This is a genomic window from Pseudomonas sp. B10(2017) (genome assembly GCF_002113295.1).
In the GTDB taxonomy this organism is placed as follows: domain Bacteria; phylum Pseudomonadota; class Gammaproteobacteria; order Pseudomonadales; family Pseudomonadaceae; genus Aquipseudomonas; species Aquipseudomonas pudica.
In genome coordinates this window covers 1-56,237 of record NZ_NEJU01000020.1, presented here as the reverse complement: position 1 = coordinate 56,237, position 56,237 = coordinate 1, and the positions used below count along the sequence as shown (strand labels likewise).

Genomic DNA, 56,237 nt, shown 5'->3' with positions numbered 1-56,237 from the left:
GCCAATGGTCACCCCCGGCAGGATGATCGCCGCGCCGCCGATCCACACGTTGTTGCCGATAGTCACCGGCCGGCCACTCTCCAGCCCTGTGCGGCGCACCTCGGGGTCGAGCGGGTGGTCAGCGGTATAGATCTGCACGTTGGGGCCGATCTGGCAGTCGTCACCGATACGCACCGGCAGCACGTCGAGGATCACGCAGCTGAAATTCATGAAGGTGTTGCGGCCGACGCTGATGTTGTAGCCATAGTCGCAATAGAACGGCGGGCGGATCACCGCGCCTTCGCCGACCTGGCCAAAGTGCTCTACCAAAAGCCCATGACGTGCGTCGTTGAGCAATTCGACACTGCTGTTGTAGCGGTGCATCCAGTGCTTGTTGGCGATCTGCTCGGCCTGCAGCTCGGGGCAGCCAGCGTGGTAGAGCTGGCCTGCAAGCATTTTCTGTTTTTCGCTGAGGGACATGGAAACTCCTTCCTGGGGCTATGCTCTGTTCGCGAATCCGCCGATCATCGGACCACATTTTTCTCTTGAACGCACAAGGAGCCTGCATGAAGCGCAGCCTGACCCTGTTGGCCGCGGTGGTTGCCGTGGCCGCCGGCGCCGGATACTGGTACGTGCAGGGCAAGCTGCCACAACGCGAGGGCGAGGTGGCCATCGCCGGCCTGCAGGCGCCGGTCAGCGTGCGCTACGACGCCCGCGGCGTACCGCACCTGCAGGCGCAGAGCGAACAGGACCTGTACCGCGCCCTCGGTTATGTGCATGCCCAGGACCGGCTGTTCCAGATGGAGATCCTGCGCCGCCTGGCACGGGGTGAGCTGGCCGAGGTGCTGGGCGACAAGCTGCTGCCCACCGACACCCTGTTCCGCAGCCTGCGTATTCGCGAACAGGCAGCGCTGATGGCCAAGCGTCAGGACCGGCAATCACCCGCCTGGCAAGCCCTGCAAGCCTACCTCGACGGGGTGAATAGCTGGCAGGCCAGCCACCCCAAGCCCATGGAATTCGACCTGCTTGGCATCACCCCGCGTCCGTTCAGCGCCGAAGACACCCTGAGCATCGCCGGCTACCTGGCCTACAGTTTTGCCGCCGCGTTTCGCACCGAGCCCGCGCTGACCTACATCCGCGACCAGCTGGGCCCGGAGTACCTGAACATCTTCGATCTCGCCTGGCGGCCCGAGGGCGCCCTGAGTACACCGCTGGCCGCTGCCGACTGGCAAAGCCTGGAGGCGCTCGCCCGCCTCAGCCATGACGCGCTGGGCGATGCGGGCATCCCGCAATTCGAAGGCAGCAACGCCTGGGCCGTGGCCGGCAGCCGCACCCGCAGCGGCAAGCCGCTGCTGGCCGGTGACCCGCACATTGGTTTCGCAGTGCCAGCTGTGTGGTACGAGGCCGAGCTGTCGGCGCCGGGCTTCAACCTGTATGGCTACTTCCAGGCTCTCAACCCGTTCGCCCTGCTCGGCCACAACCGCGACTTCGGCTGGAGCCTGACCATGTTCCAGAACGACGACGTCGACCTGATCGCCGAACGCACCAACCCGGCCGACGCCAACCAGGTGATGGTCGATGGCAAATGGCAGGCGCTGGAAAAGACCGAGCAACAGATTGCCGTCAAAGGCGAAGCACCGGTCACCCTCAGCCTGCGTCGCTCGCCCCATGGCCCGATCGTCAACGACGTGCTGGGCGCCACTGCCGGGCCCACGCCAATCGCCATGTGGTGGGCGTTCCTGGAAACCGAAAACCCGATCCTCGACGGTTTCTACCAGCTCAACCGCGCCGATACCCTGGGCAAGATGCGCGAGGCCGCGGCCAAGGTGCATGCGCCAGGGCTTAACCTGGTGTGGGCCAATGCCCGTGGCGATATCGGCTGGTGGGCGGCGGCGCAGTTGCCGATCCGCCCCGACGGCGTCGACCCCGCGTTCATCCTCGATGGTGCCAGTGCGCAGGCCGACAAGCTCGGCTTCTATCCCTTCAGCGTCAACCCACAGCAGGAGAACCCGCCGCGCGGCTACATTGTCTCGGCCAACTACCAGCCTCCGGCGGCGGTGCCGATCCCCGGTTACTACAACCTGCGGGACCGAGGTCGCCAGCTCGACCGCCACCTGGCCAACCCCGGGGTGAAGTGGGATACCCAAAACAGCCAGGCGCTGCAGCTGGACACCGCCAGCGACCATGGCCCGCGCACCCTTGCACCATTGCTGGCAACGCTGCGCGCAGTAGCCGAAGGTGACGAAGAGAAGGAACTGGTCGAGCAACTGGCAGCCTGGAGCGGCGACTACCCGCTCGACTCGACAAGTGCCACGCTGTTCAACCAGTTCCTCTATGAGCTGGCATTCGCGGCCTTGCATGACGAGCTGGGCGACACTTGGTTCCCGGTGCTGATCAGCACCCGCGCCATCGACGCTGCCCTGCCGCGCCTGGCAGCGGATGCCGATTCGCCGTGGTGGAACACCCGCGGAACCAACCAGCGCACCGATCGAACCGCCGTGGTGCGCACGGCGTGGCAGAACAGCTTGAAGCACCTGCGCAAGACCCTGGGGAATGATCCTGCCAGCTGGCAGTGGGGCAAGGCCCATACCCTGACCCACAACCACCCGCTGGGGGTCAAAAAGCCGCTGAACCTGCTGTTCAACGTTGGCCCGTTCGCCGCACCGGGCACTCATGAAGTGCCGAACAACCTATCTGCGAAGATCGGCCCGGCGCCATGGCCGGTGACCTATGGGCCGTCGACGCGGCGGCTGGTCGACTTTGCCGATGCCGGGCAGGCGCTAACCACCAACCCGGTCGGCCAGAGTGGCGTGCCGTTCGACAGGCATTTTGCGGATCAGGCCGAAGGGTACGTGCAGGGGCAGTACCAGAAGGCGCAGATGGGGGTGATTCCGGCGCAGAGTACGTTGCGTCTGGTGCCAGCCAAGTAAAAGGCTGCTCCTGCAAGAGACCGCGATCCTGGTAGGAGCAGCCTTGTGCTGCGAATGGGCCGCAAAGCGGCCCCCAACAATTTCGAATACCTCACAGCACTCACAGCCGAGACCCATTCCATGCAAAGACACTTCATCGAAATCGACGGCGCCCGCATGAGCTACATCGACCAGGGCCAGGGCTTTCCGGTCGTGCTCGGCCACAGCTACCTGTGGTCCGCCGAGATGTGGCAGCCACAAATCGAAGCCTTGTCAGCACACTTCCGCGTCATCGTCCCCGAGCTGTGGGGCCACGGCGGCTCAGATGCTCCGCCTGCCACGACCATCGACATGAGCGCTTTGGCCCGCCAGCATCTGGCACTGCTGGACGCCCTGGACATTGGCAAATGCCATTTGGTCGGCCTGTCGGTCGGCGGCATGTGGGGCGCGCAACTGGCCCTGGAACACCCTGAGCGGGTAGACCGCCTGGTGCTGATGGACACGTACCTCGGTGCCGAGCCGGAGGCGACCCGGCTCAAGTACTTCGGCCTGCTTGACGCCGCCAGTGCTGCAGGGCTGTTCCCGGAGCCATTGCTGGACATCGTCGTACCGATCTTCTTCCATGCAGGCGGGCAGACTGTGCCGCAAGTGCGCGAAGGCTTCCGCGCAGCATTGAAGGCGAGTAGTGCCGAGGTGATTCGGCACAGTCTCGACCCGATGGGGCGAGTGATCTTTGGCCGGCCAGACTTGCTGTCGCGACTGGGAGAACTGGTAAGTGAGCGGACCATCGTGATCTGCGGCGACCAGGACATTCCACGGCCGCCGGAAGAGTCCAATGAAATGGCGCAGATCATTGGCTGCCTGGCGGCGCAGATTCCGTTTGCGGGGCATATCTCCAGCCTGGAGAACCCGCGGGTGGTGAATGAATTCCTGTTGAACTGGCTGCCGCGCAACCAGTGATATTGCCGGGGCTGCCTTGCAGCCCTTGTGGGAGCGGGTTCACCCGCGAAGCAGGCAACTCGGTGTATGGCACCGGCTTCGCCGGTGTTCGCGGGTGAACCCGCTCCCACAATGGCCCCATTTACCCGACTAACCTTGCCACTTGCCCCCTTCCACAATCACGCTTTCCGGCTTGGTGTCATCGCTCAGTTCCTTGCGCACATACTGGTCATACAGCTTCAGCAGAAACTTCTCCTCCCCCAGCTTGGCCAGCTCGGCATTCACCCAGTCACGCAGTTCGGTGTTGCCCTTCTTCACCGCCGGTGCAATCGGGGCTTCTTCACCCAGCAGCTCAGGCAACACGCGGTACCCCGGGTTCTGCTTGGCCCAGCTGAACAGAATCAGGTTGTCCTGCGCATAAGCATCGCCACGCCCGGCGGCCAGCGCCTGCAACGACTCGCTGTTCTTTTCGAACTTGAGCAGTTTCCAGTCCGGGTGGTTCTTGGTCAGCCAGATATCAGCGGTGGTGCCGGTGGTGACGATGATGGTCTTGTCGGCCAGGTCGTCGAGCTTCTGCACCGGGCTGCCATCCGCGACGATTGCCTGCACGGCAACGCGCAGGTTGGGGTTGGTGAAGTCCACCGCTTCCTTGCGCTCCGGGGTCACGGTCATGTTGGCGAGAATCAGGTCGACCTTGTCGCTCTGCAGGAACGGGATACGGCTGGCCGGCTCCACGGCAACGAACTCGACCTTGTTTTCATCACCCAGCAGGTCCTTGGCCAGGCGCCGGCCGATATCGGTGTCAAAGCCCACGTAGCGGCCCTGCTCATCGACGAAACCGAACGGTGGCTTGTCGGTGAACACGCCGACAATCAGCTTGTCGCGGGCCTTGATGGTTTCCAGGTAGCTGGTGGCCGGCGAGGCCGCCGCCGGCTTGGGTGGCTCTTCAGCCTTGTTGCAGCCGGCCAGCAGGGCCAGGCCGAACAACGGCGCCAGCAGTTTGGTGAGGTTGGCAGTTTTCATGACAGTTCCTTGTGCAGTGTCTTCGGCAGGCTTTCTACGAAGGAGAATTTCTCCAGGAACTGCTGCGCGCGTGCGGTCCGCGGTCGTGTGAAGAAGCTCTCGGGGTCGCCCTGTTCAAGGATCCTGCCGGCCTCCATGAACACGATGCGGTCGGCCACCGCGCGAGCGAAGGCCATTTCGTGGGTAACGATGAGCAAGGTCATGCCGTCGCGTGCCAGGCCCTGGATCACCTGTAGCACCTCCTTGACCATTTCTGGGTCGAGGGCCGCGGTAACCTCGTCGAACAGCATCACCTCGGGGTTCATGCACAGCGAACGCACGATGGCTATGCGCTGCTGCTGGCCCCCGGACAGTTGCCGGGGAAAGGCGTCGCGTTTGTCCAGCAGGCCGACCCGCGCCAGCAGCGCCTCGGCCTGGGCCTGGGCTTCGGCGCGCTCGCGCCTTTGTACCTTGAGCGGGCCAAGCAGCAGGTTGTCGATCACGCTCATGTGACCGAACAGGTGATAGCTCTGGAACACCATGCCGACCCGCTGGCGGACTTCGCGCCAATCGGTACGCGGGTCGAGCAGCTCCTGCCCGGCCAGGCGCAGGTGGCCGCCGTGGGCCTGCTCCAGGCCGTTGAGGCAGCGCAGCAGCGTGCTTTTGCCACAGCCGCTGGGGCCGAGAATGACCACCACCTCGCCGGCCGCCACCTGGAGGTCGACGTCCTTGAGCACCTGGTGCTCGCCAAAGAACTTGTTGAAACCCTGGAAATCGATCAATGCGCTCATGAGTGGGCCCAGCGGCGTTCCAGCACGCGTGAAGCGGCGGACAGCGGATAGCAGACGATGAAGAAGAACAGGAACAAGGCGCCGTAGATCAGCACCGACTCGTAGGTGCGTTCGATGATCTGCTGGCCGGCCTTGATCACCTCGACCACGCCGATCAGCACCGCCAGCGAGCTGGTCTTGATGATCCGCGTGTAGATGTTGATGGTTGGCGGGGTCATGCGCTTGAGCGCCTGTGGCAACAGCACATAGCCATACAGCTGCCAGCCGGCCAGGCCGATCGACAACCCCGCCTCGCGCTGGCCGCGCGGCAGCGAGTGCAATGCGCCACGCACCACCTCGCCCACCTCGCTGGCGCCCCACAGGCCCAGCACCAGCACCGCGCACCAGAAGCTGGGAATGCTCACGGCCAGAAAGATCGGCAGGCCGAAGAACGCCAGATAAAGCCAGACCAGCACCGGTATGGCACGGAACAGCTCCAGGTACACTTGCAAGGCAATGTTCAGGGTACGGTTGCCCAAGGTTGCCAGCACACCATAGAGCACACCGCCCAGCGTCGCGAAGAGGATGCCCAGCGCAGAAATGGCCAGGGTCTGCACCGCGCCGCCAGCCAGTTGCGGCAATGCCTGCAGCAGCAGTTCAGACGCCGAACTGGCCATGTTGCAGCCTCCTTTCGATATAGCGCAGCAGCAACGACAGCGGCAGGAACAGCAGCACACATAGCAAGGTCAGCACGGTGAGCATTTCATAGGTCTTGTAATACAGCGCGATGTAGTTCTTGGTGGTGTAGAGAATTTCCGGCACGGCCACCGCCGAAACCACGGTGGTTTCCTTGAGCAGGAAGATGAAGTTGGCGAACAGTGCCGGCAGGCTGAGGATGCCGGCCTGGGGCAGCACCACATGGCGCAGCAACTGGCCTTCGGACAAGCCGATGGAGCGACCGGACTCCAGCTGGGCACGGGGCACGGCCTCGATGCCGGCACGCAGCACCTCGGTCAGGTAGGCACCGCCCATGAAGGTCATGGTGATGATCGCTGCAGCAAAGCCGGAAATCTTCAGGCCCAGGCTGGGCAAGGCGAAGTAGACGAAGAACAGCTGGATCAGCAGCGGCGTGTTGCGTGCAAGCTCCACGTAGGCTTTTACCAGGCGCCACAGGTACGGGGTGCGTAATACCAGCACTGTGGCGTTGACCAGGGCGACCAGCAGCGAGGTGGTGATGGCGATCAGGCCGACCTGCAGGGTCACGCCCACGGCCTTGAGGAAGGCGGGCAGCGTGCCGAGGATGAATGCGGTGTCGAGGGTCATGGGTAAAGCAGGTCTGCAGGGTGCGCGTGGGCACGATAGCTAGACTCTAATGATCTAAAAACTTTTTAATAAATACCTTTATCGCATATGCATATCACTGAGAATTCAGCGCTGATGGCATGTATTGCCGGCGCACACAGGACCTTGTGGGAGCGGCTTTAGCCGCGAACACCGGCGCAGCCGGTGCCATGCACCACGTTGAATTCTTCGCGGCTAAAGCCCAGAAATGAAAACGCCGACACAAGAGTGTCGGCGTTGGGTCATGCAAGGTAATGCAAGCGCATCAGAACGCCGGCAGCACCGCACCTTGGTACTTCTTGGCGATGAATTCCTTCACTTCCGGGCTGGTCAGGGCCTTGGCCAGTTTCTGGATGGCTTCGCTGTCCTTGTTGTCAGGGCGGGCGACCAGGAAGTTCACGTATGGCGAGTCGCTACCTTCGATCACCAGCGCGTCCTTGGCCGGGTTCAGGCCGGCTTCCAGGGCGTAGTTGGTGTTGATCATGTCCAGGTCGACCTGGTCCAGCACGCGCGGCAGCATGGCCGACTCAAGCTCGCGGAACTTCAGCTTCTTCGGGTTCTCGGCAATGTCCTTGGGGGTGGCCAGGGCGTTCTTCGGATCCTTCAGGGTGATCAGGCCAGCCTTCTGCAACAGCAGCAGAGCGCGGCCGCTGTTGCTGCCCTCGTTAGGGATGGCAACGGTAGCGCCTTCCTTCAGTTCACTCAGGCTCTTGACCTTCTTCGAGTAACCACCGAAGGGTTCGACGTGCACGCCGATCACGGTATCCAGGTGGGTGCCCTTGCCTTCGTTGAAGTTCTGCAGGTACGGCAGGGTCTGGAAGTAGTTGGCGTCCAGGCGCTTCTGGTCAACCTGGACGTTCGGCTGCACATAGTCGGTGAAGACCTTGATCTGAAGGTCCACACCTTCCTTGGCCAGGGTCGGCTTGATCAGCTCGAGGATTTCGGCGTGCGGTACCGGGGTGGCGGCAACCACCAGTTTCTCGGCGGCAGCAGCCAGGCCGGCAAACGACAGGGCAGCGGCCAGGGCAGTGGTCAGCAGGGTCTTCTTCATGGTGATCCTTGTTCTGGTTCTGGGCCATCGGCGATGGCGAATCGGGTGCCCAACCGGTTCACCAGCGGGCGTGAGGCGGACAATACCCAGATTTTTTATTCCGTAACAATATCTTTTATTTAGCTGCTTATTCCAAAAGCAAACTGCCATCAGCCACTTTGCTTATGAGCGGTGTCTAGCGCGCGGGGTTTGCCAGGTCGAGGTCCTCAGCCAGGATCTCTTCGCCGTCATTCACCAGCAAGGCGAAGTGGATGACGTTCTCCAGTTCACGGGTGTTGCCCGGCCAGGGATGTGCTTCCAGCACCTGCTGCGCCGCCTCGCTCACGAGCGGCACAGGCCGCTGCAGGCGCACGCTGTAGATGCCCACGAAGTACTCGGCCAACGGCAGGATATCGCCCGGCCGCTCGCGCAGTGGCGGCAGCTCCAGCGCCCCCTCGCGCAGGTACTGGTACAGGCGCTCGTTGAAGCGTCCCGCGCGCACCACCCGCGCCAGGTCGATGCTGGTAGCAGCCACCAGGCGCACGTCCACCGGCTGCGGCTGCTGTGCACCCACCCGGGTAACCTCGCGGTTTTCCAGGGCTGCCAGCAGCTTGCCCTGGATGGCCAGCGGCAAGTCGGCAATCTCGTCCAGGTACAACGTGCCGCCATTGGCCGAGCCGAACCAGCCGGCACGGCTGCTGGCTGTGCCGCCCTGGCTGCCCGCACTGTAGCCGAACAGCTCGGCATCGGCGTAGGTGGGGCTGATGGCCGCGCAGTTGACCGACACGAACAACCCGCTGCGGTCACTGGCACGGTGGATCTGCCGGGCCAGCAGTTCCTTGCCAGTGCCGGTTTCGCCGCGGATCAGCACTGGCAAGGGCTGTGGCGCCAGGCGCTCGAGCTCCTCGCGCAGCTGCTGTGACCGTGGGTCGATGAACACCAGTGCCTTGGCGCGGATGCTAAGCGGGCTCTTGTCCAGCTCAGGGAAGGTCAGCAATGGCTGGCCAAAAGGGTTTTGAAAAGTCATGACGAACTCCCGCCCCAGGCCTGCAATGGCCGGGCGTCAGGCAAGCGGTAAACAGTAAGGGCGATCAGGCGCGGCGCAGTGCGCGCTGCTCGACCCGGCTCTGCAAGCGATACAGGTAGGCGAAACCTTGTTCCCAGCGCTCATGCCCGGACTTGACGTTGATGTGCCCGGCATTGGTCAGCAGCCCTGCTTCGGCGCCCCAGACCTGGGCCAGGTATAACGCCCTTGGCACGCTTACGGCCGGGTCGTTGTCCGAGCTGACCACCTGGCTGGGAAATGGCAGTGCTTCGGTCGGTATCGGCGCGAAATTGCGCAGAGCCGGCGCGCAGGTCGGCCGCTCTACGTCTGCTGGCGCCACCAGCAGCGCGCCCCGTACCCGCCGCAGCAGGGCCGGGCTGGCTTGCGCGGCCCAATGAGCGACGGTTATGCAGCCCAGGCTATGGGCAATCAGAATCACCGGCGAGCGCTCGGCGGCAATCGCCTGCTCCAGTGCCTGCACCCAGTCCTGGCGTTGCGGGGTCAGCCAGTCGTGCTGCTCGACCCGGGTGCTGTTGGGCAGGGTGCGCTGCCAGTGACTTTGCCAATGGTTGTCTGGCGATCCTTGCCAGCCCGGCACAATCAGGTAACGAATCGACTCATTGCGCATGGGGACGCCTCCAGTGAGTTTGCGTGCTTGGAGACAAGTATAGGGAGGGAGTTATATCAGTAAAGGAATAAGAAGCTATTTATTAATAACCGAAATGCAATCCCTGTGGGAGCGGGTTTATCCGCGAATGCGTCGGTGATGCCTACATCGCATCCGCGGGTGAAACCGCTCCCACAGGGGGCATTGATAGCCATGAAATCCTGGCAAAAAAAGGGCCATCCCCTGCCAAGAGATATGGCCCCTAAGCACTTGCCTGAAGAAAGTCGACGAGATCAGCGCGCGGTAATCACTGCCAGCTTGCTGATCCCGGCACGTTCGATAGCCGCCATGGCCCGCGCCACTTCGCCGTAGTTCACACCGTCATCGGCCTGCAGTTGTACGCGCACGTCCGTGTCCTTGCTTTTGGCGGCCTTGAGGCTGGTTTCCAGCAAGTCGGGCTGGATCTCATCCTTGTTGATGAACAACTTGCCGTCACCATCGATGCTGACCACCAGCGGGTCCTTCTGCTCCACCGGGGCCACGGCCTCGGTCTTGGGCAGGTTGATGGGTATGGCATTGGTCAGCAGCGGCGCGGTAACGATGAACACCACCAGCAACACCAGCATGACGTCCACCAACGGCGTGACGTTGATTTCACTGAGGACTTCATCACTGTCCTGGGTCGAAAAGGCCATGTCAGGATGCCTCCTTCACAGGCTGGGTGAAACCGGCCTGGGGCCTGTGCACCGCCGGGTGCACCAGCACGCGGAAGGCACTCTTCTGCGCCAGGCTGTAGAAGTCGTGGGCGAAATCATCGAGGTCGGCGGCGGTAAGCTTGAGGCGGCGCAGGAAGTAGTTGTAGACCAGCACCGCCGGCACCGCGACGGCGATACCCACGCCGGTGGCCACCAGTGCCGCGCCAATCGGCCCGGCCACGGTTTCCAGGCTGGCGGAACCGGCCGCGCTGATGCCCTTGAGCGCTTCCATGATGCCCCACACGGTGCCGAACAGGCCGATGAAGGGCGAGGTACTGCCAATACTGGCGACCACCGCCAGGCCGGTTTCCAGCGAACGGCGCTCACGCACGATCTGCTGGCGCAGGGCGCGTTCCAGGCGGTCCTGGTGATTGATGGCGTGGCTCAGGTCATTGGCCTGGCTGTCACCGACGGCGATGGCGGCATAACCGGCCTGGGCAACACGGGCGGCAGGGCCAGGCAGTTCGTGGCTAGGCTCGGCAGCCGAGTCCAGGCTCGAAGCGGCCCAGAACTGCTGGTGGAAGCGCTTGTCCTGGTTCTTCAGCCGCACGAACTGCACGACCTTGACCAGGGCCAGGCCCCAGGTGACGACAGAAAAACCGACCAGCAGCCAGATGACTGCGCTTTCAACGGATTCGAGGGGGGATGCCAGCAGGCTCATGATGATGTCTTCCTGTGTTCTGCGAAAAAGTTAGCGAAGCTTGAAATCGATCGGCACGCTGACCCAGCCGGTCTGGGCCACGTCGCCCTGCTTGGCAGGCACGAAGCTCCAGCGCTTGACCGCAGCCAGTGCGGCAGCGTCGAGGGCATCGCGGCCGCTGCTCTTCTGGATCTGGATCTGCCCGGGCTTGCCGCTGGGCAGCACCTCGACGCGCAGCAGCACGGTGCCTTCCCAACCGCGGCGCTGAGCCATCTGCGGGTACTCGGGCGCCGGATTCTTCAGGTACGCAGCGTTGGCCGATGCCGGGGTGACCGGGGCCGGCGCGGGTGGCGCTGGCGGTGCCGGAGCGGCTACAGGGGCTGGCGGCGGGGCCTCGACCGGCTTGGGCTGCGGTTTTGGCTGTTGCTTGACCACCGGCTTGGGCACGGGCTTTGGTTTGGGTTTGGGCTTGGCGGCCAGTTCGTCGACAACAGGCGGCGGTGGCGGCTGGACTACCGGCGGTGCCGGGGCTGGTGGCGGTGGCTCGACCACAGGCGGTGCCGGCGCGGCGAACTCGATGGTCATCGGTGGTACTTGCGGTGGCACCACCGGCAGCTCGGGCGTTGGTGCCTGGCTGACCCAATACGCTGCTGCGCCATGCAAGGCCAGCACCAGCAGGCCCAACACCAGCTTGTCGCGGCGCTTGAGCCCACTGACGGGCGTGCGTTGCAGGCGCAGCTGGCCAAGCGGGAGGCGAAGCGTGCGTCCAAGGTCGACCAGGTCGCCCGGGGCCGGGCGCCATGGCTGGTCGTAGGCCCTGACGGCCGACTGGACATTACCCATTGATCAAACTCCTGGGGTCTCGATTCAGGTGTGTGGCTGAATCATCGGGGTCAGGGGCTTATCTCTTAAAGTAATGTTTGAAATTATGGTTAGAACTTTACTGAATATATATTTTGGCAAGTTTTCTCAACGCCGCGAGTTACGCGGGGTGTAGCAGAGCGAGCCGTGAATCATGCTTTGCAGGCATTCAAAATATTCGCGCAAGGCATGAGATTGCCGCGAGGGCTTGCCGGCGATGGGCTGAAAAGCAGCCCCGACAATCTCCCAGGCAATAAAAAACCCGGGACCAATCCCGGGTTTTTCATCATCAAAGGCGTCTCAGATATCCGCTACCTTCTGCCAAACCTTCGGCCGGAAGAACAATGTCTCCCCCCGCGCCAACCCGGTCAGGCTGTCATGGTCCTTGACCACTTCGGCCTCGATCAGCTCGCTCTGCCCCTCCACCTTCAAGGTCACCCGCGTGGTCGCGCCCAGCGGCCGAATATCCCTCACCTCGGCTGCATGGTGCCCTTCGGTCTCGTGCCGCGACAGCGACACCTCATGCGGGCGGAACAGCACATGATGCCCTTCGCTCAAGGCCAGGCGGTTGGAGTCACCAAGGAAGTGGTAGACGAAGTCGTTGGCCGGGTGCTCGTACACCTCGCCCGGCGAGCCGATCTGCTCGATCACGCCCTTGTTCATCACCACGATGCGGTCAGCCACTTCCATGGCCTCTTCCTGGTCGTGGGTGACGAACACCGACGTCAGGTTGATGTCCTCGTGCAGGCGCGCCAGCCAGCGACGCAGCTCCTTGCGCACCTTGGCATCCAGCGCACCGAACGGCTCGTCCAGCAGCAGCACCTTGGGCTCCACCGCCAGCGCACGAGCCAGGGCGATACGCTGGCGCTGGCCACCGGACAACTGCTCGGGGTAGCGGTCGGACAGCCAGTCCAGCTGCACCATGTTCAGCAGTTCATGCACCTTCTCGGCAATCTTGCTCTCGCTCGGACGCTCGCCCTTGGGCTTCATGCGCAGGCCGAAGGCGACGTTGTCGAACACACTCATGTGGCGGAACAACGCGTAGTGCTGGAACACGAAACCGACGTTGCGGTCGCGAACGTCATGGCCGGACACGTCCTCGCCATGGAACACGATATTGCCCTGGTCCGGGGTTTCCAGGCCGGCGATGATGCGCAGCAGGGTGGTCTTGCCGCAGCCGGACGGGCCGAGCAGGGCCACCAGCTCGCCGCTGTTGATGTCCAGGTTGATTTTGTCCAGGGCCTGGAAGCTGTTGAAGCGCTTGCTGACGTTACGAACTTCGATCGACATGAATCATTCCTCCGCGGCGCTGTGGCGCAGGCGGTTAATACGGTTCTCGCTCCACTGCTTGAGCAGCAGGATGAAGAGCGCCAGGATCAGCAGCAGGCTGGCCACGCTGAAGGCCGCGACATGGTTGTACTCGTTGTAGAGGATCTCCACGTGCAGCGGCAAGGTATTGGTCACGCCGCGAATGTGGCCCGACACGACCGACACCGCACCAAACTCGCCCATTGCCCGCGCAGTGCACAGCACCACGCCATAGATCAGGCCCCATTTGATGTTCGGCAGGGTCACGTGCCAGAACATCTGCCAACCATTGGCACCGAGCAGGCGCGCGGCCTCCTCTTCCTGGGTGCCCTGCTCCTGCATCAGCGGTATCAGCTCACGGGCCACGAACGGTACGGTGACGAAGATGGTGGCCAGAACGATGCCCGGCAGGGCGAACACGATCTGGATATCGTGGTCCTGCAGCCACGGCCCGAACAGGCCTTGCGCACCGAACATCAGCACGTAGACCAGGCCGGCGATCACCGGCGACACCGAGAACGGCAGGTCGATCAGGGTGACCAGGATACTCTTGCCACGGAAGGTGTACTTGCTCACGCACCAGGCGGCGCTGACGCCGAACACCAGGTTCAGCGGCACCGAAATGACCACGGCGAGCAGGGTCAGCTTCAGCGCCGACAACGCATCCGGCTCGAAGATCGCCTCGAAGAAGGTGCCAAAACCGTTCTTCAGTGCCTGCGATACCACGATCACCAGCGGCAGCAGCAGGAACAGCGCGAACACCAGCCAGCCTAGGCCGATCAAGATACGCCGCGAAGTGGCGCTGCCCCGGCGGGCGGCGTTGGCGGCGGCGGTTGCATTCAGGGATGAACTGGACATGCCGGCCTCCTTCAAGGGGTTTCGATGCGGCGCTGCAGCAGGTTGATCAGCAGCAGCAGGATGAAGGAAACCACCAGCATCAGCACGCCAATGGCGGTCGCGCCGGTGTAGTCGTACTGGTCGAGCTTGACCATGATCAGCAGCGGCAGGATCTCGGTCTTCATCGGCATGTTGCCGGCAATGAAGATCACCGAACCATACTCGCCCACGCCACGGGCGAAGGCCAGGGCAAAGCCTGTCAGCCAGGCAGGCAGCAACGCTGGCGCCAGCACGTGGCGGAACACTTGCAGCGGCTTGGCGCCCAGGCAGGCGGCAGCCTCCTCCACTTCACGCGGAATGTCGGCCAGTACCGGCTGCACCGTCCGCACCACGAACGGCAGGGTGACGAAGGTCAGCGCCAGGGTGATACCCAGCGGGGTGTAGGCGATCTTGAAGCCCAGGTCGGTGGCGAACTGGCCAACCCAGCCCGAGGGTGCGTACAGGGCGGTCAGGGCGATACCGGCTACGGCCGTGGGCAGGGCGAACGGCAGGTCGATCATCGCATCGATGATCTTGCGCCCAGGGAAGGTGTAGCGCACCAGCACCCATGCCAGCAGGGTACCGATCACACCGTTGATGATGGCGGCGAACAGGGCGGTGCCGAAACTCAGCTTGAGCGCGGCAATCACCCGCGGCGCACTGATGACGTTCCAGAACTGCTCCCAGGTAAGCTGCGCGGCATGCACGAACATGGCGGCCAGCGGTATCAGCACGATCAGGCTGAGGTACACCAAGGTGTAGCCCAGCGTCAGCCCGAAGCCGGGTATGACGGGGGAAATGCGGCGTGACATAAATATCCCTGGTTGAACGCACGAAACCCGGAATCAATCCCGGGCCGGTGCAGGCTTCTGAATCCTGGGGCTGCTTTGCAGCCCAATCGCGACGCAAGGCCGCTCCCACAGGAGATTGCGGTTCCTTGTGGGAGCGGCCTTGCGTCGCGAATGGGCCGCATAGCGGCCCCGCTTTTCCTTGGCGATTACTGTGCCTGATAGATCTGGTCGAACACACCGCCATCATTGAAGAATTTCGGTTGTGCAGTTTTCCAGCCACCAAAGTCCTTGTCGATGGTTACCAGCTCAAGTTTCGGAAATTGCTTGCCGAACTCGGCAGCGACCTTCTCGTCACGCGGGCGGTAGAAGTTCTCGGCGGCAATCTTCTGCCCGGCCGGGCTGTACAGGTGCTTGAGGTATTCGGTGGCAATCTCGGTATTGCCCTTCTTCTCGGCGTTCTTGTCCACCACCGCCACCGGCGGCTCGGCGAGGATCGACAACGACGGCACGACGATGTCGAACTTGTCGGCACCACCGTCTTCCTTCAGCGCCAGGAAGGCCTCGTTTTCCCAGGCCAACAGCACATCGCCCTGGCCGTTATTGACGAAGGTGATGGTCGAGCCACGGGCGCCGGTATCCAGCACCGGAACGTGCTTGAACAGCTCCTGCACGTATTCCTTGGCCTTTGCTTCGCTACCGCCGGCCTTCAGGCCATAGGCCCAGGCAGCCAGGAAATTCCAACGGGCGCCGCCGGAGGTTTTCGGGTTGGGGGTGATGACCGAAACGTCTTTCTTGATCAGGTCGCCCCAGTCCTTGATGCCTTTCGGGTTGCCCTTGCGCACCAGGAACACAATGGTCGAGGTGTACGGGGTGCTGGCATTCGGCAGGCGGCTCTGCCAGTTGTCCGGTAGGCTCTTGCCGAGCTTGGCGACTTCATCGATGTCGCCGGCCAGGGCCAAGGTCACCACGTCGGCACGCAGTCCGTCGATCACCGCACGGGCCTGCTTGCCCGAACCGCCGTGGGATTGCTGGATCTTCACCTTGTCGCCCGGGTGAGCCTGCTGCCAGTGCTTGATGAACTCGGCGTTGTATTGCTGATAGAGCTCGCGGGTCGGGTCGTAGGACACGTTCAGCAGTTCGTAGTCCTTGGCGATGGCGGAACCGGCAAAAATAGCACTGGCCAGGGCGGCGAGCGCATAACGGCGGATGGACATGGTGAAGCTCCCGATTGGCATTTTTCTAGTTTTGAATGTGTGGCGCGATCAGCCGGTCTTGTTGCCGGGCTGCTGCAGGCGGAACTTCTCCTTGCGCTCGATCTGCACGACCTGAGCGTTGTGCACGGTAATCTCCACCGCACCGAATCGCAGGTCGCGCAGAGCGCTCTGGATTTCACGCAGAATGGTGGCTTCGTCCTGACCGTCGATGCTACGCAGAGATGCACTCATGCTCGTTCTCCTTGGAGTGAGGGTGCCGGGCTGAGGTTTGAAGGGGGATTTGCGCCTGGCTTGAGGGCAATAGTAGTGAGGCGGAGTTATTCTTAAAAATACTGTTTAAGAATGTTTATATAACCGAAAATAAAAGCTTGTTTTCAAGACAACAGAAGGCCCTGTGGGAGCGGGCGTGCCCGCGAATGCGTCAGTAAATTCACCATCGCATTCGCGGGCACGCCCGCTCCCCACAGGGTTCAGTGCTGGGTTTCGGTCTTGTGTTCAGGCTCGCGGATCTTGTACCAGGCCACATACAGGGCCGGCAGGAACAGCAGCGTCAGCAGGGTAGCCACGATGATCCCGCCAATCATGGCGTAGGCCATCGGCCCCCAGAACACCTCGCGGGCAATCGGGATCATGCCCAGGCTCGCCGCCGCCGCAGTCAGCAGAATCGGCCGGCGCCGATGGTTGGTGGCCTCTACCACCGCATCCCACGGCGACAAGCCCTGGGCTTCGAACTCGTCGATCTGGGTCACCAGGATCACCGAGTTACGAATGATGATGCCCGCCAGCGCGAGAATGCCGAGAATCGCCACGAAGCCCATGGGCGTACCTGTGGGCACCAGCGCGATGATCACGCCAATCAGCCCCAGCGGCGCCACGCTGACCACCAGGAACAGCTTCTGCACGCTGTGCAGCTGGATCATCAGGAACGTCGCCATCAGGAACAGCATCAGCGGGATGACCTTGCGGATCGGCCCCTGCGCCTTGGCGCTTTCCTCCACCGTACCGCCGGTGGCCACTTCGAAGCCCACCGGCAACTTGCTGGCGAACTCGTCGATCTTCGGCTTCAACTGGGCCACCAGGTCGGTTGGCTGGATGTCGCCGTTGACCGAGGCCTTGATGGTGATGGTCGGCTTGCGGTCACGGCGCCATACCAGCGGCTGCTCCAGCTCGTAGCGCACGGTGGCGAACGCCAGCAGCGGGATCGAGGTGCCGTTGGGTGTCAGGATCTGCAGGTTCTGCAGCGTATCGGGCGAGCCACGCTCGCTATCCTCGGCACGGGCGACCACGTCGACCAGGTAGATGTTGTCGTTGACCTGGGTGATCTGCACACCACTGACGATGCTGTTCATCACATTGGCCACATCCTCCGACGACAGGCCCAGCTGGCGCGCCTTGTCCTGGGCGATTTCCACGCGCAACACCTTCCCCGGCTCGTTCCAGTCGTAGATCATCTCGCCAATGTGCTCGTTCTGGTCGAGCAAGGTGGCCAGCTCGATGGCATGTTTGCGCACCTCGTCGATATTGGCGCCGCTGACCCGATACTGGATCGGCCGGCCCACCGGTGGGCCCATTTCCAGCGATTGCACGTTGGTGCCGACGCCAACGAACTCTTCATGCAGGATCTTCTGCAGGCGGTCCATCATGGCCTGGCGTTCCTCGAAGCCCTTGCTGACGATCACCAGCTGCGCGTAGTACGGGTTCTGCAACTGCTGGTCGAGGGGCAGGTAGAAGCGGATCGCGCCCTGGCCGATGTAGGTACTCCAGTGCACCAGGTCCGGGTCGTCCTTGATCCGCGCCTCGAAGCGGTCGACCACCTTGCGCGTCTCCTCGATCGAGGCGTTCTGCGGCAGGTTGAGGTCGACGAGGATTTCCGGGCGGTCCGAGGACGGGAAAAACTGGTTCTGCACGAAGCGCTCGCAGAAGATCGCCAGGGCGAACAGCACCACGGTGCCGATGATGGTCAGCCAGCGGTTGCGCATGCACCACAACAAACCATGTTCGAAGGCCCGGCCGACACGGCCCGGCTCGGCCTCATGAGGCTTGAGCTTGGCGCTGCTGAGAATGTGCACACCTAGCACCGGGGCGAAAAACACCGCCACAACCCACGACACCATCAGTGCCACGGCAATTACCGCAAACAGCGTGTAGGTGTACTCACCCGCCGAACTGGCGTTGAGGCCGATCGGCACGAAACCGGCCACCGTCACCAAGGTGCCGGTGAGCATGGGGAAGGCTGTGGAGGTATAGGCAAAAGTCGCCGCCTGCTCCTTGCTTTCGCCCATTTCCAGCCGGGTGACCATTACCTCCACGGTGATCATCGCATCGTCCACCAGCAGGCCCAGGGCGATGATCAGCGCGCCCAGCGAAATCCGCTGCATGGTGATACCGCTGTATTCCATGAACACGAACACCATGGCCAGCACCAGCGGGATCGAACAGGCCACCACCAGCCCGGCACGCACGCCGAGGCTGACGAAGCTCACCGCCAGCACGATCACCACCGCCTCGAACAGCGCACTGGTGAAGCCGCCCACCGCTTGCTTGACCACCACGGCCTGGTCGGAAACAGTGTGCACCCCGACGCCCACCGGCAAGTCTTCGATCACCTTGTCCATGCGCTTTTTCAGCGCCGCGCCGAACACCTGGATATTGCCGCCGGCCTTCATGCCGATGGCCAGGCCCAACGCCGTCTGGCCGTTGTAGCGGAACATCGGCGAAGGAGGGTCGACGTAGCCGCGCTCGATATCGGCGATATCGGCCAGGCGGAAGAAGCGGTCGTTGATCTTCAGGTTGACGGTTTGCAGGTCCTTTTCCGAGGTGAACTGCCCGGAGGTGCGCACCGAGATACGTTCCGGCCCGGCCTCGATCACACCGGCAGGGGTCACGGCGTTTTGCGATTGCAGGGCCTGCATGACCTGGCGCTGATCGATGCCCAAGGCTGCCAGCTTGCGGGTGGAGAAGTTCAGGTACAGCACTTCGTCCTGGGTACCGATCAGCTCGATCTTGCCGATATTGGGCACATCGCGCACTTCGGCCCGCGCCTGTTCCACGTAGTCGCGCAGCTGGCGCAGGGTCAGGCCGTCGGCGGTGAAGGCGTAGATCGAACCGAACACATCGCCGAATTCATCGTTGAACCCTGGCCCCTGGATGCCCGCAGGGAATTCACCGCGAATGTCCTGGATCTTCTTGCGCACCTGGTACCAGATTTCCGGGATGTCCTTGGCCTTGGTGGTGTCGCGCAGGTACACGTAGACCGTGGATTCGCCGGGGCGGGTGTAGCTTTTGGTGTAGTCGAGGGAGTCGAGTTCCTCTAGCTTCTTCTCGATACGGTCGGTGACCTGGTACAGGGTTTCGTCCTGGGTCGCGCCGGGCCAGCGGGTCTGGATGACCATGGTCTTGATCGTGAAGGACGGGTCTTCCTCACGGCCCAGGTTGAAGTAGGAGAAGATCCCCATCAGCAGGCCAACGAACATCAGGTACCAGACGAACGATTGATGCTTGAGTGCCCAGTCGGACAGGTTGAAGCTTCCTTTCATTGCGCATCCTCGTCGAAGGTGACCTTCTGGCCAGGCTTGAGGCTGTTCACGCCCGCTGTCACCACCCGCTCGCCGGGCTGTACGCCCGAAGTCAGGACGATGCTGTCGGCGGTGCGGCCGATCAGGGCCACGTCACGAGTGGCCACGGTCTTCTGCTGCGTATCGATCACCCATACCTGGGTCTTGCCGTCGCGCTCGAGCAAGGCACTCAAAGGCAGTTCGCTGCGTGGCGATACCTCCGAACTCAGGGTCACGCTGATGGCGGTGCCCAGGTGGAAGGCCGCCGGGGTGCTGGCCAGGGTCAGGCGAGCGCGGCGGGTGCGAGTGGTGGCGTCGGCTTGGGGTTCCAGTTCCCGCAGGCTGGCGGTGGTGTTGATGGTCGGGTCCAGCTGCGAAGCAACGGTGAAGGTCAGGCCTTTGCTCAACTGCTCGGCCAGGCCGATCGGCAGGTCGATCACTGCTTCCTTCACATCCGGCCTGGCCAGGGTTACCACGGCCTGGCCGGCGGTGACGGTTTGCCCGGCTTCGGCCTGCCAGGCAGTGATTACCGCAGCGTGGTCGGTGCGCAGGGTACTGTAGTCGAGCTGGTCACGCGCCTGGCTGAGCGCGGAGCGCGCCTGCTCCAACGCCGCGCTGGTGGTTTTCAGGTTGGTCTGGGCGATATCCAGCTGGGCCTGGGCGCCTACGCCACGGTCGTAAAGCTGTTGCTGGCGGCGGGCATCGGCCTGGGCGTTGATCCACTGCGCCTGTACCTTGGCCAGGTCGCCTTCGGCGGCGCGCAACTGGTTCTGCTGGTCGGTCGGGTCGAGGGTGGCCAGGATGTCACCCGGTTTCACCTGAGCGCCCACATCCAGCCAGCGCCGAGCAATACGCCCGGAAACCCGGAAGCCCAAGGTGCTTTCGAAACGCGCCTGGATACTGCCGGCGAAACGGCCCAACTGCGACTGCACCTGGGGCTCGACCTTGACCGACAGCACCGGCCGAATCGGCTCTGGTGCTTCGTCCTCGCTACTGCAACCGGCCAGCAGCACGCCGGCCGACAGGATCATCAGCAGGCGATTCATAGCTCCCCCCCTTGGGCGCTGGCATCTACCTTCTGCACCTGCATGCCGGGGTGCAGCAACTGCCCGCCATTGACCACCACGGTTTCGCCGCCTTTCAGGCCACTGGCGACCACGATCCTGCCGGTGAGATAACGGCTGACCTCGACCTTGCGCAGCTCTACCTTGTCACCCTCGCCCACTACCCAGACGGCGGGTTCATGCAGGGCCTTGGTCAGTGCCGACCATGGCAGCTCGATGCTTGGCCGCCCCTGTGCATTGGTGGTGGCCGTCACCGGTGCACCCAGTTGCATCCCTGGCGGTACATCCCGCAATCCGACCTTGACCTGTACCGTGCCGCTTTGCGCAGACACTGTTGGGGTGATTTCGCGCACGAAGCCACGGGCCTGGACCTTGGGGTCGTCCAGCAGGCTGACGATCACGCCGGCATCGCTGGCTGGAGCCACCAGCAGCGATTCGTAGACATTGAACACAGCATCACGGTCGCCATCGGTGGCGAGGCTGAAGATTGGCATGGTCGCCTGCACCACCTGGCCGACCTCGGCCTGGCGCTCGGTGATGACCCCATCGGCCTCGGAGACCAGCGCGGTATAGCTCAGTTGTTCGTTGGCGTTGGCCAATTGCGCCTGTGCGGCCTTGAGCGCGCTCTGGTTGCTACGCAGCGCGGCTTCGGCGGAATCGTATTCGCTCTGGCTGGTGTAGCCCTTGGGCAACAGCTTCTGCTGGCGAACGAAGGCCGCGCTGGTCTGGGTGACCCGCGCCTGCGCGGCGAATACCTCGGCCTTGGCCGAGTCGACATTGTTCTGCAGGTCTTTCGGGTCCAGCCGCGCCAGCACCTGGTTGGCCTTTACGTGGTCACCGACATCGACACTGCGCGAAATGATCTTGCCGCCCACACGGAACGACAGGTCGGTCTGCACCCGCGCCTGTACATCGCCGGTCAAGGTGACCCTGGCCGCGAAGTCGGTGGGTGATACCTGTTGCACGCCTACGCGAGGCAGTGTTTCGGTGGTTTCTTCCTTACTACAGCCCGACAGTAGGGACACAAGCCCCAGGCAGACGACCAACAGCGGACGCATCAACGTCATGCAGGCTCCTTGCTTGCGCGCAAATGATTCGTGGGATGCGACTGTTAGCGTAGATCAGGGTTCGATAAACATCACTGACCGCGACCAAGCTGGCACTTTCGGCGCCTGCGCGAGCCTCTTCGCGGGTAAACCCGCTCCCACAGGGCATGCGCAAGCCCTGAAGGCTGCACAGTCCCTTGTGGGAGCGGGTTTACCCGCGAAAGGGCCGGTACAGGTCAGAGCTGAACTGAAGCCTTGTTCAGCCCCAGTTCGATGTCATCGATCAGTGCTTTGGCAAAGCCGCTGAGAATTCTCGCGGCACTACCGGCCAGCCGGTCATTTTCCATCTCGGCTTCGGTCGTCAGGTGATTGATGCACCCGAGCATTACGGAGAGTTCGGAGAAGGCATGGTTGAAGGGAATATCTCCTATATCTGGACAAGGAGTTGCCACCTTCATCTTTCTCACGGATCAGGGCGGCAACCGTACGCGAGGTGAGAAACCGCGGATATAGGAACGCAGCCAGACGTAAGTCTGCCCGCGCACGGTTGCCATGACGAAAGCACTATATCGTTGGGTTCTCACACCCAGTCCCAAGTACGTTATCCCTGAGGCATTTCCCCAGCAACAGAGCAGCTTCCACACGGCTCGTAGGATAATTCCCAAGCCGATCCAACTGAAGCCTTTGGTTTGAGTTGATGAAAAGTCGTACGCCTCGAGGGCCTCTTCGCGGGCATGCCCGCTCCCACAGGAATGTCGCCAGCCCCAGGCCAGTGCTGTACCTGTGGGAGCGGGCGCGCCCGCGAAGAGGCCGGCACAGCAACGCATAAGCTTCTGCCATATTCAGAAACCATCAGCCACCCGGTGGCCTCCGCTTCAGCCACTACCTTTCAAAAGGAGGTTCAATTTCAAGGAAGATCACAATGCCATTAGCCGAATCCCACCGACTGCGTCGTGGGCGCTACTCCGAGCCAGGCAGGCTCTACCTGCTGACTACCATCACGCACAAACGAAAACCACTGTTTCATGACTTCGACAATGCTCGCCTGGTGGTCAAACATCTGCGGGTTTCAAATGACATTCAGGATTGCCATTCTTTGGCCTGGGTAGTGATGCCGGACCACCTGCATTGGCTGGTCGAGCTGAAGGATGTGGCATTGGGAACGTTGATGCGCAAGTTCAAATCACGCACGGCCATTGCGTTGCGCAAGGCAGGTGTCAGGCACAAACCGATCTGGCAACCCGGTTACCATGACCATGCGCTGCGACGGGAAGAATGTGTGGTGCATGTAGCCCGGTACATTGTTGCCAATCCCTTGAGGGCTGGATTGGTCAGGAGTGTCAGGGACTATCCACACTGGGATGCGGTATGGCTTTGAGTCGGCGTTGGGGCCTTCGCGGGCTTGCCCGCTCCCACAGGGATTCCCACATGCCGAAGGTTTTGGTGCCCCTGTCCCACAGGGATCACCACAAGCCTGAAGGCTGTGATGTCCTTGTGGGAGCGGGCAAGCCCGCGAAAGGGCCGGATCAGACCGACGCAGCCACCTGCGCCGGGCGCTTGACCTGTGGCTGCGAAGCATTCGCCGCAGCGCCCTCTTCGATCGCCTGCTGAATCGCCTTGCGACGACGCTCTTCGGCCTGGCGGCTGAAGTACCAGACGAAGAAGGTCACCAGCGACACCGACAGCAGGATCAGGCTTGCCACGGCGTTGATCTCCGGCTTCACGCCCAGGCGCACTGCCGAGAACACTTCCATCGGCAAGGTGGTAGAACCAGGGCCTGACACGAAGCTGGCCAGCACCAGGTCATCCAGCGACAGGGCGAACGACATCATGCCGCCCGCCGCCAGCGACGGCGCGATCATCGGGATGGTGATCAGGAAGAACACCTTCCACGGCTTGGCACCCAGGTCCATCGCCGCTTCCTCGATCGACAAGTCCAGCTCACGCAGGCGTGCCGACACCACCACTGCCACATACGCGGCACAGAACGTGGTATGGGCGATCCAGATGGTGACGATGCCGCGCTCCTGCGGCCAGCCAATCATCTGCGCCATGGCCACGAACAGCAGCAACAGCGACAGGCCGGTGATCACCTCGGGCATTACCAGCGGCGCGGTGACCAGGCCACCGAACAGCGTACGGCCCTTGAAGCGGGTAACCCGGGTCAGCACGAACGCCGCCAAGGTACCCAGCGCCACGGCTGCCACCGCCGTGTAGCAGGCGATTTCCAGCGAACGCATCACCGAACCCATCAACTGGGTGTTGTCGAGCAGGCCGACGTACCACTTCACCGACCAGCCACCCCATACCGTCACCAGCTTGGAGGCGTTGAACGAGTAGATCACCAAAATCAGCATTGGCAGGTAGATGAACAGCAAGCCGAGCACCAGCATCAGCTTGGAGAAACTGAAGCGTTTCATGCGCGGCCCTCCATCTCTTTGGCCTGGCTGCGGTTGAACAGCAGGATCGGCACGATCAGGATCGCCAGCATCACTACCGCCAAGGCAGATGCCACCGGCCAGTCACGGTTGTTGAAGAACTCTTGCCACAGCACCTTGCCGATCATCAGGGTTTCCGGGCCGCCGAGCAGTTCAGGGATCACGAACTCACCCACCACCGGGATGAACACCAGCATGCAGCCGGCGATGATGCCGTTTTTCGACAGCGGCACGGTGATCTTCCAGAAGCTGTTGAAGGTGCTCGAACCCAGGTCCGAAGCGGCCTCGAGCAGGCTCGGGTCGTGCTTCACCAGGTTGGCGAACAGCGGCAGGATCATGAACGGCAGGTATGAATAGACCACACCGATGTACACCGCCAGGTTGGTGTTGAGGATCTGCAGCGGCTGGTCGATCAACCCGGTCCACAGCAGGAAGCCGTTGAGCAGGCCGTTGTTGCTGAGAATGCCCATCCAGGCATAGACGCGGATCAGGATCGCGGTCCAGGTCGGCATCATGATCAGCAACAGCAAGACCGTCTGGGTTTCCTTCTTGGCGTTGGCAATCGCATAGGCCATCGGGTAGCCGATCAGCAGGCACAGCAGGGTGCTGAAGAAGGCCATCTTCAGCGAGCCCAGGTAGGCCGAGATATACAGCTCATCCTCGGTCAACAGGCCATAGTTGGCCAGGTTGAGCACCAGCTGCAGCTTGTCTTCGACGTAGCTGTAGATCTCGGTATACGGCGGGATCGCCACGTCGGCTTCGGCGAAGCTGATCTTCAGCACGATGAAGAACGGCAGCATGAAGAACAGGAACAGCCAGATGAACGGCACGCCGATCACCAGGTGCCGCCCCTCCGGGGTAATACGCTGGAAGGCTCGCTTGAGCTTGCGCAGTTTCATGACCGCAGTACCACGCCGCTGTCGTCTTCCCACCACACGTACACTTCATCGCCCCAGGTCGGGCGCGTGCCCTGGCGCTCTGCGTTGGCGACGAACGACTGGACGACCTTGCCGCTCGGCAACTCGACGTAGAACACCGAGTGCCCACCCAGGTAGGCAATGTCGTGAACCTTGCCACGCGACCAGTTGTGCTCGCAGGTCGGTTGCTGGGTGGTGACCAGCATCTTTTCCGGGCGCAGGGCGTAGGTGATGTGCTTGTCTTCTACCGAAGTGGTGATGCCGTGGCCGACATAGATCTTGCGCTCCAGCTCCGGGCTGGCAATGATCGCGTGGCCTTCGGCGTCGTCGACCACTTCACCTTCGAACAGGTTGACGTTGCCGATGAACTCGCACACCAGGCGGCTGGTAGGCGTCTCGTAGATATCCACCGGCGAGCCGATCTGGGCGATCCAGCCCAGATGCATGATGGCGATACGCTGGGCCATGGTCATGGCCTCTTCCTGGTCGTGGGTCACCATCACGCAGGTCACGCCCACGCGTTCGATGATCTCCACCAGTTCCAGCTGCATCTGCGAACGCAGTTTCTTGTCCAGCGCACCCATCGGCTCGTCGAGCAGCAGCAGCTTGGGGCGCTTGGCCAGCGAGCGGGCCAGGGCCACGCGCTGGCGCTGACCGCCGGACAGCTGGTGCGGCTTGCGCTTGGCATACTGTGTCATGTGCACCAGCTTGAGCATCTCGGCCACACGGGCCTCGATCTCTGCCTTGGGCATCTTGTCCTGCTGCAGGCCGAAGGCAATGTTCTGCGCCACGGTCATGTGCGGGAACAGCGCGTAGGACTGGAACATCATGTTGATCGGCCGCTCGTAGGGCGGCATGTCGGTGATGTCGACGCCATCGAGGAAGATCCGCCCTTCGGTCGGGCGCTCGAAGCCGGCCAGCATGCGCAGCAAGGTGGACTTGCCGGAACCGGAGCCACCCAGCAGGGCGAAGATCTCGCCCTTGCGGATTTCCAGGGACACATCGTCCACGGCTACCGTTTCGTCGAACTTTTTCGTGACCCGGTCGATCTTGACCAGCACCTGCTTGGGTTGCTGGCCACCCTCGAGGGCTTTTTTATAGGCACCGGAGGCAACTGCCATGAGTGAAACTCCCAACAAGATTTTTTTGCCCGCGAGCCCTGTTCTACAGGTGCCGCCACGGGCCTGGATTTTTACTTGCCCGACTTGACCTTGGTCCAGCTACGGGTCATCAGCCGTTGCACCTTGGGTGGCAACTCTGAATTCACGAACATCTTGTTCAGCACTTCCTGCGGTGGGTAAACCGCGGCGTCAGTCCTCACGGCCTGGTCCATCAGGTCGCCAGCCTTGGGGTTCGGGTTGGCGTAACCGACGTAATCACTGACCTGGGCGATAACCTCAGGCTTCAGCAAATAGTTGATGAAGGCATGCGCCTCTTTGACGTTTTTGGCGTCCTTGGGAATCGCCAGCACATCGAACCAGAGGTTGCCGCCTTCCTTGGGAATTGCGTAGGCCAGGTTCACGCCCTTCTTCGCTTCTTCGGCGCGCGCCTTGGCCTGGAACACATCACCCGAGAAACCTGCCGCGACGCAGATGTCGCCGTTGGCCAGGTCGGTGATGTACTTGGACGAGTGGAAGTAGGTCACGTACGGGCGTACCGCCAGCAGCTTTTTCTCGGCGGCCTGGTAGTCCTTGGCGTTGGTGCTGTTGGGGTCCAGCCCCATGTAGTTGAGCACCGCCGGCAGCATCTCGTCCGCCGAGTCGAGGAAGGCCACGCCGCACTTGGCGAGCTTCTTCATGTTCTCGGGCTCGAACAGCACTGCCCAGGAGTCGATGGAGTCCACGCCCAGCGCGGCCTTCACCTTGTCGACGTTGTAACCGATGCCATTTGTGCCCCACAGGTAAGGCACGGCGTACTGGTTGCCCGGGTCGTTCCTTTCCAGGCGCTTCATCAGCGCCGGGTCCAGGTTGGAATAGTTGGGCAGCAGGTTCTTGTCGAGCTTCTGGAACGCGCCCGCCTTGATCTGCTTGCCGAGGAAATGGTTGGATGGCACTACCACGTCATAGCCGGTGTTGCCGGCCAGCAGCTTGCCTTCCAGGGTTTCGTTGGAGTCGAACACGTCTTGCACGGGTTTGATGCCCGTGGTTTTCTCGAAGTCCGCGAGTGTGGTCGGGCCGACGTAGTCGGACCAGTTGTAGAAGTGCACCGTAGGCGCCGCTTGGACGCTGCATGCCAGCGTCAGGCCCGCTCCAGCCATCAAGGCCTTGCGGAATACAGAAATGGACAAGTGGGTGGTCCTCACAATCAGTGCCTGGGTAGCGACAGTGCTGCCGCACACGCAAAACCGGCGCGCAACTTACCTTCGCAGCTTCGATGCCGCAATCATCAATTGCCTTTCACTGGCTCTGGGCCGGGGTTCCCCGGCCCAGAGGTACCGCATCGGGCTTATTTGCCCGACTTGATCTTGGTCCAGCTGCGGGTGATCACACGCTGGGCAGACGCTTCAGGCGCAGCGATCGCGTACAGTTGCTTCTTCACTTCCGCTGGCGGATAGATGCTCGGATCGCTGGTGATTTCCTTGTCCACGAACTGGGTGGCGGCAGCGTTGCCGTTCGGGAAGCGCACGGCGTTGGTGATCTCGGCCATGATTTCCGGCTGCATCAGGAAGTTCATGAACTGGTAGGCAGCGTCTTTATGCTCGGCATCCTTGGGGATGGCGACCATGTCGTAGAAGGTACCGGCACCTTCCTTCGGAATGACGTAGTCCACTTTTACCTTGTCGCCGGCTTCGTGGGCTCGGGCCTTGGACTGCTCCAGGTCACCCGAGTAACCGACAGCTACGCAGATGTTGCCGTTGGCCATGTCGCCGATGTACTTGGACGAGTGGAAGTAGGTGATCGAAGGACGGATCTTGAGGAACAGGTCCTCGGCGGCCTTCAGGTCTTCCTTCTTGGTGCTGTTGGGCGGCAGGCCCAGGTAGTGCAGCGCAGCCGGCAGCATTTCGGTCGGGGCATCCAGGAAGCTCACGCCGCAGCTCTTGAGCTTGGCGATGTTCTCAGGCTTGAACACCACGTCCCACGAGTCGATCTTGTCCACGCCCAGCGCGGCCTTGACCTTCTCCGGGTTGTAGCCGATGCCGATCGAGCCCCACATGTAAGGGAAGGCGTGCTTGTTGTCCTTGTCGCTGGCATCGCCAACGGCCTTGAGCAGGTCAGGGTCGAGGTTCTTCCAGTTCGACAGTTTGGAGCGGTCCAGTTCCTCGTACACGCCAGCCTTTATCTGCTTGGCCAGGAAGTTGTTCGAAGGCACGACGATGTCATAGCCCGACTTGCCTGCCAGCAGCTTGGCTTCGAGGGTTTCGTTGCTGTCGAAGACGTCGTACTTGACCTTGATGCCCGACTGCTTCTCGAACTTGGCGATGGTGTCCGGAGCGATGTAGTCCGACCAGTTGTAGACGTTCAACACCTTGTCTTCAGCCTGAACAGCGGTAGCCATGGCACCCATCAGGGCGGCGGCCAGCAACGTCTTGCCCATTTTATTCATGCGTAATGCTCCAGAATTTTTTATTTAGCCATCTGTTCAGCAGCCAGGACCTACGGTGCAGAGCGCGCGGCGACTGAAACAGTCGCTAGTCTGGCAAGTTACAAGGCTCTGTATCAAGGAAAGCAGGGCCTTGTAACGACTTAATGTCACATCGCTAGCCTAGCAAACTGTCAACGAATCGCTTCAAGCGTCAGGTCCAGGCATTTGCGTGCCTTTTCCACCAGTTCGTCGATCTCTGCATGGCTGATGACCAGCGGTGGCGCAATGATCATGGTGTCACCCACCGCGCGCATGATCAGGCCGTTGTCGAAGCAGAAGGTGCGGCAGATCATGCCAACGTCCTTGCCTTCGTAACGGCTGCGGGTGGCTTTGTCCTTGACCAGCTCGATAGCGCCGAGCAGGCCCAGACCGCGTACTTCGCCCACCAGAGGATGGTCCTGCAGTTCACGCAAACGCTTTTGCAAATACGGTGCCGCTTCTGTGCGCGCCTTCTCGACGATTTTCTCGTCACGCAGGATGCGCAGGTTTTCCAGGCCTACGGCGGCCGCTACCGGGTGGCCCGAATAGGTGAAGCCGTGATTGAAGTCGCCGCCTTGGCTGAGTACCTGGGCCACGGTGTCACGCACGATCACACCGCCCATGGGGATGTAACCGGAAGTCAGACCCTTGGCGATGGTCATCAGGTCGGGCTTGAGGTCGTAGTAGTCAGAGCCGAACCACTCGCCGGTACGGCCGAACCCGCAGATCACTTCGTCGGCGACGAACAGGATGTCGTACTTGGCGAGGATCTCCTTCACCTTCGGCCAGTAGGTTTCCGGCGGGATGATCACGCCGCCGGCGCCCTGGATCGGCTCGGCGATGAAGGCGGCGACATTGTCTTCGCCGACTTCGAGGATTTTCTGCTCCAGCTGCTCGGCCGCCCACACCCCGAACTCATCCGGGGTCATGTCGCCGCCTTCGCCGAACCAGTAAGGCTGCGGGATATGCACGATGCCCGGGATCGGCAGGCCACCCTGCTCGTGCATGCCGCTCATGCCGCCCAGGCTGGCGCCAGCCACGGTGGAGCCGTGGTAGCCGTTGATGCGGCCGATGATGGTCTGCTTCTGTGGCTTGCCTTTCAGCGCCCAGTAATGGCGGACCATGCGCAGCACGGTGTCGTTGCCTTCCGAGCCGGAGCCGGTGAAGAACACATGGGTCATGCCTTGCGGCGCCACGTCGGAGATTGCCTTGGCCAGTTCCAGCGCAGGCGGGTGGGCAGTCTGGAAGAACAGGTTGTAGTACGGCAGCTCGCGCATCTGCTTTTCTGCCGCCTGCACCAGTTCTTCACGGCCATAACCCACTGCCACGCACCACAGGCCAGCCATGCCGTCGAGGATCTTGTGCCCCTCGCTATCCCACAAATGCACACCCTGGGCCTTGGTGATGATGCGCGGCCCCTTCTCCTTCAGCTGCTTGTAGTCACTGAAGGGCGCGAGGTGGTGCTCCCCGCTCAGGGTTTGCCATTCACGGGTTTGCGGGTTGTTGACGCTCATGTGCTTCTCCGTTGTTCGACAGCCGCGTCCTGCGGCACCAAGTTGATCAGACAGCAAACAGCAGGAACTCACGCTCCCAGGAACTGATGACTCGCTTGAAGTTCTCGTGCTCGGCGCGCTTGGTGGCGACGTAGCCGGTAATGAACTTCTTGCCCAGGTACTGCACCAGTGCACGGCTGTTTTCCATGCGTTCCAGGGCATCTTCGATGGTCAATGGCAGGCGCAGGTTGCGGCGTTCGTAGCCACGGCCCTGCACCGGCGCGCTGGCATCGATGCCTTCGACCATGCCGATGTAGCCACACAGCAGGCTGGCGGCGATGGCCAGGTAAGGGTTGGCGTCGGCGCCCGGCAGGCGGTTCTCGACCCGGCGGCTTTGCGGGCCGGCGTCCGGCACGCGCAGGCCGACGGTACGGTTTTCCTCGCCCCATTCCACGTTCACCGGTGCCGAGGTGTCGGGCAGGAAGCGGCGGAACGAGTTGACGTTGGGGGCGAACAGCGGCAACGCCTCGGGGATGAACTTCTGCAAACCACCAATGTGGTGCAGGAACAGTTCGCTCATGCTGCCGTCGTCGTTGCTGAAGATGTTCTTGCCGGTGGTCACGTCGACCACGCTCTGGTGCAGGTGCATGGCACTGCCTGGCTCGCCGGTCATGGGCTTGGCCATGAAGGTGGCGGCCACATTGTGCTTGAGCGCGGCCTCGCGCATGGTGCGCTTGAACACCAGGATCTGGTCGGCCAGGTGCAGGGCGTTGCCATGACGGAAATTGATCTCCATCTGCGCCGTGCCGTCTTCATGGATCAGCGTGTCGAGGTCCAGCTGCTGCAGTTCGCACCAGTCGTAGACGTCTTCGAACAGCGGGTCGAATTCGTTGGCGGCTTCGATCGAGAACGACTGACGGCCGGTTTCCGGGCGGCCCGAACGGCCTACCGGGGGCTGCAACGGGAAGTCCGGGTCTTCGCTGCGCTTGGTCAGATAGAACTCCATCTCCGGCGCGACGATCGGCTGCCAGCCCTTGTCGGCGTAAAGCTTGAGGACTTTCTTCAGCACGTTGCGCGGCGACAGCTCGACCGGGTTGCCCTTCTTGTCATAGGTGTCGTGGATCACTTGGGCGGTCGGCTCGATGGCCCATGGCACAAGGAACACGGCGTTCTCGTCGGGGCGGCAGATCATGTCGATATCCGCCGGGTCCAGCAGTTCGTAATAGATGTCGTCATCGACATAGTCGCCGGTCACGGTCTGCAGCAGCACGCTCTCGGGCAGGCGCATGCCTTTTTCGGCGATGAACTTGTTGGTAGGCGAAATCTTGCCGCGCGTGATGCCGGTCAGGTCACTGATCATGCATTCGACTTCGGTGATCTTGTGCTCTTTCAACCAATCGGTGAGCTGGTCGAGGTTGTTACTCATAAATACCTCAGGAGGTAAGGTGGTCCGCGCACTGATTCTGGATGGAGTACATTGCTAAAGCAAAAACCCCCGCGCAGAGCCACAGTGGATACACTGAAAACAGGTGCGTCCGTAATGAGTTCGAAGGGCAGGAAGACGAAACGAAGGGCGGCAAGCCGCTACGAGGGCAGGTCCGGGAGCGCCAAACGTCAATTATTGCGGCCAGGGCGGCCACGCCATCGACGAAGCTTGCAAAAATGACGGATGTACCCGATGGCACCGCGCAGGCAGTGCTTTCAGGTCTCGGCAAGCGGACCATGTGACCCTCGTATTATTGTGTTCTGGGTTGAGACCGAGCTTAGCCTTGTTCATTTTTTTACACAACACCTCCGTAAAAAATAAAACACGGTTGGTCGGAGATAGCCCTTTGCGCGGGAAATAGCGGATAATGGCTTGCCCCGAGATGCAGCAAATCTGCCGTCGATGTGCCATTTCAGGGCATCATGGGGTTGGCTTGACATCAGTTTGTCTTTTCGATTGACTGGTCTTGCAAGCCCCCCTTGATTGATATTTTTAACAACAAAGGTGTTGCATCATGTCGGTACCCCCGCGTGCCGTTCAGCTTAACGAAGCGAACGCGTTCCTTAAGGAACATCCTGAGGTTCTCTACGTTGACCTTCTGATTGCAGATATGAATGGTGTGGTGCGTGGCAAGCGCATAGAGCGCACCAGCCTCCACAAGGTTTACGAGAAAGGCATCAACCTGCCTGCCTCCCTCTTCGCCCTGGACATCAACGGTTCCACCGTTGAAAGCACCGGGCTGGGCCTGGACATCGGCGATGCTGACCGCATCTGCTACCCGATCCCCGGCACCCTCTCCAACGAACCCTGGCAGAAGCGCCCGACCGCCCAGCTGCTGATGACCATGCACGAGCTCGAAGGTGAGCCATTCTTCGCCGACCCGCGTGAAGTGCTGCGCCAGGTGGTCGACAAGTTCACCGAGATGGGCCTGACCATCTGCGCCGCGTTCGAGCTTGAGTTCTACCTGATCGACCAGGAGAACGTGAACGGCCGCCCGCAGCCACCGCGCTCGCCAATTTCGGGCAAGCGCCCACAGTCGACCCAGGTGTACCTGATCGACGACCTCGACGAATATGCAGACTGCCTGCAGGACATCCTGGAAGGCGCGAAGGAGCAAGGCATCCCGGCCGACGCCATCGTCAAGGAAAGCGCCCCGGCGCAATTCGAAGTCAACCTGCACCACGTGGCCGACCCGCTCAAGGCCTGCGACTACGCGGTACTGCTCAAGCGGTTGATCAAGAACATCGCCTACGACCATGAAATGGACACCACCTTCATGGCCAAGCCCTACCCGGGCCAGGCAGGCAATGGCCTGCATGTACACATTTCCGTGCTGGACAAAGATGGCAACAACATCTTCACCAGCGAGGATCCCGAGCAGAACGCCGCGCTACGTCACGCTGTCGGCGGTGTGCTCGAGACCCTGCCCGCGTCCATGGCGTTCCTTTGCCCGAACGTCAACTCGTACCGCCGCTTCGGCGCGCAGTTCTATGTACCGAACGCGCCAAGCTGGGGCCTGGACAACCGCACCGTGGCCCTGCGCGTGCCGACCGGCTCGCCGGACGCCGTGCGCATCGAGCACCGCGTGGCCGGTGCCGACGCCAACCCGTACCTGATGATGGCCGCTGTACTGGCCGGTGTGCACCATGGCCTGACCAACAAGGTCGAGCCGGGTGAGCCGATCGAAGGCAACTCGTACGAGCAGCTGGAGCAGAGCCTGCCGAACAACCTGCGCGATGCCCTGCGCGAGCTGGACGACAGCGAGATCCTGAACAAGTACATCGATCCGAAGTACATCGACATCTTCGTCGCGTGCAAGGAGAGCGAGCTGGAGGAGTTCGAGCACTCGATCTCCGACCTTGAGTACAACTGGTACCTGCACACCGTGTAAACGAAAACGCCGCCCACAAGGGCGGCGTTTTTGTTTCGAGATCGGTGTCGCCTGCTTCGCGGGCTTGCCCGCTCCCACAGGGTAATCACAAGGTCTGAAGCCTACGGTGTACCTGTGGGAGCGGGCGAGCCCGCGAAGAGGCCGGTACAGGCTTACAAGGGCTTCTCGAAGATCTTCGAATTGCGCTGGTAGTTGTACAGCGAAGCCCGCGCCGCTGGCAGCCGCTCGACCCCGCTCGGCGCAAACCCGCGTTCGCGGAACCAGTGCGCGGTACGCGTCGTCAGCACGAACAGGGTGTTCAGCCCCAGCTGTCGCGCCCGGCTTTCGATGCGCTCCAGCAGCTCGTCACCACGCCCGCCATGGCGGTACTCCGGGTTCACCGCCAGGCACGCCAGTTCGCCGGCGTCGGAGTCGGCAATCGGATACAACGCCGCACAGGCGATGATCATGCCTTCGCGCTCGACCACGCTGAACTGCTCGATCTCCCGCTCCAGCACCTCACGCGAACGGCGCACCAGGATGCCCTGCTCTTCCAGCGGGCTGATCAGTTCCAGCAAACCTCCCACGTCCTCGATGGTCGCCTCGCGCACCACTTCGAACTGCTCCTGTGACACCAATGTGCCACCACCGCCACGGGTGAACAGCTCGGTCAGCAAGGCGCCGTCCTCGGCATAGCTGACGATATGGCTGCGTGCCACGCCGCCTTTGCAGGCTTCGGCCGCGGCATCCAGCAATTCGCCCTGGTAATCGCTGCCCAGGCGCTGCAGATGCGGGGCAACCTGCTGCGGGCGCAGCTCACGCACCAGCTTGCCATCGGCATCCAGCAGGCCTGGCTCGGCACCGAACAGCAGCAACTTGTCGGCCCCCAGTTCGATGGCGGCGCGGGTGGCCACGTCTTCGCAGGCCAGGTTGAAGATTTCACCCGTGGGCGAGTAGCCCAGCGGCGACAACAGCACGATGGAGCGCTCGTCTAGCAGGCGGCTGATGCCCTTGCGGTCGACCCGGCGCACCTCGCCGGTATGGTGGTAGTCCACACCTTCGAGCACACCGATCGGCCGCGCCGTGACCAGGTTGCCGGACGCCACGCGCAGGCGCGAGCCCTGCATGGGCGAAGCGGCGATGTCCATCGACAGGCGTGCCTCGATGGCCAGGCGCAGGGCGCCGACGGCATCGATCACGCAATCCAGGGTGGCGGCATCGGTGATACGCAAGCCCCGGTGGTAGTGCGGGGTCAGGCCGCGATCAGCCAGGCGGCTTTCGATCTGCGGGCGCGAGCCATGCACCAGTACCAGGCGCACGCCCAGGCTGTGCAGCAGCACCAGGTCGTGGACGATGTTGCCGAAATTAGGGTGTTCCACCCCATCGCCAGGGAGCATGACCACGAAGGTGCAGTCGCGATGGGCATTGATATACGGGGAGGCATGACGCAGCCAGTTGACGTAGTCGGGCATGACAGGGCCTGTGGATAAGTGGACGGAGAACGGCGATACAGGGGGCGTTCAGGATCATCGTCGGAACAGGCTTGCGGTCACGCGCGGTCTCCTCTAGGCAGGAACGAAACAGTTCGGTTGACGTTTAGTCCAGGCAATAGTGCCGGATCAGGTCACGCAATAGACGCACGGTAGGCTCGATTCGTGACATTTCCAGGTATTCGCCGGGCTGGTGGGCACAGGCGATGTCGCCGGGGCCCAGCACGATGGTCTGGCAACCCAGTTGCTGAAGATAAGGCGCTTCGGTGCCGAACGCCACCGCTTCGGCGCGATGGCCGGTCAGGCGCTCCGCCACTTGCACAAGCTCGGCGTCGGCGGCCTGTTCGAATGGAGGCACCTCCGGGAACAGCGGCGCATAGTCGATGCGCACCTCAAAGCGCTCTGCCACCGGCACCAGCTTGGCGCGGATGGCTGCGCGCAGTTGCTCCACGTCCATGCCTGGCAGCGGGCGCAGGTCGAATTCCAGGGCGCACTGGCCGCAGATACGGTTGGGGTTGTCACCGCCGTGGATGCAGCCGAAGTTCATGGTCGGGGTCGGTACGGTGAATTGCGGGTTGCGGTAGGTTTGCTGCCATTGCTGGCGCAGGCCCATCAGCTCGCCCATCACCGCGTGCATGGCCTCCATGGCGCTGCGGCCCAGGCTTGGGTCCGAGGAGTGGCCGCTGCGCCCGAGGATGTCGATGCGGTCCATGAGGATGCCCTTGTGCATGCGGATCGGCCGCAGCCCGGTGGGCTCGCCGATCACCGCCGCACGGCCGAGCGGCTGGCCGGCCTCGGCCAAGGCGCGGGCGCCGGACATGGAGCTTTCTTCGTCACAGGTGGCGAGGATCAGCAGCGGTTGCTTGAAATCGTGCTCCAGCAGCGGGATGACCGCCTCGATGACCAGGGCGAAGAAGCCTTTCATGTCGCAGCTGCCCAGGCCGACCCAGCGGCCATCGGTTTCGGTGAGCTTCAGCGGGTCGCTGGCCCACAGCTGTTCGTCATAGGGTACGGTGTCACTGTGCCCCGCCAGCACCAGGCCCCCCGGGCCGGTGCCACGGCTGGCCAGCAGGTTGAACTTGCCGGGGCTGACCTGCTGGATGTCGCACTTGAAACCCAGGTCGCCCAGCCAGCCGGCCAGCAGGTCGATGACCTGGCGGTTGGACTGGTCCAGCACAGGTTGGGTGCAACTGACCGAGGGCGCGGCGATCAGGGCGGCGAACTGGTCTTTCAGCGTCGGCAACGGCATGCGCGTACTCCTCGGAAGCGTTGCCCATCATAGCAATGCCGTCCAACCGTGTGGGCCTCTTCGCGGGTAAACCCGCTCCCACAGGGAAAGCGCCACACCTGAGGGCAGCACAGAAACTGTGGGAGCGGGTTCACCCGCGAAGAAGGCCACCACGATCCAACAGACGAGAGCCGACTCCTGTAGACTGCTGGGCAACCACGCCCCCTCCTTCGAGCCTGTGATGCACAAAGAAACCGAACTCAAGCTCCGCGCCAGCCGCGAGACCCTTGCCGCCCTGCGCGAGCACCCTCTGCTGAAAAAGCGCAACAAGTCCGGCTGGCAGACCCGCGAACTGCTCAACCAGTACTTCGACACCCCCGAGCGCGAGCTCTCCGCCGCCCGTGTCGCTCTGCGCCTGCGCCGCGATGGCGAGGCCATCATCCAGACCCTCAAGTGCCGCGGCACCAGCGTGGCCGGCCTGTCCGAGCGCAACGAGCACGAATGGCAACTGGACAAGGTCAAGCTCGACTTGAAGAAGCTCGACGACAGCTGCTGGCCCGCGCAACTGGCCAACCTGGACAAAAAGACCATCAAGCCGCTGTTCACCACCGACTTCAGCCGTGAATACGCCGAAATCGCCTGGGGTCGCGGCAAGAGCAAGGTGGTGATCGAGGCAGCGCTGGACCAGGGTTTCGTGATCGCCGGCAAGCGCAAGGAAGAGATCTGCGAGCTGGAGCTGGAACTGCGTGAAGGCGAGCCACAGGCTCTGCTGGAGCTGGCTGCCGAGCTTGCCGCCAGCCTGCCGCTGATGCCATGCGACATCAGCAAGGCCGAGCGTGGCTACCGCCTGCTGGAGCCGGACAGCTACGAGCTGGGCCTGCCGCACACCGAACTGGAAGCCGAAATGGCCGTGGACGACGCCTACGCCGCACTGGCCTGGCAACTGCTGGGCAGCAGCCAGCGCCTGGCCGAACAATACCGCCACAACGGCCACTGGCGCCTGCTGCAGGACTGGGTCGAGTGCCTGAGCGAGCTGCGTGCCATTACCGCCAGCCTGGGCCAGGCCGCGCCGCGCGCCACCACCCGCGATCTGCGCAGCAGCCTCGACGCCCTGCTCGAAGACTGGCGCCCGCTGGTGCAGGCCGGCAACGAAGACGAAGATATCCGTCGCGCCGCCCCCGAGCAGTTCGCCGAAGAGCTGGAGGACGTGCGCTGGGGCCAGTTCTCGCTGGAAACTTCACGCTGGTTGCTGGCCCGTGCCTGGACCGTGGAGCGCAAAGGCCGTGGCGAGCGCCAGGGCAAGGCGCAGCTGGCAAGCTGGCTGGCGCACCTGTTGGGCGAAGAAGGCCGAGCGTTGAAGCTGCCGTTGTACACCCAGCGTCCGGAAGACCTGGCCGAGCAACTGCCGCGCATCGAGCAACTGCTGGCCTGGCTGCACCATGCCCGTCAGGTGCTGGAAGCGCCGCAGATGGACCGCCTGTATGGCGACCTGAAGAAGCTGCATGAGCTGGCTGAACAGCCGATCAGCGATGAAGTGCTGGAAGCGCGTATCGAACAGGCTCGGGCGGTGGACCAGAGCCGCGGTTGGAAGCACCTGCTCAAGGCGTGATACCGAGTCGCCTGCTTCGCAGCGCAAGGCTGCTCCTACAGGTCACCGATATCCCTGTAGAAGCAGCCTTTTGCTGCGAAAGCCTCATCACGAAAGTGGCAGGCTGGTGGTGGACTTGATCTCCGACAGCGCCACGATCGAGTTCACCTCCTGTATCCCCGGCACGTTCGACAGTTTTTCGAAGAAGAACCGTTCATAAGCCTCGATATCCGGGGTGACGATGCGCAACAGAAAGTCCACCGACCCCATCAGCACATAACACTCCAATACCTCCGGAAACCCGCGGATTGCGTCGGTGAACTCGTTGAAGTTGGAGCGCCCGTGAGCGTTCAGTTTCACCTCGGCGAATATCTGCGTGTTCAGGCCGACCTTCTTGCGGTCCAGCAAGGTCACCTGCCCGCGAATCACTCCCTCCTCCTTCAACCGCTGGATACGCCGCCAGCACGGCGATTGCGACAGCCCCACTCGCTCGGCGATCTGCGCACTGGACAGCGAAGCGTCCTCCTGAAGCAGCTCGAGGATACGGCGATCATAGGCGTCCAGCTCGCTGCGCATAAATAATTCTCCTGAAAAGGATTTAATGACTAGAACAATTCGCCAGTACAGCGAAACGATCAAATCATAGCGAAAAAATACCACCGCCAACGTGCAAGAATTTCTCCTACATTTGCGGAGATCAGCATGAACGCACAGCCCCGTACCGACGCCTGGGCCGCCAGCAGCGCCCACAGCACCGTGCACTATCGCCTACAGGCCGAGGCCGAGCCTGACAGCCTGTGCCGGGTGCTCAATCTGTTTGCCCTGCAGTTCCTGACCCCGCACAGCGTGCAGGTGAGCCAGCAGGATGACTGGCTGGATATCGAGGTCGGCATCGGCGGCCTGAGTTGGCACCGGGCCGAGGTGATTGCGCAGAAACTGCGTAACCTGGTGTGTGTGGGTGAGGTGAGCCTGAGCAACTTGCAGCGGGTGGAGCTGGCGGTGGTCTGAGCCATGCTCGGTGCTTGTGCCGGCCTCTTCGCGGGTAAACCCGCTCCCACAGGTACTGCAAAACTTTCAGGTTTGTGCGGTCCTGTGGGAGCGGGTTTACCCGCGAAGAGGCCGGCACAGGCACTGCAAGATTCCGAAACCTTTCACCCTCGGTAACCCTCCCTCGCCCGGCTAGCCTTGAGCAGGACTCCCCTATCAGGCACGGACGCCAACCATGCATACCCCCGACAACGCGGCACTCGATCTCAAGCACGTGCTCCAGGCCCTGCTCGCCGACCAGCACCTGCACGCCAACGACACCCTGCAGGTCCTCGAGCATGCCGTCACCCACCCCACCGCACACCCGCTGGAACAGATCGCTGCCTGCGCCCTGGAAGACCGCGAACATCCTGGCCAGCTCTTGGACCTGGACCGACTCTGCCAATGGCTGGCCAACAAGGTCGGCCAGCCCTACCTGCGCATTGACCCGCTGCAACTGGACCTGCCCCAGATCGCCGGCCTGATTTCCCCGGCCTTCGCCCAGCGCCACGGCATCCTTATCGTCGCCGCCGATGCGTCCAGCGTCACCGTCGCCAGCGCCCAGCCCTACCAGGATGACTGGCTGGCCGACCTCACCCGCAGCCTGGGCCGGCCGGTCCGTCGCGTGCTGGCCAACCCGCAGCAGGTCCGCCAGGCAGGGCAGTCGTTTCATCGCCTGGCCCAATCGGTAAAAGGCGCGCAACACCAGCAGTCAGCCAGCCTGGGCGAACTCGAACAGCTGCTGGAGCTTGGCAAGCGCCAGGCCGAGGCCAGTGCCGACGACGCGCACATCGTGCATATCGTCGACTGGCTGCTGCAGTACGCCATCGAGCAACGCGCCAGCGATATCCACCTGGAACCACGCCGCGAGCAGGGCCAGCTGCGCTACCGTATCGACGGCCTGCTGCACAACGTCTATGCCTTCCCCGCCGGGGTGACCCTGGCGCTGGTCAGCCGCTTGAAACACCTGGGGCGCATGGACGTCGCGGAAAAGCGCCGACCGCAGGATGGCCGGCTGCAAAGCCGCCTGCCTGGCGGCGGCGAGGTGGAACTGCGGCTGTCGACCTTGCCGACCCCGTTCGGCGAAAAACTGGTGCTGCGCCTGTTCGACCCGCAACAGCTGCAAGAAGGCTTCGACCGGCTGGGCCTGGATGGGCCGCAACTGGATCAGTGGCAAGGCCTGCTACGCCAGCGCCAGGGCATCATCCTGGTCACTGGTCCCACCGGGTCCGGCAAGACCAGCACGCTGTACGCCAGCCTCAAGCTGCTGGCCACGCCGCAGGTCAACCTGTGCACTATCGAAGACCCGATCGAGCGCCTGGACCCCGCCTTCAACCAGTTGCAGGTGCAGCCCGCCCTGGACCTGGGTTTCGCCAACGGTGTGCGGGCCATGCTGCGCCAGGACCCGGACATCATCATGATCGGCGAAATCCGTGACCGCGAGACTGCCCTGGTGGCGGTGCAGGCTGCCCTGACCGGGCACCTGGTGCTGTCGACCCTGCATACCAACGACGCCTGTGGTGCGATCACCCGTCTTCAGGAACTGGGTGTGGCCGACTACCTGATCAAGGCGACGCTGGTGGGGGTGATGGCCCAGCGCTTGGTGCGTACTCTGTGCGCGGATTGCCGCGGTGGTGCGGCGCTGGCCGAAGGCCAGCCGTGTCGTACCTGTCGTGGCACGGGGTTCCATGGCCGCACAGGATTGTTCGAGCTGCTGGTTCCCAGCGACAGCCTGCGCGCCCTGATAGGTCCGGGCGGCGATCTGGCCAGTTTAAGGCGCCAGGCCGTGGCCGATGGATTGCTGGATCTGCGCCGCTGCGGCGAAGCCAAGGTAGCCTGTGGGCAGACCCGCCAAGAGGAAGTGCTGCGGGCCTGTTCCTGAGCAAAAATCCCTTGTATTCAAGGAACTTGCAACCCCGCTGCATATCAAATCGCGCATCTTCAACCCTCACCCTTCGAGGTGTTTCAACATGCGTTTCAAAACCGCCATCGCTGCCGCTGCCTTGCTTTCGCTGCCTATCGGCTCGGCCATGGCCGATACCTTCTGGCGTAACGTGATGACTACAGGTGCTACCACGGCATCGAGCTACCTGACCTCCGGGGATCACAAGCTGGTGATGGCGGCGCAGGATGACGCCGGCAGCTTCGTGGCCAGCGAAGGCGCGATCCGCGGGCCGTTCCTTGAAGCGGCGATTCGCCAGGCCCGCGCAGAGAACCCGGGGATGCAGGCTTCCGACATGGAACTGGCCAATGCCATCCTGGCCAAGAATGCGGTAGCCGAGTAACCGCGTCGCCTGCTTCGCGGGCGCGCCCGCTCCCACAGGGACCGCACAAGGCTTGAATCTTGTGCAAGTGCTGTGGGAGCGGGCAAGCCCGCGAAGAATCCAGCACCGATCTCAGCGATACGCCTCCACCGGCACACAAGCACAGAACAGGTTCCTGTCCCCATACACATTGTCCACCCGGTTCACCGCTGGCCAGTACTTGAGCTGGCGCACGTGAGCACTGGGCGCCACCGCCTGTTCCAGGCTGTAGGGCCTGTCCCACACCGCCAGCACATCGGCCAGGGTATGCGGTGCATGCTTGAGCGGGTTGTTTTCCGCCGGCCAGTTGCCCTCCTGCACTTCGCCAATTTCCGCCCGAATCGCCAACATCGCCTCGACAAAGCGGTCCAGTTCAGCCTTGGACTCACTCTCGGTCGGCTCGACCATCAGCGTGCCCGGCACCGGGAACGACATGGTCGGCGCGTGGAAGCCATAGTCCATCAGGCGCTTGGCCACGTCCTCTTCGCTTATGCCGGTCAGCGCCTTCAGCGGCCGCAGGTCGAGGATGCACTCATGCGCCACGCGCTGGTTGCGCCCGCGGTAGAGCACCGGGAAGGCTCCACCCAGCTGGCTGGCCAGGTAATTGGCCGACAGGATCGCCACCTCGCTGGCATCGGCCAACTGCGGCCCCATCATGGCTATGTACATCCAGCTGATCGGCAGGATGCTTGCACTGCCCCAAGGCGCGGCACTGACCGCGCTGTTGTTCGGGTCCAGGCCGGGTACCGGCACCACCGGGTGGCTGGCGACGAACGGCTTGAGGTGCGCGCGAATGCCGATCGGGCCCATGCCCGGGCCGCCACCACCGTGGGGAATGCAGAAGGTCTTGTGCAGGTTCATGTGTGAAACGTCAGCGCCGATATCCGCCGGACGCGCCAGGCCCACCTGGGCATTGAGGTTGGCGCCATCCATGTACACCTGACCACCGTGCTGGTGGACCACTTCGCAGATTTCGCGGATCCCCTCTTCATACACGCCGTGGGTCGACGGGTAAGTGATCATCAGGCACGACAACCGATCCCCGGCCGAGTGGGCCTTGGCCTTGAGGTCGGCCAGGTCGACGTTGCCATCATCGTCGCAATCGACAATCACCACCTCCATGCCGGCCATTTGCGCCGACGCCGGGTTGGTGCCGTGGGCCGACGACGGGATCAGGCACTGCGTGCGTTGTGGCTGGTGGCGGCTGCGGTGGTAGCGAGTAATGGCCATCAGGCCGGCGTACTCGCCCTGGGCGCCGGAGTTGGGCTGCATGCAAATGGCATCGAAGCCGGTAATGGCGCACAGCCAGCTTTCCAGCTCGTCGATCATTGCCTTGTAACCGGTGGCCTGGGCCGCCGGGGCAAACGGGTGCAGTTGGGCAAAGCCAGGCCAGGTAATGGGGATCATCTCGCTGGTGGCGTTGAGCTTCATGGTGCACGAACCCAGCGGGATCATCGACTGGTTCAGCGCCAGGTCCTTGTTCTCGAGCTGCTTGAGGTAGCGCAGCATCTCGGTTTCGCTGTGGTGCAGGTTGAACACCGGGTGGGCGAGGAACGGCGTGCGCCGCACCAGGCTGGCGGGGATGCCTTCGGGCAGGGCCAGCTGGTCAAGTGCGGCTATATCCAGGCCGTGGTTCACCCCCAGGAAGATGTCGAACAGGCGCAGCACCGTCTGCTCCGAGCAAGTCTCGTCCAGGCTCACGCCCAGGTGCCCGCGGCCAAGAATGCGCAAGTTGATCTGCGCAGCCTCGGCGCTTTCGATGATGGCCGCCTGGGCACCGCCGACGTCCAGGGTAAGGGTGTCGAAGAAGTGCTGGTTGAGGCGCTTGATGCCCTTGGCCTCGAGGCCGGCTGCCAGGATGAAGGTCAGCCGGTGCACGCGCTGGGCAATGCGCTGCAGGCCTTCCGGGCCGTGGTACACCGCGTAGAAGCCGGCAATGTTGGCCAGCAGCACCTGGGCCGTGCAGATGTTGGAGTTGGCCTTCTCGCGGCGGATATGCTGCTCGCGGGTTTGCAGGGCCATACGCAAAGCGGTGTTGCCACGGGCATCGCGCGACACGCCGATGATGCGCCCCGGCATGGCTCGCTTGTAGTCATCGCGGCAGGCGAAATAGGCCGCGTGGGGGCCGCCATAGCCCATCGGTACGCCAAAGCGCTGGGTCGAGCCCAGCACCACATCGGCGCCCAGTTCCCCGGGCGGTGCCAGCACCACCAGGCTGAGCAGGTCGGCGGCTACGCAGGCCAAGGCATGCTGGCTGTGCAAATGGTCGATTTGCGGGCGCAGGTCGCGCACCTCGCCGTGGGTATCCGGGTACTGCAACAAGGCCCCGAAAACCGCGTGTTTGCCAAGGTTATCCACAGAGTCGACGATCAGCTCGAAGCCGAAGCCCTCGGCACGGGTCTTGAGTACCGACAGGGTCTGCGGGTGACAGTGCTCGTCGGCGAAGAAGGCATTGCTCTTGTTGCGCGCCACCCGCTTGGCCAGGGCCATGGCCTCGGCGGCGGCGGTGGCTTCGTCGAGCAGCGAGGCGTTGGCCAGGGCCAGCCCGGTGAGGTCGATGACCATCTGCTGGAAGTTCAGCAGTGCTTCCAGCCGGCCTTGGGCGATTTCAGGCTGATAGGGCGTGTAGGCGGTGTACCAGCCCGGGTTTTCCAGCACGTTGCGCAGGATGACCGTGGGGGTGATGGTGCCGTGGTAGCCCATGCCGATCAGGCTGGTCCAGACCTGGTTCTGCCCGGCGTAACCGGCGAGCTTGGCCAGGGCGGCCTGTTCGTCCAGTGCCGGCGGCAGGTCCAGGGGGCGATTGAGGCGGATGTCTGGCGGTACGGTCTGCTCGATCAGCTCACTGCGGCTGGCGACACCCAGCGCATTGAGCATGGCCTGCTGCTCCGTGGCATCCGGGCCCAGGTGGCGACGCAGGAAAGGGTTGAGCTCTTGCAGTTGATGCAGGGATGGCGACTGGGACATGACGACGCTCTCTTCCTGGAACAGCTCTCATGGAGACTTACAAGTCTAGGAAGGGATTGCCGATTCTGCGGGGAAACTTGTTTTGCCAGTACCGGCCCTATCGCCGGCAAGCCAGCTCCCACAGGTAACCACAGGCCCTGAGGCGCGCGCTATCTCTGTGGGAGCTGGCTTGCCGGCGATGAGGCCTGAAGCCTTACTCGCCGATAGCGGCTGCGTAACCAGCACCATCCAGCAGCTTGTCCAGCTCGGCCGGGTTGCTTGGCTTCAGCTTGAAGATCCACGACTCGTAAGGTTCTTCGTTGAGCAGCTCTGGGCTGTCGGCCAGCTCTTCGTTGACCGCGATCACTTCGCCACCGACCGGGGCGTAGATGTCCGAAGCGGCCTTGACCGACTCGACAACACCGGCCGCGTCGCCAGCGGCGAATACCTTGCCGACTTCAGCCAGCTCGACGAACACCACGTCACCCAGGGCTTGCTGGGCGTGGTCGCTGATACCCACGGTCACGGTGCCATCGGCTTCCAGGCGAGCCCACTCGTGGCTTTCGGCAAAACGCAGGTCGGCGGGGATATTGCTCATGTCTTGAATTCCTCGATTGGCTCAGCGGTACGCCCGCCGGTTAAAAATTGTTCAGATCAGAATCTTGCCGTGGCGCACGAAGGTCGGTTTGACCACCCGCACCGGGTACCACTTGCCGCGGATTTCCACCTCGGCCCGGTCGCCGGTGGCCATGGGCACGCGTGCAAGTGCAATGGACTTGCTCAGCGTAGGCGAGAAACTACCACTGGTGATCTCCCCTTCGCCAATCCCGGCTACACGCACCACCTGGTGGGCACGCAGCACGCCACGCTCTTCCAGTACCAGGCCGACCAGTTTTTCCTGCACGCCATGTTCGATTTCCGCCAGCAGCCCGGCGCGGCCGATGAAGTCACGCCCGGCCGGCTCCCAAGCGATGCTCCAGCCAAGGTTGGAGGTGAGCGGGGTGTGGGTTTCGTCAATGTCCTGGCCGTACAGATTCATGCCAGCTTCCAGGCGCAAGGTATCGCGGGCACCAAGGCCGCTGGGGGCGATTCCGGCACCGACCAGGTCGTTGAAGAACGCCACCGCCTGGTCGCCGGGGAGGATGATCTCCAAGCCGTCTTCACCGGTGTAACCGGTGCGGGCAATGAACCAGTCGCCTTCGGCAAAACCTTCGAACGGACGCAGTTCGCGGATCAGCGCGGCACGCGCGGGGCTGAGCAGCGCTGCAGCCTTTTCTCGGGCATGCGGGCCCTGGATGGCAAGAATGGCAAGGTCGGGGCGGACCTTGAAGTCCACGGCAAAACCGTCACGCTGCAGTTGCAGCCAGTCGAGCACCTTGGCGCGGGTGGCGGCGTTGGTGACCAGACGATAGCCCTCTTCCGTGCGGTAGACGATCAGGTCATCGATCACCCCGCCCTGCTCCTGCAACAGCGGGCTGTACAGCGCCTTGCCGGTGTCGTCGAGGCGGGCCACGTCATTGGCCAGCAGACGCTGCAGCCAGGCGGTGGCTTCGCTACCATCGACATCGATAACGGTCATGTGAGAAACATCGAACACCCCGCAATCGCTGCGCACCTGATGGTGCTCCTCGACCTGCGAGCCATAGTGCAGGGGCATGTCCCAGCCACCGAAATCGACCGTCTTGGCGCCAAGCGCCAGGTGCAGGTCATACAAAAGCGTGCGCTGTCCCATGGGTTTCTCCTTCCGGGCGTGGCGAAGCGGCGGCGGTCGATGACGTCGGGTCGTCAGCTCTTCTTGTGTAGGACCCGCCGCGCGAATGCCGCGCATTGTAGCCGCAAGGGCGCGGGCTGGCACCCTCAGTGACTGTGACCGGGTCGACGTGCCGAACGGCGGATCAGGCCGATGACCGGCAGCAGGCCCACCAGCACCAGGGTCAGTGCCGGCAACGATGCACGCGCCCACTCACCCTCGCTGGTCATCTCGAACACCCTTACCGCCAAGGTATCCCAGCCGAACGGGCGCATCAGCAAAGTGGCCGGCATTTCCTTGAGCACGTCGACGAACACCAGCAGGGCGGCGCTGAGCGCGCCAGGCACCAGCAGCGGTAGATACACCTTGAAAAACAATCCCGCGCCACCGACGCCCAGGCTACGGGATGCCTCGGGCAATGACGGGCGGATACGCTCCAGGCTGCTCTCCAGCGGCCCGTAGGCCACCGCGATGAAGCGCACCAGGTAGGCCAGCAGTAACGCCGCCAGGCTGCCCAGCAGCAGCGGCTTGCCGGCACCGCCCAGCCAGCTGGACAGCGGGATGACCAGATGGTTGTCGAGGTAACTGAAGGCAAGCATGATCGACACCGCCAGCACCGAGCCGGGCAAGGCATAACCCAGGTTGGCCAGGCCTACCCCGGCGCGGATACCGCCCGTCGGCGCCTGGCGCCGGGCAAAGGCCAGCAGCAACGCCACGCACACCGTGACCAGCGCCGCCATGCCACCCAGGTACAGGGTGTGCAGCACAAGGCCGACATAACGCTCGTCCAGGTCATGCCGGCCGCGCTGCCAGAACCACGCCAGCAGTTGCAGCAGCGGGATGACGAAGGCGCAGGCGAACACCAGCAGGCACCAGCCACTGGCCAGCAACGCCTTGAACCCGCGCAGGTGGTACAGCGCCTGCCCGCGCGGCCGCTCGTTGCCGCTGCGGCTGGCCCCCCTGGCACGGCGCTCGCCATACAGCACCAGCATCACCGCCAGCAGCAACAGGCTGGCCAGCTGGGCCGCGCTGGACAGGCTGAAGAAGCCGTACCAGGTCTTGTAGATGGCCGTGGTGAAGGTGTCGAAGTTGAATACCGCCACCGCGCCGAAGTCGGCCAGGGTTTCCATCAGGGCCAGGGCAATACCGGCGCCAATCGCGGGCCGAGCCATGGGCAGCGCCACACGCCAGAACGCCTGCAGCGGGGACAGCCCCAGCACTCGCGCCGCTTCCATCAGGCCCTTGCCCTGGGCCAGGAATGCGGTACGCGCCAGCAGATAGACATAGGGGTAGAACACCAGCACCAGGACGACGATCACCCCGCCGGTGGAGCGCACCCGGGGCAGGCGCATCGGCCCGAACACCTCGCGCAGGGCGCTCTGCACCGGGCCGGCGAAGTCCAGCAGGCCGACGAAGACGAACGCCAGCACATAGGCCGGGATGGCGAACGGTAGCATCAGCGCCCAGTCCAGCCAGCGCCGGCCAGGGAACTCGCATAGGCTGGTCAGCCAGGCCAGGCTGACGCCCAGCACGGTGACGCCGATGCCCACACCCACCACCAGCGTCAGGGTATTGGTTAGCAGGCGCGTCATCTGGGTGTCGAGCAGGTGCGACCAGATCTGCAGGTCGATCGACTGCCAGGACAACAGCAGGACGCTCAGGGGCAGGAGCACCAGGGCGGCGACCAAGGTGACCGGGAGGTACCAGCGGCGTTGAGGGGTGTGGGGCAAGGCTTGACTCTCGATTGCGATGGCGACCGCTGCGCGGTCGTTCGCGGGTGAACCCACTCCCACAGGATCTGCACTGCCTTTGAGGGTTGTGCGGTCCTGTGGGAGCGGGTTTATCGGAACGCCGAACCGCCGCGAATGGGCCCTTGCAGGCCCCGGAAGGATAAAGCCTGGCGCTTAGTTCCAGCCAGCCCGATCCATCAAGCGAATCGCTTCAGCCTGGCGCTTGCCAGCGATTTCCACCGGAATGCTGTCAGCCTTGAAGCTGCCCCACGCTGCCACTTCGTCCGAGGGCTTGACCTTCGGGTTGGCCGGGAACTCCTGGTTGATGTCGGCGAACAACTTCTGCGCCTCTTCACCAGTCATCCATTCCACCAGTTTCTTCGCCGCCTCCGGGTGTGGCGCATGCTTGGTCAGGCCGATGCCCGACAGGTTCACGTGCACGCCACGGTCACCTTGGTTGGGCCAGAAGATCTTCACCGGCAGTTTCGGGTTCTGCTTGTGCAGGCGGCCATAGTAGTAGGTGTTGACCACGCCCACGTCGCACTGGCCGGCCTCGATGGCCTGGATCACGGCGTTGTCGTCGGAGAACACGTCGGTAGACAGGTTGTTGACCCAGCCTTTGACGATCTGCTCTGTCTTCGCCTCGCCGTGGGTTTCGATCAGGGTGGCGGTCAGCGACTGGTTGTACACCTTCTTCGCCGTGCGCAGGCACAGGCGGCCTTCCCACTGCTTGTCGGCCAAGGCTTCGTAGGTGCTCAGCTCCTGCGGCTTGACCCGCTCGGTGGAGTAGATGATGGTGCGGGCGCGCAGGCTCAGGCCGGTCCAGTCGTGGGACGAGGCGCGGTACTGCGACGGGATGTTCTGGTCGATGATGTCGGACTTGATCGGCTGCAGGATGCCCATCTGCTCGGCTTGCCACAGGTTGCCGGCATCGACGGTCAGCAGCAGGTCGGCCACGCCGTTTTCGCCCTCGGCCTTGATGCGCTGCATCAGCGGGGCTTCCTTGTCGGTGATGAACTTGATCTTGACCCCGGTCTTGGCGGTATAGGCATCGAACACCGGCTTGATCAGCTCGTCGATGCGCGAGGAGTACACCACCACTTCGTCCGCTGCCTGAGCGGTGCCGCCGAACAGGGTCAGGGCCAGGGCGGCCAGTAGGGGCTTGCGTGGCAACATGGAAAGCACTCCTCGGATCGTATGAGAGGCGCAAATGGTAGTGAATCCCATTTTCCGACTCATCTACCTAGGCGTTACCGGATGTTGCAGAACTTGCTCCTACAGCTCATCGTGCAAGACCTTCACGCCTTGGCCAGATCCGGCAGGTCACCACTCAAACCCAGCGCCTGGCGCACGAACAGTGCCTTGGCCTCCGGCATCTGCTCCACCAGCTTCAACCCACTGTTACGCAACCAGCGCAACGGCAACGGGTTGGCCTGGAACAACCGCTCGAACCCTTCCATCGCCGCCATCAGTGCCAGGTTGTGCGGCATGCGCCGTCGCTCGTAACGGCTCAGCACCTTCACATCCGCCAGACGCTCGCCACGCTCGCAGGCGTTGACCAGCACTTCGGCCAGCACCGCAGCATCGAGAAAGCCCAGGTTGACGCCCTGCCCGGCCAGCGGGTGAATGGTGTGCGCGGCATCGCCAATCAATGCCAGGCCTTCACCCACATAGCGCTTGGCGTGGCGCTGGCGCAGCGGTACGCACACCCGCGGGTCGGCCTGCAGCACATCACCCAGGCGCCCCTCGAATGCCCGCTCCAGGGCTTTCAGGAAGGCCGCTTCATCCAGCGCCATCAATTGCTCGGCATGCTCCGGGGTGGTCGACCACACGATCGAGCACCAGTCCTGCTGGCCATCACGGGATAGCGGCAGGAACGCCAGTGGCCCCTCATCGGTGAAGCGCTGCCAGGCCGTGGCCTGGTGCCCGGCGCTGCAGCGCACGCTGGTGACGATGGCATGGTGCAGGTAATCCCACTCACGGGTTTCGCAACCGGCCAGGCGCCGCACTGCCGAGTTGGCACCGTCTGCCGCGATCACCAGCGGTGCACGCAGCTGGCGGCCATCGGCGAGGGTAAGCAGCCACTCGTCGCCAGAGCGGCGCAGCTGTTCGAGCCGCGCATTGGGCAGCAGGCCGATATCGCTGTCATGCAAGCGTTCCAGCAGGCCATCCTGCACCACCCGGTTCTCGACGATATGGCCGAGCACCTGGGCGTGCACGCTGGCGGCCGAGAAGTGAATCTGCCCGGTGCCACTGCCATCCCACACATGCATGTCCGAGTAGGGCGTGGCACGCCGCAGGGCAATACCGTCCCAGGCGCCAAGGCGCTCGAGGATGCGCTGGCTGGCTGCCGACAGCGCGCTGACACGCGGCTCGAACGGGGCCTGGGCATCGAACGGCTTGACGGTCAGCGGGCCGCCGTCGAGCAGGAGGATTTGCAAGCCACTGTGGCGCAACGCCAGGGCCAGGGCGCTGCCGACCATACCGGCACCGACAATCAACAGATCTGCGCGCATTTCCATGCCTTACGCCAGCCTCGCTTGCGGCTTGAGCCGCACATATAGGGTTTTATCGACCCGCGCCACCAGCTCGCCGGCGCCGTCACGGATATCGACCTGCAAACGCGGCAGGCACTTCTTGCCGGTGGCAGTCTGCTGGCGGATTTCATCCAGCAGCGCGTCATCGACGTGGAGTTCGGCATACACCGGGCCTTTGCCCGGCGAAATGAAATCGATGCTGGCGGCCTTGTCCCAGACGATGTAGTCACGACCCAGCTGTTCGATCAGCAACAGCATGTAGAACGGGTCGACCATCGAATACAGGCTGCCGCCGAACTGAGTACCGACATAGTTGCGGTTCCAGCGGGTCAGCTTCATCGCCACCTTGACGCTGCGCAGGTCCGGGCTGATGTGCAGCACGCGGATGCCAGCACCCAGATACGGCGGGTAAAGGTTCAACCGCCAACGCAACAGGCGCGCCCGGCGCGCCAGCCTGCGCGCGTTGCCACTCATGCCTGACCTCGCGGATCGGGGCGAGTGCCCAGGCCCATGGCCTGGCGGGCGAACCAGCTTTTCGCCGGAGGCAGCAAGTCGAGACCGAGCAGGCCCAGGTTGCGCCCGGCGGCCAGCAACGGCTGGCTACTGCCGAACAGGCGAGTGACCTGGTCGGAAAAACCGATGGTCATGGCCTGGTCCAGGCGCTGGCGCTGGTGGTAGGCCTGCAACGTGGTCAGGTCGCCAGGCTGCTGCGGGCCGGCCAGCAGCGCCTCGGCAAGCGCCTGCACGTCACGCAGCGACAGATTGAAGCCTTGGCCGGCAATAGGGTGAAGGCTGTGCGCGGCGTTGCCCAGCACCACCAGATGCGGCCGCACCTGCTCCTGGGCTTCGATCAGCGACAGTGGGTAGAGGTGCCGCGCGCCGACCTGGCGCAAAGCGCCCAGGCGATAGCCGAACACGCCCTGCAGCTCGCGCAGGAAACTGCGCTCGTCGATGTCGGCCAGGCGCCGCGCGTCCATGCCCTGGCGGGTCCAGACCAGCGCGCAGCGGTTATCCGGCAGCGGCAGCAGGGCCATGGGGCCTTCTTCGGTGAAACGCTCGAAGGCCTGGCCGCCGTGGGCCTCGCCCGGAGTGATATTGGCGATCAGCGCGCTCTGTTGGTAGGGCGTGTGGCGCACATGAATGCCCAGCTGTTCGCGCAGGCCGGAGCGGCCACCGTCGGCCAGTACCGCCAGGTCGCACTCCAGTTGAGTGTCGTCGTTCAGCAGCAGGCGGTAGCCACCTTCGATGGCCTGCATCGCGGTGACTTCCGCCGGGCAACGCCAGCTCACCACCTCGCTGTCCAGCCCTTGCCACAGGCACTGACCCAGCCAGGCGTTTTCCACTACGTAGCCAAGCGCCGGCACGCCCTCTTCCAGGGCATCCAGGCGGGTGGCGCCGAAGCGGCCGCGGTCGGATACGTGAATCTGCCGGATCGGCTCGGCGCGATGGCCGATTGCCTGCCACAGGCCCAGCTGCTGGTAGATCTGCTGAGTGCCAAACGACAGTGCCGACGAACGCGCATCGTAGCTGGGCTGGAAGCTGTCACCGGGGGCGAAGGGCTCGATCAGCAGGATCTTCCAGCCTCGCGCCTTGGCCCCCGCCTGCAGCGCCAGGGCCAAGCTCGCGCCCACCAGGCCGCCACCAATGATCGCCAGATTCACCCGATTCATGCCGCGTCCTTGCGGGCGGCCTGCATCAGTGCCTCGATCTCGGCGACCGTACGCGGTACGCCCGAAGTCAGGATTTCACAGCCTTGCCTGGTCACTACCACGTCGTCCTCGATCCTTACACCAATGCCGCGCCATTTCTTGGCCACGGCCTGATTGTCGGCGCCTATGTAGATGCCCGGTTCGACGGTCAGCGCCATGCCGGGTTCAAGCACCCGCCACTCGCCGCCCACCTTGTACTCGCCCACATCGTGCACATCCATGCCCAGCCAATGCCCGGCACGATGCATGTAGAAGGCACGATAGGCCTCGCTGTCGATCAGCGCCTGTACCTCGCCCGTCAGCAGGCCCAGTTCCACCAGGCCCTCGGTGATGACCCGCACGGTCGCCTCATGGGCGTGGTTCCAGTGCTTGCCGGGGGCGATTTCGGCAAACGCCGCGGCCTGGGCCTTGAGCACCAGCTCGTAGATGGCCTTCTGCTCTGGCGAAAAGCTCCCGCTGACCGGGAAGGTACGGGTGATGTCGCTGGCGTAGCAGTCGATCTCGCAGCCGGCGTCGATCAGTACCAGGTCGCCATCCTTGAGCGGGGCGTCGTTCTGCTGATAGTGCAGGATGCAGCCATTGCGCCCGGCCGCGACGATCGAGCCGTAGGCCGGCATCTTCGCCCCACCCTTGCGGAACTCGTAGTCCAGCTCGGCTTCCAGGCTGTATTCGTGCAAGCCGGCCCGGCAGGCCTGCATGGCCCGCACGTGGGCCCGCGCCGAAATCTCTGCGGCAGCACGCATCACCTTCACTTCCGCTGCCGATTTATACAGGCGCATGTCGTGCAGCAGATGATCCAGCGCAACGAACTCGTTCGGCGGCTGGGCGCCCAGGCGGGCCTTGGAGCGGATCACATTGATCCAGTCCATCAGCCGGCGGTCGAACTCGGGGTTGCTGCCCATGGCGCTGTACACCCGCTCACGGCCTTCGATCAGGCCCGGCAGGATCTCGTCGATGTCGGTGATGGGGAAGGCATCGTCTGCGCCAAAATCGCGCACCGCACCTTCCTGGCCAGCCCGCAGACCATCCCACAGCTCGCGCTCGGGGTTGCGTTCACGGCAGAACAGCACGTATTCGCCATGCTCGCGCCCCGGAATCAGCGCAATCACCGCTTCCGGCTCGGGAAAACCACTGAGGTACTGGAAGTCGCTGTCCTGGCGGTAAACGTGCTCTACGTCGCGGTTACGGATGGCAACCGCGGCAGCGGGCAGGATGGCGATACTGTTGGGTACCATCTGCGCCATCAGCGCCTTGCGCCGACGGGCATACTCGGCCTTGGGAATGCGGCTCATGGGCAGACTACCCCCGGTTGATCAGTGCAGCGATGGCTTGGGTGCGGGGGCGGCCGGCTTGGCCAGCTCGGAGAACAGCAGCAACGGCGCCACGCGCAGGTATTCCATGACCTCCATGTAGTCGCTCTCGCCGTCCTCGGACTCCTCGAGGGCTTCCTGGACCTGGGAAATGGCCACCAGGTCCTGCAGCACTTCCTTGGCCTCGTCGGACAGGTCCTTGCCACCGGCATTCAGGCCGAAACCGGTGATGAAGCCTTGGCACCACTGGCCCAGCGCGGTGGCGCGGTCGTTCAGGGCGGCGTCGTCGGAAGGCAGCAGCAGGACGATCGCCATGTCGTCGCTGGTCAGCTCGCCCTTGACCATTTCCTGCAGGCCGACCAGGGCGTTGCGCACGGTGTCACCGGGCTCGGTTTCCAGCAGCTGGGCGGCATCGGCCAGCCAGCCGTCGGCGTCGAAGCCGGCACCGGCGCAGCTGCGGCCGATCAGCAGGCCGTGCAGTTCGGCCGGGGTGACAGGATGGCCATTGCTGGACAGCAGCATGGCGAAGGCGATGTAGGGCGATTGGGTATTGGGCATGGGCAGCTAGGCGCCAGACGGCGCAATGACTAGAATGGAGACCTTGTATCCTAGCACCGGCAGGCGCGCCAAGACCATCGGCACTGGCCGTCGCCGCCCAGGGAGAGGCATCATCGCCAGGTGACTCAACGACGGAGCGAATCGAGTGCAACCCACGCAAGAGAACGACCTGCAGGCACTGATGAGCCGATTCGAGTTGCTGATCGAACGTGTCGAGCAACTAAAACGGCAAAATGCACTCCTAGTAGCTCAGGAAAAAACCTGGCGCGAAGAGCGCGCCCACCTCATCGAAAAGAACGAGATCGCCAAGCGCAAGGTCGAGTCGATGATTTTACGCCTCAAGGCCCTGGAGCAAGACTCATGAGTTCAAGCAATAGCGTCACCGTGCAGATCCTCGACAAGGAGTATTCGATCATCTGCCCGCCGGAAGAGCGCAACAACCTGGTCAGCGCCGCACGCTACCTGGACGGCAAGATGCGCGAGATCCGCAGCAGCGGCAAGGTGATCGGCGCCGACCGCATCGCGGTCATGGCAGCGTTGAACATCACCCACGAAATGCTGCACCGCCAGGAAGACCGCAACGATGCCCCGGCAGGCGGCACCACTCGCGAACAGGTGCGCGACCTGCTGGAACGGGTCGACCAGGCACTGTCCGACGACGCGGATACCAAAATCGGCTGAGATTGGTATACTGGCGCCACTCCCTGGGGGATGCGCCAGTCGGTTATGTCCCTGAGCCGATACGCACAACCACGGGGGTTGCACGCTGGGGCCGGTGTGCATGTCCGCCCGACGGAAAGCCTTAACGCCCCCTGCAATCTCCACCTTGAACTTTCGGGTTCAAGGGCTACACCGATAGCGGTCTTGTCGGGGAGCCTGAATTCTCTTGCCCGCCCCTCCCGGCGGGCAATTCGTTTTGGCCGACCACGTCGGCCAGCATCTGGGATCGCCCGTGCCATGACCGACACCGCGCAGCTCACCCGCCCCCAGCTCCGTCGCCTGCTCCGCAATGCCCGCCGCGCCCTTACCCCTGCCCAGCAACGCCAGGCCGCCCTTGGCCTGTACCGCCAGCTGGCGCAGCACCCGCTGTTCCGCCGCGCCCGGCACATTGCCCTGTACCTGCCCAACGACGGCGAAATCGACCCTTGCCTGCTGCTGCGCGAGGCCCAGCGCCGTGGCAAGCGTACCTACCTGCCGGTGCTGCACGCCTGGCCGCGCACGCGCATGGTGTTCCAGCGCTTCGAGCAGGGCGAGAAGCTCAAGCCCAACCGCTTTCGCATTCCGGAGCCGGTTACCGAGCGCAAGCGCCAGCGCCCGATCTGGTCGCTGGACCTGATCCTGCTACCGTTGGTCGGTTTCGACGAAGTGGGCGGTCGCCTGGGAATGGGCGGTGGTTTCTATGATCGCAGCCTGGCCTACCAGGCGCGTCGCCAGACCTGGAAAAAGCCGTTGCTGTTGGGGCTGGCACATGAATGCCAGAAGGTCGAGCGGCTGGCTCAGGCCAGTTGGGATGTACCGCTGCAGGGGACGGTCTCGGACCGTGGCTGGTACTTGGCGCCGCGTTGAACGGCGCCGACGTGGGGCATCAACGTTGCGGCTGGCTGGCGTCGACCGGCATCTGATAGGCATTGTCCAGCTTGCGCTCCCAGATACCTTGCGCATAACCGGTAGTGACCACACCCAGGCCGAAAATGAACACCAGGATCCACAGCAGATCCGGCTTGTTACGTTGATTCATCGAAGAATGCCCCCCAGGCAAACTGTTCAGGCTCGGCAATTTTCTGGGTATCGCCGGAGCATCGCGCTTTAAACGGGGCGCATTTTCCGACAACCTGCGTCTGCACGCAAACCTTGACGCCAACCGACTGTCGGTTTCATGCAACAGGTTATTTCAAACCTTTTCAGGAGCAGCACCCATGGCCTACTGGCTGATGAAATCCGAGCCCGACGAGCTCTCCATCGAAGCCCTCGGCCGTCTCGGCGAAGCGCGCTGGGACGGCGTGCGCAACTACCAGGCGCGCAATTTCCTGCGGGCCATGAGCGTTGGCGACGAGTTCTTCTTCTATCACTCCAGCTGCCCGCAGCCGGGCATCGCTGGCATTGCCAGGATCACTCGCGCTGCCTACCCCGACCCGACCGCGCTGGACCCGCAAAGCCACTACTACGATGCCAAGGCCACGGCCGACAAGAACCCGTGGAGCGCGGTGGATGTAGCCCATGTGCAAACCCTGCCACGGGTGCTGGAGCTGGCCTGGCTGAAACAGCAGGCAGGCCTGGCCGAACTGCCGCTGGTGCAGAAAGGCAGCCGCCTGTCGGTGATGCCGGTGACGCCAGAGCAATGGGCAGTGATTGTCGCTTTGCATTGAAACTGCGGCTAAGGTCATAAACCAAAGGGGCCGCCCTGCGGCCCATCGCCGGCAAGCCAGCTTGTGTCTTGAGAGGGGATTAGAATCTGAAGTGAGAGCGATGAATGGCAAGCTGAATGCCAGAGGTGCCTTGAGCACGTGTGGGAGCACAAGCTGCCATTCACCGTTCCACTTTGGCGAGAGCCCGAACAGTTGGATGA

At 63.1% G+C, this 56,237-nt stretch carries 54 protein-coding genes and 1 other RNA gene (1 of these 55 running past the window's edge); 14 read left to right on the top strand and 41 right to left on the bottom strand.

All coding sequences use genetic code 11. From position 1 onward, the window contains the following. A protein-coding gene (locus CAF92_RS21185; RefSeq protein WP_046613594.1) for a sugar O-acetyltransferase crosses the window boundary here: on the bottom strand, positions 1-459 show its 5' portion. 108 nt of this gene lie to the left of the window's left edge; 459 of the gene's 567 nt are visible here — the first part of the coding sequence; its start codon is at positions 457-459; the stop codon falls past the left edge of the window. An 86-nt stretch (positions 460-545) separates the two neighbouring features. Between CAF92_RS21185 and CAF92_RS21180 the strand changes: the two genes are divergently transcribed. Next, entirely contained in the window at positions 546-2,909 is a 2,364-nt protein-coding gene (locus CAF92_RS21180; protein WP_085601842.1) for a penicillin acylase family protein, read from the top strand. Between the two features lie 120 nt (positions 2,910-3,029). Beyond that, positions 3,030-3,848 carry an alpha/beta fold hydrolase gene (locus CAF92_RS21175; RefSeq protein WP_085601878.1) on the top strand — a complete coding sequence of 273 codons (819 nt, stop codon included), beginning with the start codon at positions 3,030-3,032 and terminating at the stop codon, positions 3,846-3,848. Positions 3,849-3,977: 129 nt separating this feature from the next. Here the strand turns inward: CAF92_RS21175 and CAF92_RS21170 are convergent, their stop codons facing one another. The 19 genes from CAF92_RS21170 to CAF92_RS21075 form a co-directional block, all read right to left on the bottom strand. Continuing rightward, the gene (locus tag CAF92_RS21170) at positions 3,978-4,850 is read right to left on the bottom strand and encodes a transporter substrate-binding domain-containing protein (RefSeq protein ID WP_046613596.1); all 873 of its coding nucleotides are present in this window, start codon (positions 4,848-4,850) and stop codon (positions 3,978-3,980) included. Beyond that, entirely contained in the window at positions 4,847-5,620 is a 774-nt protein-coding gene (locus tag CAF92_RS21165; RefSeq protein ID WP_085601841.1) for an amino acid ABC transporter ATP-binding protein, read from the bottom strand. The genes CAF92_RS21170 and CAF92_RS21165 overlap by 4 nt, the downstream gene beginning before the upstream one ends. Then, a complete protein-coding gene (locus CAF92_RS21160) occupies positions 5,617-6,276 on the bottom strand; it encodes an amino acid ABC transporter permease (protein ID WP_046613598.1) in 660 nt (219 codons plus the stop codon). The genes CAF92_RS21165 and CAF92_RS21160 overlap by 4 nt, the downstream gene beginning before the upstream one ends. After that, on the bottom strand, positions 6,257-6,922 hold the full coding sequence (locus CAF92_RS21155; protein ID WP_085601840.1) for an amino acid ABC transporter permease: 666 nt from the start codon (positions 6,920-6,922) through the stop codon (positions 6,257-6,259). The genes CAF92_RS21160 and CAF92_RS21155 overlap by 20 nt, the downstream gene beginning before the upstream one ends. A 283-nt stretch (positions 6,923-7,205) precedes the next feature. Continuing rightward, positions 7,206-7,991: a MetQ/NlpA family ABC transporter substrate-binding protein gene (locus CAF92_RS21150; RefSeq protein ID WP_025341021.1), complete on the bottom strand. Its 786-nt coding sequence runs from the start codon at positions 7,989-7,991 to the stop codon at positions 7,206-7,208. Between the two features lie 175 nt (positions 7,992-8,166). Beyond that, complete coding sequence (locus CAF92_RS21145) at positions 8,167-8,997, bottom strand: sigma 54-interacting transcriptional regulator (protein WP_085601839.1); 831 nt, start codon at positions 8,995-8,997, stop codon at positions 8,167-8,169. A 64-nt stretch (positions 8,998-9,061) separates the two neighbouring features. Then, positions 9,062-9,643, bottom strand: coding sequence for an alpha/beta hydrolase (locus CAF92_RS21140; RefSeq protein WP_046613601.1), 582 nt, complete (start codon positions 9,641-9,643; stop codon positions 9,062-9,064). A 272-nt stretch (positions 9,644-9,915) separates the two neighbouring features. Further along, a complete protein-coding gene (locus CAF92_RS21135) occupies positions 9,916-10,317 on the bottom strand; it encodes a biopolymer transporter ExbD (RefSeq protein ID WP_085601838.1) in 402 nt (133 codons plus the stop codon). A 1-nt stretch (position 10,318) separates the two neighbouring features. Beyond that, positions 10,319-11,038, bottom strand: coding sequence for a MotA/TolQ/ExbB proton channel family protein (locus tag CAF92_RS21130; protein ID WP_046613603.1), 720 nt, complete (start codon positions 11,036-11,038; stop codon positions 10,319-10,321). A 30-nt stretch (positions 11,039-11,068) separates the two neighbouring features. Beyond that, positions 11,069-11,860 (bottom strand): energy transducer TonB, encoded by a 792-nt coding sequence (locus tag CAF92_RS21125; protein WP_025341026.1) that lies wholly within the window; start codon positions 11,858-11,860, stop codon positions 11,069-11,071. A gap of 318 nt (positions 11,861-12,178) precedes the next feature. Beyond that, positions 12,179-13,168, bottom strand: coding sequence for a sulfate/molybdate ABC transporter ATP-binding protein (locus tag CAF92_RS21120; RefSeq protein WP_085601837.1), 990 nt, complete (start codon positions 13,166-13,168; stop codon positions 12,179-12,181). 3 nt (positions 13,169-13,171) lie between these two features. After that, complete coding sequence (gene cysW, locus CAF92_RS21115) at positions 13,172-14,044, bottom strand: sulfate ABC transporter permease subunit CysW (protein WP_025341027.1); 873 nt, start codon at positions 14,042-14,044, stop codon at positions 13,172-13,174. Between the two features lie 11 nt (positions 14,045-14,055). After that, on the bottom strand, positions 14,056-14,874 hold the full coding sequence (gene cysT / locus CAF92_RS21110) for a sulfate ABC transporter permease subunit CysT (RefSeq protein WP_046613605.1): 819 nt from the start codon (positions 14,872-14,874) through the stop codon (positions 14,056-14,058). 185 nt (positions 14,875-15,059) lie between these two features. Further along, positions 15,060-16,067 (bottom strand): sulfate ABC transporter substrate-binding protein, encoded by a 1,008-nt coding sequence (locus CAF92_RS21100; RefSeq protein ID WP_085601835.1) that lies wholly within the window; start codon positions 16,065-16,067, stop codon positions 15,060-15,062. A gap of 48 nt (positions 16,068-16,115) precedes the next feature. Further along, complete coding sequence (oscA, locus tag CAF92_RS21095) at positions 16,116-16,298, bottom strand: sulfur starvation response protein OscA (RefSeq protein ID WP_003258557.1); 183 nt, start codon at positions 16,296-16,298, stop codon at positions 16,116-16,118. 239 nt (positions 16,299-16,537) lie between these two features. Further along, entirely contained in the window at positions 16,538-19,603 is a 3,066-nt protein-coding gene (locus tag CAF92_RS21090; RefSeq protein ID WP_085601834.1) for an efflux RND transporter permease subunit, read from the bottom strand. Next, positions 19,600-20,667, bottom strand: coding sequence for an efflux RND transporter periplasmic adaptor subunit (locus CAF92_RS21085; RefSeq protein WP_046613608.1), 1,068 nt, complete (start codon positions 20,665-20,667; stop codon positions 19,600-19,602). Before CAF92_RS21085 ends, CAF92_RS21090 begins: the two co-directional genes overlap by 4 nt. Further along, complete coding sequence (locus tag CAF92_RS21080; protein ID WP_046613609.1) at positions 20,664-21,752, bottom strand: efflux RND transporter periplasmic adaptor subunit; 1,089 nt, start codon at positions 21,750-21,752, stop codon at positions 20,664-20,666. The genes CAF92_RS21085 and CAF92_RS21080 overlap by 4 nt, the downstream gene beginning before the upstream one ends. 215 nt (positions 21,753-21,967) lie before the next feature. Further along, entirely contained in the window at positions 21,968-22,189 is a 222-nt protein-coding gene (locus CAF92_RS21075) for a DUF3077 domain-containing protein (RefSeq protein WP_046613610.1), read from the bottom strand. Positions 22,190-22,653: 464 nt separating this feature from the next. Here CAF92_RS21075 and CAF92_RS21070 point away from each other — a divergent pair, with 464 nt between their 5' ends. Continuing rightward, on the top strand, positions 22,654-23,109 hold the full coding sequence (locus CAF92_RS21070) for a transposase (RefSeq protein ID WP_085601833.1): 456 nt from the start codon (positions 22,654-22,656) through the stop codon (positions 23,107-23,109). Positions 23,110-23,257: 148 nt separating this feature from the next. On the opposite strand, the gene CAF92_RS21065 is transcribed toward CAF92_RS21070, so the two are convergent. The 7 genes from CAF92_RS21065 to CAF92_RS21035 form a co-directional block, all read right to left on the bottom strand. Next, positions 23,258-24,151, bottom strand: a complete 894-nt coding sequence (locus CAF92_RS21065; RefSeq protein ID WP_046613611.1) for an ABC transporter permease subunit — start codon at positions 24,149-24,151, stop codon at positions 23,258-23,260. After that, positions 24,148-25,068, bottom strand: a complete 921-nt coding sequence (locus CAF92_RS21060) for an ABC transporter permease subunit (RefSeq protein WP_013974703.1) — start codon at positions 25,066-25,068, stop codon at positions 24,148-24,150. The genes CAF92_RS21065 and CAF92_RS21060 overlap by 4 nt, the downstream gene beginning before the upstream one ends. Continuing rightward, positions 25,065-26,207: a polyamine ABC transporter ATP-binding protein gene (gene potA, locus CAF92_RS21055; protein ID WP_046613612.1), complete on the bottom strand. Its 1,143-nt coding sequence runs from the start codon at positions 26,205-26,207 to the stop codon at positions 25,065-25,067. The genes CAF92_RS21060 and potA overlap by 4 nt, the downstream gene beginning before the upstream one ends. A 71-nt stretch (positions 26,208-26,278) precedes the next feature. Further along, positions 26,279-27,373 carry a polyamine ABC transporter substrate-binding protein gene (locus CAF92_RS21050; RefSeq protein WP_085601832.1) on the bottom strand — a complete coding sequence of 365 codons (1,095 nt, stop codon included), beginning with the start codon at positions 27,371-27,373 and terminating at the stop codon, positions 26,279-26,281. Between the two features lie 158 nt (positions 27,374-27,531). Beyond that, complete coding sequence (locus CAF92_RS21045) at positions 27,532-28,629, bottom strand: polyamine ABC transporter substrate-binding protein (protein WP_085601831.1); 1,098 nt, start codon at positions 28,627-28,629, stop codon at positions 27,532-27,534. Positions 28,630-28,799: 170 nt separating this feature from the next. Next, complete coding sequence (locus tag CAF92_RS21040) at positions 28,800-30,161, bottom strand: aspartate aminotransferase family protein (protein ID WP_085601830.1); 1,362 nt, start codon at positions 30,159-30,161, stop codon at positions 28,800-28,802. Between the two features lie 46 nt (positions 30,162-30,207). After that, entirely contained in the window at positions 30,208-31,566 is a 1,359-nt protein-coding gene (locus tag CAF92_RS21035; protein ID WP_046613615.1) for a glutamine synthetase family protein, read from the bottom strand. A gap of 41 nt (positions 31,567-31,607) precedes the next feature. Here CAF92_RS21035 and CAF92_RS21030 point away from each other — a divergent pair, with 41 nt between their 5' ends. Next, positions 31,608-31,868 (top strand): hypothetical protein, encoded by a 261-nt coding sequence (locus tag CAF92_RS21030; RefSeq protein WP_075046702.1) that lies wholly within the window; start codon positions 31,608-31,610, stop codon positions 31,866-31,868. Between the two features lie 272 nt (positions 31,869-32,140). Further along, a complete protein-coding gene (locus CAF92_RS21025; RefSeq protein WP_015272222.1) occupies positions 32,141-33,517 on the top strand; it encodes a glutamine synthetase family protein in 1,377 nt (458 codons plus the stop codon). A 152-nt stretch (positions 33,518-33,669) separates the two neighbouring features. Here CAF92_RS21025 and argA read toward each other — a convergent pair whose 3' ends face one another. Next, positions 33,670-34,968: an amino-acid N-acetyltransferase gene (argA, locus tag CAF92_RS21020; protein ID WP_013974710.1), complete on the bottom strand. Its 1,299-nt coding sequence runs from the start codon at positions 34,966-34,968 to the stop codon at positions 33,670-33,672. Between the two features lie 124 nt (positions 34,969-35,092). After that, positions 35,093-36,235, bottom strand: a complete 1,143-nt coding sequence (gene argE / locus CAF92_RS21015) for an acetylornithine deacetylase (protein ID WP_085601829.1) — start codon at positions 36,233-36,235, stop codon at positions 35,093-35,095. A gap of 220 nt (positions 36,236-36,455) precedes the next feature. On the opposite strand from argE, the gene CAF92_RS21010 reads away from it, so the two are divergent. Then, positions 36,456-37,823, top strand: coding sequence for a CYTH domain-containing protein (locus CAF92_RS21010; protein ID WP_003259352.1), 1,368 nt, complete (start codon positions 36,456-36,458; stop codon positions 37,821-37,823). Positions 37,824-37,910: 87 nt separating this feature from the next. On the opposite strand, the gene CAF92_RS21005 is transcribed toward CAF92_RS21010, so the two are convergent. Further along, entirely contained in the window at positions 37,911-38,378 is a 468-nt protein-coding gene (locus CAF92_RS21005; RefSeq protein WP_085601828.1) for an Lrp/AsnC family transcriptional regulator, read from the bottom strand. Positions 38,379-38,504: 126 nt separating this feature from the next. Between CAF92_RS21005 and CAF92_RS21000 the strand changes: the two genes are divergently transcribed. The 3 genes from CAF92_RS21000 (at position 38,505) to CAF92_RS20990 (ending at position 41,113) form a co-directional block, all read left to right on the top strand. Beyond that, positions 38,505-38,810: a hypothetical protein gene (locus CAF92_RS21000; protein ID WP_003259353.1), complete on the top strand. Its 306-nt coding sequence runs from the start codon at positions 38,505-38,507 to the stop codon at positions 38,808-38,810. Positions 38,811-39,024: 214 nt separating this feature from the next. Further along, positions 39,025-40,710 (top strand): GspE/PulE family protein, encoded by a 1,686-nt coding sequence (locus CAF92_RS20995; protein ID WP_085601827.1) that lies wholly within the window; start codon positions 39,025-39,027, stop codon positions 40,708-40,710. Between the two features lie 88 nt (positions 40,711-40,798). Next, positions 40,799-41,113, top strand: coding sequence for a DUF2388 domain-containing protein (locus tag CAF92_RS20990; protein WP_003259356.1), 315 nt, complete (start codon positions 40,799-40,801; stop codon positions 41,111-41,113). Positions 41,114-41,224: 111 nt separating this feature from the next. Here CAF92_RS20990 and gcvP read toward each other — a convergent pair whose 3' ends face one another. The 10 genes from gcvP to CAF92_RS20940 all read right to left on the bottom strand — a co-directional run bounded on the left by gcvP (position 41,225) and on the right by CAF92_RS20940 (position 53,671). Then, positions 41,225-44,098 carry an aminomethyl-transferring glycine dehydrogenase gene (gcvP, locus tag CAF92_RS20985; RefSeq protein ID WP_085601826.1) on the bottom strand — a complete coding sequence of 958 codons (2,874 nt, stop codon included), beginning with the start codon at positions 44,096-44,098 and terminating at the stop codon, positions 41,225-41,227. Positions 44,099-44,291: 193 nt separating this feature from the next. Next, entirely contained in the window at positions 44,292-44,675 is a 384-nt protein-coding gene (gene gcvH, locus CAF92_RS20980) for a glycine cleavage system protein GcvH (RefSeq protein WP_085601825.1), read from the bottom strand. Between the two features lie 51 nt (positions 44,676-44,726). After that, a complete protein-coding gene (gene gcvT, locus CAF92_RS20975; protein WP_085601824.1) occupies positions 44,727-45,809 on the bottom strand; it encodes a glycine cleavage system aminomethyltransferase GcvT in 1,083 nt (360 codons plus the stop codon). 125 nt (positions 45,810-45,934) lie between these two features. Continuing rightward, entirely contained in the window at positions 45,935-47,557 is a 1,623-nt protein-coding gene (locus tag CAF92_RS20970; RefSeq protein WP_085601823.1) for an iron ABC transporter permease, read from the bottom strand. Between the two features lie 174 nt (positions 47,558-47,731). After that, the gene (locus CAF92_RS20965; RefSeq protein WP_085601822.1) at positions 47,732-48,733 is read right to left on the bottom strand and encodes an extracellular solute-binding protein; all 1,002 of its coding nucleotides are present in this window, start codon (positions 48,731-48,733) and stop codon (positions 47,732-47,734) included. 122 nt (positions 48,734-48,855) lie between these two features. After that, positions 48,856-50,073 carry a 2-octaprenyl-3-methyl-6-methoxy-1,4-benzoquinol hydroxylase gene (locus CAF92_RS20960; RefSeq protein WP_178081816.1) on the bottom strand — a complete coding sequence of 406 codons (1,218 nt, stop codon included), beginning with the start codon at positions 50,071-50,073 and terminating at the stop codon, positions 48,856-48,858. Positions 50,074-50,082: 9 nt separating this feature from the next. Continuing rightward, positions 50,083-50,568, bottom strand: a complete 486-nt coding sequence (locus CAF92_RS20955; RefSeq protein WP_046613627.1) for a DUF4442 domain-containing protein — start codon at positions 50,566-50,568, stop codon at positions 50,083-50,085. After that, entirely contained in the window at positions 50,565-51,764 is a 1,200-nt protein-coding gene (gene ubiH / locus CAF92_RS20950; protein WP_046613628.1) for a 2-octaprenyl-6-methoxyphenyl hydroxylase, read from the bottom strand. Before ubiH ends, CAF92_RS20955 begins: the two co-directional genes overlap by 4 nt. Further along, positions 51,761-53,095 carry a Xaa-Pro aminopeptidase gene (pepP, locus tag CAF92_RS20945; protein ID WP_085601820.1) on the bottom strand — a complete coding sequence of 445 codons (1,335 nt, stop codon included), beginning with the start codon at positions 53,093-53,095 and terminating at the stop codon, positions 51,761-51,763. Before pepP ends, ubiH begins: the two co-directional genes overlap by 4 nt. A gap of 21 nt (positions 53,096-53,116) precedes the next feature. Continuing rightward, positions 53,117-53,671: a YecA family protein gene (locus tag CAF92_RS20940; RefSeq protein ID WP_046613630.1), complete on the bottom strand. Its 555-nt coding sequence runs from the start codon at positions 53,669-53,671 to the stop codon at positions 53,117-53,119. A gap of 181 nt (positions 53,672-53,852) precedes the next feature. On the opposite strand from CAF92_RS20940, the gene CAF92_RS20935 reads away from it, so the two are divergent. The 4 genes from CAF92_RS20935 (at position 53,853) to CAF92_RS20920 (ending at position 55,237) form a co-directional block, all read left to right on the top strand. Further along, complete coding sequence (locus CAF92_RS20935) at positions 53,853-54,035, top strand: TIGR02449 family protein (protein WP_046613731.1); 183 nt, start codon at positions 53,853-53,855, stop codon at positions 54,033-54,035. Further along, positions 54,032-54,352, top strand: coding sequence for a cell division protein ZapA (locus tag CAF92_RS20930; RefSeq protein ID WP_003259368.1), 321 nt, complete (start codon positions 54,032-54,034; stop codon positions 54,350-54,352). The genes CAF92_RS20935 and CAF92_RS20930 overlap by 4 nt, the downstream gene beginning before the upstream one ends. Before the next feature lie 17 nt (positions 54,353-54,369). Then, positions 54,370-54,549, top strand: a non-coding RNA gene (gene ssrS / locus CAF92_RS20925) — 6S RNA. Between the two features lie 79 nt (positions 54,550-54,628). Next, entirely contained in the window at positions 54,629-55,237 is a 609-nt protein-coding gene (locus CAF92_RS20920) for a 5-formyltetrahydrofolate cyclo-ligase (protein WP_046613631.1), read from the top strand. A 19-nt stretch (positions 55,238-55,256) separates the two neighbouring features. Here the strand turns inward: CAF92_RS20920 and CAF92_RS27500 are convergent, their stop codons facing one another. Beyond that, a complete protein-coding gene (locus CAF92_RS27500) occupies positions 55,257-55,409 on the bottom strand; it encodes a hypothetical protein (RefSeq protein WP_013974724.1) in 153 nt (50 codons plus the stop codon). A gap of 178 nt (positions 55,410-55,587) precedes the next feature. Between CAF92_RS27500 and CAF92_RS20915 the strand changes: the two genes are divergently transcribed. Next, the gene (locus tag CAF92_RS20915) at positions 55,588-56,037 is read left to right on the top strand and encodes an EVE domain-containing protein (protein WP_085601819.1); all 450 of its coding nucleotides are present in this window, start codon (positions 55,588-55,590) and stop codon (positions 56,035-56,037) included. The last annotated feature ends 200 nt before the right edge of the window (positions 56,038-56,237 follow it).

Coding starts and splice junctions, on each gene's coding strand:
- CAF92_RS21025 (WP_015272222.1), top strand. CDS start 32,141: ATGTCGGTACCCCCGCGTGCCGTTCAGCTTAACGAAGCGAACGCGTTC.
- cysT (WP_046613605.1), bottom strand. CDS start 14,874: ATGTCACGCCGCATTTCCCCCGTCATACCCGGCTTCGGGCTGACGCTG.
- CAF92_RS21125 (WP_025341026.1), bottom strand. CDS start 11,860: ATGGGTAATGTCCAGTCGGCCGTCAGGGCCTACGACCAGCCATGGCGC.
- CAF92_RS21060 (WP_013974703.1), bottom strand. CDS start 25,068: ATGAAACTGCGCAAGCTCAAGCGAGCCTTCCAGCGTATTACCCCGGAG.
- pepP (WP_085601820.1), bottom strand. CDS start 53,095: ATGAGCCGCATTCCCAAGGCCGAGTATGCCCGTCGGCGCAAGGCGCTG.
- CAF92_RS21160 (WP_046613598.1), bottom strand. CDS start 6,276: ATGGCCAGTTCGGCGTCTGAACTGCTGCTGCAGGCATTGCCGCAACTG.
- CAF92_RS21140 (WP_046613601.1), bottom strand. CDS start 9,643: ATGCGCAATGAGTCGATTCGTTACCTGATTGTGCCGGGCTGGCAAGGA.
- CAF92_RS20955 (WP_046613627.1), bottom strand. CDS start 50,568: ATGAGTGGCAACGCGCGCAGGCTGGCGCGCCGGGCGCGCCTGTTGCGT.
- CAF92_RS21070 (WP_085601833.1), top strand. CDS start 22,654: ATGCCATTAGCCGAATCCCACCGACTGCGTCGTGGGCGCTACTCCGAG.
- CAF92_RS21000 (WP_003259353.1), top strand. CDS start 38,505: ATGAACGCACAGCCCCGTACCGACGCCTGGGCCGCCAGCAGCGCCCAC.
- CAF92_RS27500 (WP_013974724.1), bottom strand. CDS start 55,409: ATGAATCAACGTAACAAGCCGGATCTGCTGTGGATCCTGGTGTTCATT.
- CAF92_RS21130 (WP_046613603.1), bottom strand. CDS start 11,038: ATGAGCCTGCTGGCATCCCCCCTCGAATCCGTTGAAAGCGCAGTCATC.
- potA (WP_046613612.1), bottom strand. CDS start 26,207: ATGGCAGTTGCCTCCGGTGCCTATAAAAAAGCCCTCGAGGGTGGCCAG.
- argE (WP_085601829.1), bottom strand. CDS start 36,235: ATGCCGTTGCCGACGCTGAAAGACCAGTTCGCCGCCCTGATCGCCGCG.
- CAF92_RS21150 (WP_025341021.1), bottom strand. CDS start 7,991: ATGAAGAAGACCCTGCTGACCACTGCCCTGGCCGCTGCCCTGTCGTTT.
- CAF92_RS21085 (WP_046613608.1), bottom strand. CDS start 20,667: ATGAATCGCCTGCTGATGATCCTGTCGGCCGGCGTGCTGCTGGCCGGT.
- CAF92_RS20935 (WP_046613731.1), top strand. CDS start 53,853: ATGAGCCGATTCGAGTTGCTGATCGAACGTGTCGAGCAACTAAAACGG.
- argA (WP_013974710.1), bottom strand. CDS start 34,968: ATGCCCGACTACGTCAACTGGCTGCGTCATGCCTCCCCGTATATCAAT.
- CAF92_RS21100 (WP_085601835.1), bottom strand. CDS start 16,067: ATGTCCATCCGCCGTTATGCGCTCGCCGCCCTGGCCAGTGCTATTTTT.
- CAF92_RS21030 (WP_075046702.1), top strand. CDS start 31,608: ATGGAGTACATTGCTAAAGCAAAAACCCCCGCGCAGAGCCACAGTGGA.
- CAF92_RS20940 (WP_046613630.1), bottom strand. CDS start 53,671: ATGCCCAATACCCAATCGCCCTACATCGCCTTCGCCATGCTGCTGTCC.
- CAF92_RS20930 (WP_003259368.1), top strand. CDS start 54,032: ATGAGTTCAAGCAATAGCGTCACCGTGCAGATCCTCGACAAGGAGTAT.
- oscA (WP_003258557.1), bottom strand. CDS start 16,298: ATGAGTGCATCTCTGCGTAGCATCGACGGTCAGGACGAAGCCACCATT.
- CAF92_RS21010 (WP_003259352.1), top strand. CDS start 36,456: ATGCACAAAGAAACCGAACTCAAGCTCCGCGCCAGCCGCGAGACCCTT.
- CAF92_RS21035 (WP_046613615.1), bottom strand. CDS start 31,566: ATGAGTAACAACCTCGACCAGCTCACCGATTGGTTGAAAGAGCACAAG.
- CAF92_RS20995 (WP_085601827.1), top strand. CDS start 39,025: ATGCATACCCCCGACAACGCGGCACTCGATCTCAAGCACGTGCTCCAG.
- CAF92_RS21155 (WP_085601840.1), bottom strand. CDS start 6,922: ATGACCCTCGACACCGCATTCATCCTCGGCACGCTGCCCGCCTTCCTC.
- CAF92_RS21135 (WP_085601838.1), bottom strand. CDS start 10,317: ATGGCCTTTTCGACCCAGGACAGTGATGAAGTCCTCAGTGAAATCAAC.
- gcvT (WP_085601824.1), bottom strand. CDS start 45,809: ATGGGACAGCGCACGCTTTTGTATGACCTGCACCTGGCGCTTGGCGCC.
- gcvP (WP_085601826.1), bottom strand. CDS start 44,098: ATGTCCCAGTCGCCATCCCTGCATCAACTGCAAGAGCTCAACCCTTTC.
- CAF92_RS21175 (WP_085601878.1), top strand. CDS start 3,030: ATGCAAAGACACTTCATCGAAATCGACGGCGCCCGCATGAGCTACATC.
- CAF92_RS20915 (WP_085601819.1), top strand. CDS start 55,588: ATGGCCTACTGGCTGATGAAATCCGAGCCCGACGAGCTCTCCATCGAA.
- CAF92_RS21080 (WP_046613609.1), bottom strand. CDS start 21,752: ATGACGTTGATGCGTCCGCTGTTGGTCGTCTGCCTGGGGCTTGTGTCC.
- CAF92_RS21170 (WP_046613596.1), bottom strand. CDS start 4,850: ATGAAAACTGCCAACCTCACCAAACTGCTGGCGCCGTTGTTCGGCCTG.
- CAF92_RS21120 (WP_085601837.1), bottom strand. CDS start 13,168: ATGTCGATCGAAGTTCGTAACGTCAGCAAGCGCTTCAACAGCTTCCAG.
- ubiH (WP_046613628.1), bottom strand. CDS start 51,764: ATGAATCGGGTGAATCTGGCGATCATTGGTGGCGGCCTGGTGGGCGCG.
- CAF92_RS21065 (WP_046613611.1), bottom strand. CDS start 24,151: ATGAAACGCTTCAGTTTCTCCAAGCTGATGCTGGTGCTCGGCTTGCTG.
- CAF92_RS21180 (WP_085601842.1), top strand. CDS start 546: ATGAAGCGCAGCCTGACCCTGTTGGCCGCGGTGGTTGCCGTGGCCGCC.
- CAF92_RS21005 (WP_085601828.1), bottom strand. CDS start 38,378: ATGCGCAGCGAGCTGGACGCCTATGATCGCCGTATCCTCGAGCTGCTT.
- CAF92_RS21075 (WP_046613610.1), bottom strand. CDS start 22,189: ATGAAGGTGGCAACTCCTTGTCCAGATATAGGAGATATTCCCTTCAAC.
- CAF92_RS20920 (WP_046613631.1), top strand. CDS start 54,629: ATGACCGACACCGCGCAGCTCACCCGCCCCCAGCTCCGTCGCCTGCTC.
- CAF92_RS21045 (WP_085601831.1), bottom strand. CDS start 28,629: ATGAATAAAATGGGCAAGACGTTGCTGGCCGCCGCCCTGATGGGTGCC.
- CAF92_RS21145 (WP_085601839.1), bottom strand. CDS start 8,997: ATGACTTTTCAAAACCCTTTTGGCCAGCCATTGCTGACCTTCCCTGAG.
- CAF92_RS20990 (WP_003259356.1), top strand. CDS start 40,799: ATGCGTTTCAAAACCGCCATCGCTGCCGCTGCCTTGCTTTCGCTGCCT.
- gcvH (WP_085601825.1), bottom strand. CDS start 44,675: ATGAGCAATATCCCCGCCGACCTGCGTTTTGCCGAAAGCCACGAGTGG.
- CAF92_RS20960 (WP_178081816.1), bottom strand. CDS start 50,073: ATGCGCGCAGATCTGTTGATTGTCGGTGCCGGTATGGTCGGCAGCGCC.
- CAF92_RS20965 (WP_085601822.1), bottom strand. CDS start 48,733: ATGTTGCCACGCAAGCCCCTACTGGCCGCCCTGGCCCTGACCCTGTTC.
- CAF92_RS21040 (WP_085601830.1), bottom strand. CDS start 30,161: ATGAGCGTCAACAACCCGCAAACCCGTGAATGGCAAACCCTGAGCGGG.
- cysW (WP_025341027.1), bottom strand. CDS start 14,044: ATGTCCAGTTCATCCCTGAATGCAACCGCCGCCGCCAACGCCGCCCGC.
- CAF92_RS21165 (WP_085601841.1), bottom strand. CDS start 5,620: ATGAGCGCATTGATCGATTTCCAGGGTTTCAACAAGTTCTTTGGCGAG.
- CAF92_RS21090 (WP_085601834.1), bottom strand. CDS start 19,603: ATGAAAGGAAGCTTCAACCTGTCCGACTGGGCACTCAAGCATCAATCG.